Annotated in this window: 55 protein-coding genes, 1 tRNA gene, 1 rRNA gene and 1 other annotated feature (1 of these 58 running past the window's edge); of the genes, 37 read left to right on the forward strand and 20 right to left on the reverse strand. The window is 48.7% G+C overall.

Annotated elements, in window-relative coordinates:
- Nucleotides 1–97: 97 nt before the first annotated feature.
- Nucleotides 98–970, forward strand: a sequence feature (23S ribosomal RNA rRNA prediction is too short).
- A gap of 190 nt (nt 971–1,160) precedes the next feature.
- The 4 genes from rrf (at nt 1,161) to EYR25_RS17685 (ending at nt 2,428) form a co-directional block, all read left to right on the forward strand.
- Nucleotides 1,161–1,276, forward strand: a 5S ribosomal RNA gene (gene rrf / locus EYR25_RS17670).
- A gap of 30 nt (nt 1,277–1,306) precedes the next feature.
- Nucleotides 1,307–1,383 (forward strand) — tRNA-Asp (locus EYR25_RS17675).
- Between the two features lie 313 nt (nt 1,384–1,696).
- Nucleotides 1,697–1,951 carry a YkgJ family cysteine cluster protein gene (locus EYR25_RS17680; protein ID WP_011624688.1) on the forward strand — a complete coding sequence of 85 codons (255 nt, stop codon included), beginning with the start codon at nt 1,697–1,699 and terminating at the stop codon, nt 1,949–1,951.
- Nucleotides 1,952–1,972: 21 nt separating this feature from the next.
- Nucleotides 1,973–2,428 carry an Rrf2 family transcriptional regulator gene (locus tag EYR25_RS17685; protein ID WP_023265937.1) on the forward strand — a complete coding sequence of 152 codons (456 nt, stop codon included), beginning with the start codon at nt 1,973–1,975 and terminating at the stop codon, nt 2,426–2,428.
- Here EYR25_RS17685 and EYR25_RS17690 read toward each other — a convergent pair.
- Genes EYR25_RS17690 through gpmM form a run of 4 tightly spaced genes read right to left on the reverse strand, consistent with a single transcriptional unit; the run spans nt 2,403 to nt 7,113 of the window.
- The gene (locus EYR25_RS17690; protein WP_133181866.1) at nt 2,403–3,158 is read right to left on the reverse strand and encodes a divergent polysaccharide deacetylase family protein; all 756 of its coding nucleotides are present in this window, start codon (nt 3,156–3,158) and stop codon (nt 2,403–2,405) included. The two genes, EYR25_RS17685 and EYR25_RS17690, sit on opposite strands and share 26 nt — an antisense overlap.
- Before the next feature lie 12 nt (nt 3,159–3,170).
- The gene (locus tag EYR25_RS17695) at nt 3,171–4,376 is read right to left on the reverse strand and encodes a S41 family peptidase (RefSeq protein ID WP_133181868.1); all 1,206 of its coding nucleotides are present in this window, start codon (nt 4,374–4,376) and stop codon (nt 3,171–3,173) included.
- Nucleotides 4,377–4,424: 48 nt separating this feature from the next.
- Nucleotides 4,425–5,558 (reverse strand): murein hydrolase activator EnvC family protein, encoded by a 1,134-nt coding sequence (locus EYR25_RS17700; RefSeq protein WP_133181870.1) that lies wholly within the window; start codon nt 5,556–5,558, stop codon nt 4,425–4,427.
- 10 nt (nt 5,559–5,568) lie between these two features.
- Nucleotides 5,569–7,113 (reverse strand): 2,3-bisphosphoglycerate-independent phosphoglycerate mutase, encoded by a 1,545-nt coding sequence (gpmM, locus tag EYR25_RS17705; protein ID WP_133181872.1) that lies wholly within the window; start codon nt 7,111–7,113, stop codon nt 5,569–5,571.
- 265 nt (nt 7,114–7,378) lie between these two features.
- Between gpmM and EYR25_RS17710 the strand changes: the two genes are divergently transcribed.
- From EYR25_RS17710 to EYR25_RS17740, 7 genes are all read left to right on the forward strand, one after another.
- Complete coding sequence (locus tag EYR25_RS17710) at nt 7,379–7,813, forward strand: rhodanese-like domain-containing protein (RefSeq protein WP_011624694.1); 435 nt, start codon at nt 7,379–7,381, stop codon at nt 7,811–7,813.
- A gap of 261 nt (nt 7,814–8,074) precedes the next feature.
- A complete protein-coding gene (gene secB / locus EYR25_RS17715) occupies nt 8,075–8,560 on the forward strand; it encodes a protein-export chaperone SecB (RefSeq protein WP_011620882.1) in 486 nt (161 codons plus the stop codon).
- Nucleotides 8,561–8,564: 4 nt separating this feature from the next.
- The gene (gpsA, locus tag EYR25_RS17720) at nt 8,565–9,581 is read left to right on the forward strand and encodes an NAD(P)H-dependent glycerol-3-phosphate dehydrogenase (RefSeq protein WP_011620883.1); all 1,017 of its coding nucleotides are present in this window, start codon (nt 8,565–8,567) and stop codon (nt 9,579–9,581) included.
- 348 nt (nt 9,582–9,929) lie between these two features.
- Nucleotides 9,930–11,114 carry a BaiN/RdsA family NAD(P)/FAD-dependent oxidoreductase gene (locus EYR25_RS17725; RefSeq protein WP_133181875.1) on the forward strand — a complete coding sequence of 395 codons (1,185 nt, stop codon included), beginning with the start codon at nt 9,930–9,932 and terminating at the stop codon, nt 11,112–11,114.
- Between the two features lie 393 nt (nt 11,115–11,507).
- Nucleotides 11,508–11,951: a hypothetical protein gene (locus EYR25_RS17730; protein WP_133181877.1), complete on the forward strand. Its 444-nt coding sequence runs from the start codon at nt 11,508–11,510 to the stop codon at nt 11,949–11,951.
- Nucleotides 11,952–12,012: 61 nt separating this feature from the next.
- Nucleotides 12,013–12,420 carry an SH3 domain-containing protein gene (locus tag EYR25_RS17735; protein ID WP_133181879.1) on the forward strand — a complete coding sequence of 136 codons (408 nt, stop codon included), beginning with the start codon at nt 12,013–12,015 and terminating at the stop codon, nt 12,418–12,420.
- Between the two features lie 105 nt (nt 12,421–12,525).
- Nucleotides 12,526–12,987, forward strand: coding sequence for a hypothetical protein (locus EYR25_RS17740; RefSeq protein ID WP_133181881.1), 462 nt, complete (start codon nt 12,526–12,528; stop codon nt 12,985–12,987).
- 275 nt (nt 12,988–13,262) lie between these two features.
- Here the strand turns inward: EYR25_RS17740 and EYR25_RS17745 are convergent, their stop codons facing one another.
- The 5 genes from EYR25_RS17745 to EYR25_RS17765 all read right to left on the reverse strand — a co-directional run bounded on the left by EYR25_RS17745 (nt 13,263) and on the right by EYR25_RS17765 (nt 18,260).
- Nucleotides 13,263–14,624, reverse strand: coding sequence for a TrkH family potassium uptake protein (locus EYR25_RS17745; protein ID WP_133181883.1), 1,362 nt, complete (start codon nt 14,622–14,624; stop codon nt 13,263–13,265).
- A 1-nt stretch (nt 14,625) separates the two neighbouring features.
- Nucleotides 14,626–15,324: a potassium channel family protein gene (locus tag EYR25_RS17750; protein WP_133181886.1), complete on the reverse strand. Its 699-nt coding sequence runs from the start codon at nt 15,322–15,324 to the stop codon at nt 14,626–14,628.
- 44 nt (nt 15,325–15,368) lie between these two features.
- Nucleotides 15,369–16,058, reverse strand: coding sequence for a response regulator transcription factor (locus tag EYR25_RS17755; RefSeq protein ID WP_047539613.1), 690 nt, complete (start codon nt 16,056–16,058; stop codon nt 15,369–15,371).
- Nucleotides 16,059–17,105, reverse strand: a complete 1,047-nt coding sequence (locus EYR25_RS17760; RefSeq protein WP_133181888.1) for a sensor histidine kinase — start codon at nt 17,103–17,105, stop codon at nt 16,059–16,061.
- A gap of 228 nt (nt 17,106–17,333) precedes the next feature.
- Nucleotides 17,334–18,260 carry a pirin family protein gene (locus EYR25_RS17765; RefSeq protein ID WP_133181890.1) on the reverse strand — a complete coding sequence of 309 codons (927 nt, stop codon included), beginning with the start codon at nt 18,258–18,260 and terminating at the stop codon, nt 17,334–17,336.
- A gap of 134 nt (nt 18,261–18,394) precedes the next feature.
- Between EYR25_RS17765 and EYR25_RS17770 the strand changes: the two genes are divergently transcribed.
- From EYR25_RS17770 to EYR25_RS17785, 4 genes are all read left to right on the forward strand, one after another.
- Complete coding sequence (locus EYR25_RS17770) at nt 18,395–19,132, forward strand: sulfite exporter TauE/SafE family protein (RefSeq protein WP_133181892.1); 738 nt, start codon at nt 18,395–18,397, stop codon at nt 19,130–19,132.
- Nucleotides 19,133–19,247: 115 nt separating this feature from the next.
- Entirely contained in the window at nt 19,248–19,712 is a 465-nt protein-coding gene (locus EYR25_RS17775) for an NlpC/P60 family protein (RefSeq protein WP_133181894.1), read from the forward strand.
- A gap of 24 nt (nt 19,713–19,736) precedes the next feature.
- Complete coding sequence (locus EYR25_RS17780) at nt 19,737–21,206, forward strand: MFS transporter (RefSeq protein ID WP_133181896.1); 1,470 nt, start codon at nt 19,737–19,739, stop codon at nt 21,204–21,206.
- Between the two features lie 89 nt (nt 21,207–21,295).
- Nucleotides 21,296–22,324: a LacI family DNA-binding transcriptional regulator gene (locus EYR25_RS17785; protein ID WP_088586461.1), complete on the forward strand. Its 1,029-nt coding sequence runs from the start codon at nt 21,296–21,298 to the stop codon at nt 22,322–22,324.
- A gap of 60 nt (nt 22,325–22,384) precedes the next feature.
- Here the strand turns inward: EYR25_RS17785 and gtfA are convergent, their stop codons facing one another.
- Nucleotides 22,385–23,869: a sucrose phosphorylase gene (gtfA, locus tag EYR25_RS17790; RefSeq protein ID WP_133181898.1), complete on the reverse strand. Its 1,485-nt coding sequence runs from the start codon at nt 23,867–23,869 to the stop codon at nt 22,385–22,387.
- A 257-nt stretch (nt 23,870–24,126) separates the two neighbouring features.
- Here gtfA and EYR25_RS17795 point away from each other — a divergent pair, with 257 nt between their 5' ends.
- The 4 genes from EYR25_RS17795 (at nt 24,127) to mog (ending at nt 29,794) form a co-directional block, all read left to right on the forward strand.
- The gene (locus EYR25_RS17795; RefSeq protein ID WP_099457167.1) at nt 24,127–25,347 is read left to right on the forward strand and encodes an MFS transporter; all 1,221 of its coding nucleotides are present in this window, start codon (nt 24,127–24,129) and stop codon (nt 25,345–25,347) included.
- A 258-nt stretch (nt 25,348–25,605) separates the two neighbouring features.
- The gene (locus EYR25_RS17800; RefSeq protein WP_133181900.1) at nt 25,606–28,002 is read left to right on the forward strand and encodes a TonB-dependent receptor domain-containing protein; all 2,397 of its coding nucleotides are present in this window, start codon (nt 25,606–25,608) and stop codon (nt 28,000–28,002) included.
- A 92-nt stretch (nt 28,003–28,094) separates the two neighbouring features.
- Nucleotides 28,095–29,054 (forward strand): carbohydrate kinase family protein, encoded by a 960-nt coding sequence (locus EYR25_RS17805; protein WP_133181902.1) that lies wholly within the window; start codon nt 28,095–28,097, stop codon nt 29,052–29,054.
- A gap of 206 nt (nt 29,055–29,260) precedes the next feature.
- Nucleotides 29,261–29,794: a molybdopterin adenylyltransferase gene (mog, locus tag EYR25_RS17810; protein WP_006083754.1), complete on the forward strand. Its 534-nt coding sequence runs from the start codon at nt 29,261–29,263 to the stop codon at nt 29,792–29,794.
- A 154-nt stretch (nt 29,795–29,948) separates the two neighbouring features.
- Here the strand turns inward: mog and EYR25_RS17815 are convergent, their stop codons facing one another.
- The 4 genes from EYR25_RS17815 to EYR25_RS17830 form a co-directional block, all read right to left on the reverse strand.
- Nucleotides 29,949–30,209 (reverse strand): hypothetical protein, encoded by a 261-nt coding sequence (locus tag EYR25_RS17815; protein WP_133181904.1) that lies wholly within the window; start codon nt 30,207–30,209, stop codon nt 29,949–29,951.
- Nucleotides 30,210–30,265: 56 nt separating this feature from the next.
- A complete protein-coding gene (locus EYR25_RS17820) occupies nt 30,266–31,405 on the reverse strand; it encodes an ABC transporter permease (protein WP_133181907.1) in 1,140 nt (379 codons plus the stop codon).
- Nucleotides 31,406–31,493: 88 nt separating this feature from the next.
- The gene (locus EYR25_RS17825) at nt 31,494–32,228 is read right to left on the reverse strand and encodes an ABC transporter ATP-binding protein (RefSeq protein WP_023265913.1); all 735 of its coding nucleotides are present in this window, start codon (nt 32,226–32,228) and stop codon (nt 31,494–31,496) included.
- Nucleotides 32,229–32,231: 3 nt separating this feature from the next.
- Nucleotides 32,232–33,851 carry an alpha/beta hydrolase gene (locus tag EYR25_RS17830; RefSeq protein WP_133181909.1) on the reverse strand — a complete coding sequence of 540 codons (1,620 nt, stop codon included), beginning with the start codon at nt 33,849–33,851 and terminating at the stop codon, nt 32,232–32,234.
- Nucleotides 33,852–33,943: 92 nt separating this feature from the next.
- On the opposite strand from EYR25_RS17830, the gene EYR25_RS17835 reads away from it, so the two are divergent.
- The 7 genes from EYR25_RS17835 (at nt 33,944) to EYR25_RS17865 (ending at nt 42,241) form a co-directional block, all read left to right on the forward strand.
- On the forward strand, nt 33,944–34,315 hold the full coding sequence (locus tag EYR25_RS17835) for a GntR family transcriptional regulator (RefSeq protein ID WP_023265911.1): 372 nt from the start codon (nt 33,944–33,946) through the stop codon (nt 34,313–34,315).
- 30 nt (nt 34,316–34,345) lie between these two features.
- The gene (locus EYR25_RS17840; RefSeq protein WP_023265910.1) at nt 34,346–35,209 is read left to right on the forward strand and encodes an ABC transporter ATP-binding protein; all 864 of its coding nucleotides are present in this window, start codon (nt 34,346–34,348) and stop codon (nt 35,207–35,209) included.
- On the forward strand, nt 35,206–36,516 hold the full coding sequence (locus tag EYR25_RS17845; RefSeq protein WP_133181911.1) for an ABC transporter permease: 1,311 nt from the start codon (nt 35,206–35,208) through the stop codon (nt 36,514–36,516). The genes EYR25_RS17840 and EYR25_RS17845 overlap by 4 nt, the downstream gene beginning before the upstream one ends.
- 128 nt (nt 36,517–36,644) lie before the next feature.
- Nucleotides 36,645–38,438, forward strand: a complete 1,794-nt coding sequence (locus tag EYR25_RS17850; protein WP_133181913.1) for an AMP-dependent synthetase/ligase — start codon at nt 36,645–36,647, stop codon at nt 38,436–38,438.
- A 140-nt stretch (nt 38,439–38,578) separates the two neighbouring features.
- Nucleotides 38,579–41,068, forward strand: a complete 2,490-nt coding sequence (locus tag EYR25_RS17855) for a toxin-antitoxin system YwqK family antitoxin (RefSeq protein WP_133181915.1) — start codon at nt 38,579–38,581, stop codon at nt 41,066–41,068.
- Between the two features lie 107 nt (nt 41,069–41,175).
- Nucleotides 41,176–41,586 (forward strand): acyl-CoA thioesterase, encoded by a 411-nt coding sequence (locus tag EYR25_RS17860; RefSeq protein ID WP_133181917.1) that lies wholly within the window; start codon nt 41,176–41,178, stop codon nt 41,584–41,586.
- Nucleotides 41,587–41,692: 106 nt separating this feature from the next.
- Nucleotides 41,693–42,241, forward strand: a complete 549-nt coding sequence (locus tag EYR25_RS17865; protein ID WP_133181919.1) for an HPP family protein — start codon at nt 41,693–41,695, stop codon at nt 42,239–42,241.
- A 20-nt stretch (nt 42,242–42,261) separates the two neighbouring features.
- On the opposite strand, the gene EYR25_RS17870 is transcribed toward EYR25_RS17865, so the two are convergent.
- Together EYR25_RS17870 and EYR25_RS17875 are read right to left on the reverse strand one after the other, a co-directional pair.
- A complete protein-coding gene (locus tag EYR25_RS17870) occupies nt 42,262–42,525 on the reverse strand; it encodes a GNAT family N-acetyltransferase (protein ID WP_133181922.1) in 264 nt (87 codons plus the stop codon).
- Nucleotides 42,526–42,585: 60 nt separating this feature from the next.
- Nucleotides 42,586–43,014, reverse strand: coding sequence for an acyl-CoA thioesterase (locus tag EYR25_RS17875; RefSeq protein WP_133182939.1), 429 nt, complete (start codon nt 43,012–43,014; stop codon nt 42,586–42,588).
- 148 nt (nt 43,015–43,162) lie between these two features.
- Between EYR25_RS17875 and EYR25_RS17880 the strand changes: the two genes are divergently transcribed.
- On the forward strand, nt 43,163–43,558 hold the full coding sequence (locus EYR25_RS17880; protein WP_133181924.1) for a GFA family protein: 396 nt from the start codon (nt 43,163–43,165) through the stop codon (nt 43,556–43,558).
- A gap of 61 nt (nt 43,559–43,619) precedes the next feature.
- Here the strand turns inward: EYR25_RS17880 and mtnC are convergent, their stop codons facing one another.
- Nucleotides 43,620–44,300 (reverse strand): acireductone synthase, encoded by a 681-nt coding sequence (mtnC, locus tag EYR25_RS17885; protein WP_023265901.1) that lies wholly within the window; start codon nt 44,298–44,300, stop codon nt 43,620–43,622.
- 363 nt (nt 44,301–44,663) lie between these two features.
- On the opposite strand from mtnC, the gene EYR25_RS17890 reads away from it, so the two are divergent.
- From EYR25_RS17890 to EYR25_RS17900, 3 genes are all read left to right on the forward strand, one after another.
- Complete coding sequence (locus EYR25_RS17890; protein ID WP_088212722.1) at nt 44,664–45,098, forward strand: hypothetical protein; 435 nt, start codon at nt 44,664–44,666, stop codon at nt 45,096–45,098.
- A 92-nt stretch (nt 45,099–45,190) separates the two neighbouring features.
- The gene (locus EYR25_RS17895; RefSeq protein ID WP_133181927.1) at nt 45,191–46,204 is read left to right on the forward strand and encodes a DUF3137 domain-containing protein; all 1,014 of its coding nucleotides are present in this window, start codon (nt 45,191–45,193) and stop codon (nt 46,202–46,204) included.
- Between the two features lie 128 nt (nt 46,205–46,332).
- Nucleotides 46,333–47,064 (forward strand): hypothetical protein, encoded by a 732-nt coding sequence (locus EYR25_RS17900; protein WP_165953523.1) that lies wholly within the window; start codon nt 46,333–46,335, stop codon nt 47,062–47,064.
- A 91-nt stretch (nt 47,065–47,155) separates the two neighbouring features.
- Here the strand turns inward: EYR25_RS17900 and EYR25_RS17905 are convergent, their stop codons facing one another.
- Nucleotides 47,156–49,048 (reverse strand): DUF885 domain-containing protein, encoded by a 1,893-nt coding sequence (locus EYR25_RS17905; protein WP_243729909.1) that lies wholly within the window; start codon nt 49,046–49,048, stop codon nt 47,156–47,158.
- 267 nt (nt 49,049–49,315) lie between these two features.
- Here EYR25_RS17905 and EYR25_RS17910 point away from each other — a divergent pair, with 267 nt between their 5' ends.
- Nucleotides 49,316–49,924, forward strand: coding sequence for a hypothetical protein (locus EYR25_RS17910; protein ID WP_023265896.1), 609 nt, complete (start codon nt 49,316–49,318; stop codon nt 49,922–49,924).
- 51 nt (nt 49,925–49,975) lie between these two features.
- A complete protein-coding gene (locus tag EYR25_RS17915) occupies nt 49,976–50,539 on the forward strand; it encodes a hypothetical protein (protein WP_133181931.1) in 564 nt (187 codons plus the stop codon).
- On the opposite strand, the gene EYR25_RS17920 is transcribed toward EYR25_RS17915, so the two are convergent.
- Nucleotides 50,510–51,109 carry a hypothetical protein gene (locus tag EYR25_RS17920; RefSeq protein WP_133181933.1) on the reverse strand — a complete coding sequence of 200 codons (600 nt, stop codon included), beginning with the start codon at nt 51,107–51,109 and terminating at the stop codon, nt 50,510–50,512. The two genes, EYR25_RS17915 and EYR25_RS17920, sit on opposite strands and share 30 nt — an antisense overlap.
- A gap of 260 nt (nt 51,110–51,369) precedes the next feature.
- Here EYR25_RS17920 and EYR25_RS17925 point away from each other — a divergent pair, with 260 nt between their 5' ends.
- The 3 genes from EYR25_RS17925 to EYR25_RS17935 all read left to right on the forward strand — a co-directional run bounded on the left by EYR25_RS17925 (nt 51,370) and on the right by EYR25_RS17935 (nt 53,198).
- Entirely contained in the window at nt 51,370–51,912 is a 543-nt protein-coding gene (locus EYR25_RS17925; RefSeq protein WP_133181935.1) for a protein tyrosine phosphatase family protein, read from the forward strand.
- Between the two features lie 69 nt (nt 51,913–51,981).
- Entirely contained in the window at nt 51,982–52,410 is a 429-nt protein-coding gene (locus EYR25_RS17930; RefSeq protein WP_133181937.1) for a MarR family winged helix-turn-helix transcriptional regulator, read from the forward strand.
- A 35-nt stretch (nt 52,411–52,445) separates the two neighbouring features.
- Entirely contained in the window at nt 52,446–53,198 is a 753-nt protein-coding gene (locus EYR25_RS17935) for a siderophore-interacting protein (RefSeq protein WP_133181940.1), read from the forward strand.
- Nucleotides 53,199–53,264: 66 nt separating this feature from the next.
- On the opposite strand, the gene hutI is transcribed toward EYR25_RS17935, so the two are convergent.
- On the reverse strand, nt 53,265–54,491 hold the full coding sequence (gene hutI / locus EYR25_RS17940) for an imidazolonepropionase (protein WP_133181942.1): 1,227 nt from the start codon (nt 54,489–54,491) through the stop codon (nt 53,265–53,267).
- A gap of 197 nt (nt 54,492–54,688) precedes the next feature.
- Between hutI and hutC the strand changes: the two genes are divergently transcribed.
- Complete coding sequence (gene hutC, locus EYR25_RS17945) at nt 54,689–55,396, forward strand: histidine utilization repressor (protein WP_133181944.1); 708 nt, start codon at nt 54,689–54,691, stop codon at nt 55,394–55,396.
- A 124-nt stretch (nt 55,397–55,520) separates the two neighbouring features.
- Nucleotides 55,521–57,135, forward strand: the 5' portion of a protein-coding gene (gene hutU, locus EYR25_RS17950) for a urocanate hydratase (RefSeq protein WP_133181948.1). Its footprint extends 56 nt past the window's final position; 1,615 of the gene's 1,671 nt are visible here — the first part of the coding sequence; its start codon is at nt 55,521–55,523; its stop codon lies off the right edge, out of view.

A 57,135-nucleotide genomic window follows, 5' to 3' on the forward strand; every position in this document is an offset into this window, starting at 1 on the left:
GTCCTAAGGTAGCGAAATTCCTTGTCGGGTAAGTTCCGACCTGCACGAATGGCGTAATGATGGCCACGCTGTCTCCAGCCGAGACTCAGTGAAGTTGAAATTGCGGTGAAGATGCCGTATACCCGCGGCTAGACGGAAAGACCCCGTGAACCTTTACTATAGCTTGGCACTGAACATTGACCCTACATGTGTAGGATAGGTGGGAGACTTTGAAGCGGGAACGCTAGTTCTCGTGGAGTCGTCCTTGAAATACCACCCTTGTAGTGTTGATGTTCTAACTTGGGCCCCTAATCGGGGTTAAGGACAGTGCCTGGTGGGTAGTTTGACTGGGGCGGTCTCCTCCCAAAGAGTAACGGAGGAGCACGAAGGTTGGCTAAGTACGGTCGGACATCGTACGGTTAGTGCAATGGCATAAGCCAGCTTAACTGCGAGACAGACACGTCGAGCAGGTACGAAAGTAGGTCATAGTGATCCGGTGGTTCTGAATGGAAGGGCCATCGCTCAACGGATAAAAGGTACTCCGGGGATAACAGGCTGATACCGCCCAAGAGTTCATATCGACGGCGGTGTTTGGCACCTCGATGTCGGCTCATCACATCCTGGGGCTGAAGTCGGTCCCAAGGGTATGGCTGTTCGCCATTTAAAGTGGTACGCGAGCTGGGTTCAGAACGTCGTGAGACAGTTCGGTCCCTATCTGCCGTGGGCGTTGGATGATTGAGGGGAGTTGCTCCTAGTACGAGAGGACCGGAGTGAACGAACCGCTGGTGTTCGGGTTGTCATGCCAATGGCATTGCCCGGTAGCTATGTTCGGAATCGATAACCGCTGAAAGCATCTAAGCGGGAAGCGAGCCCCAAGATGAGTCATCCCTTGGACTTTAAGTCCACTAAAGAGCCGTTCGAGACTAGGACGTTGATAGGTCAGGTGTGTAAGCGTTGTGAGGCGTTGAGCTAACTGATACTAATGACTCGAGAGGCTTAACCATACAACCCAGATGGGTTTTACTGAAAATGTTCCAGACATTTTCCAGTACTTCCTCCTTCCCTGGAGGTCGTACAGTACTTAGCTTGAATACAAACACTTAAGAAGTGTAACTCAAACCAGCTTTCCGAATTTAATTTACTGCCTGCGACAATAAGACGGGTAGTGAATAACAAATTTGCTTGGTGACAATAGCATTGTGGTCCCACCTGATCCCATCCCGAACTCAGAAGTGAAACGCAATCGCGCCGATGGTAGTGTGGGGTCTCCCCATGTGAGAGTAGGTCATCGCCAAGCGCCTAATTTGGTCAATGACCAGACAGAGTTGGAGCGGTAGTTCAGTTGGTTAGAATACCGGCCTGTCACGCCGGGGGTCGCGGGTTCGAGTCCCGTCCGCTCCGCCAACATTAAGAGATAAGCCTCTGCAGCAATGCAGAGGCTTTTTTCGTTATGCCGTTTTGTCTATTTCCGCTTACAACGAATTCGTTGGCTGAAATACCACGGATAACGGCTTACTTTTGGCGAGTTGTTACCTGCTTGGTTTGATTAAAAGAGCTTAGCGATTTGTTTATGATAAACTGCTCATTTTTATGGTGAGACTGGTGAGTTTTTCATTTGTGGGAATGCGGTTGTGCGCCACTTGGCAGTATTGAACTGTGCTTCTGCCTTCACATCAATTAAACGTTATAATGTCTACCAACTTTTATGAGTAATAAAATGAATTGTCGTCTAGGTTGCGGTGCTTGCTGTATTGCACCTTCAATCAGCAGTGGGATCCCTGGTATGCCAAATGGTAAGGCGGCTGGAGAGCGCTGTGTGCAGCTCAGTGATGACAATTTATGTTTGATTTTCGGCTCGCCTGATCGTCCTGCGGTTTGTAGTGATTTTGAAGCGTCTTTAGATGTCTGTGGGGATTCAAACGAAGAGGCGCTCTGGTTGATCACAAACCTTGAATCTCAAACATCTCAATAGTTTATTGCTGACAGGTGAATTATGCAGTTAACACGCTATACCGACTTTGGTGTTCGCACGCTGATGTATCTGGCGGTTCAGCCCGATAGAACAACCCTTTTTAGGATCGCGGAGATTACCGAGGTCTTCGATTTGTCGCCAAATCATGTCTCGAAGATTGTGCACCACTTAGGCAAGTTGGGTTATCTGGAAACCATACGCGGCAAAATGGGCGGATTTCGTTTAGGTAAACCAGCGAGCGAAATTAATCTTGGAAAGCTTATTCGTGCGTTAGAGAACTCACTGGCTCCGATTGATTGCAGCAAACCTTACTGTCGTTTCACTCCTGCCTGTCAGTTGAAGGGCGTGTTAGCCCAAGCCGTTGAGGCGTATTTAAACGTGCTCGATCAATACAGCCTGCAGGACATTGTGAGTAATCGAAATGAGCTGCTGGCACTGCTGCCAGATATGACTATTTCTGTCTTACAGCTGGATTAGCGCCTTTCTCATGGGCTAGTTCGATGGGCAGCAAGTTTGATGTCGGCACTAGCTCAATGCCTTGCGCCTTTAGGCGCGCTAAGTTCGTTTTTAAGAAGTGAATGGTTTCGGGGTAAGGATGGGCGATAGCCACTAGACTGCCTTGCGAGTGAGCCTGACTTATCATCAAATTAAACTGTTTTTCCAGCGCTGCAGCACTGACGTCATTATCGAGAAAGAGTTGGCGTCGTAACAGTGGCACGCCGAGCGAATCTGCCTTATCTCCTGCCTTAGTGAACTTGGTTGTCATACTATCGACAAAGTAGAGCTGCTTCTGCTTTAGCGTTTCCATCACCCATAGCATAGGATCATCGAGCTGCGTCAGCAGACTTCCCATATGATTGTTGGCGCCTTTAGCAAAGGGCACACTGGCGATGGCTGCAAGTACACTGCTACGGATCTGTGCTTCACTCATATTATTCGTTAAACCACCAACACCTAAGGCTTTACCATTGAGTGCCTGCATGGGTAAGTGCAGCATAATCTCATGGCCTTTGGCATGCGCGGCTTTAGCTAATTTACTGCTGAGCGGTGTGTGTGGCAGCACCGACAAGGTGACTGCGCTGGGAAGTGACAGCACAGCTTCGTCGGTGTGGCGGTAGCCAATATCATCGATGATTAGGGCGATTTGAGCCGCATTGCTTGGCGCAATGCACAGGGCCCAAAGGGTCAATATGTAAAATAAACGCACTATTTCTTCTTATTAGTCATGATGTTGCATCCAAGCGATTGCCGAGGTGACTAGGCTGTCTTGGCTGACATCGGTTCGTGCTGAGATGGCGTCGATTATAGCCATATTCTTTTGATTGGAGCCAGTTTCGGTCGCAACTTTAATGTCGGGCACTATGCCGATATTGTGAATGTTTTCCCCTCTGGGCGTGTTGTACTGGGCGATGGTGAGCTTGATGGCATTGCCGTCGTTCAGTATGGGGATAAGACTTTGCACTGTGCCTTTGCCAAAGCTTGTTTCGCCGAGTAGTTTGGCGCGGCCATTTTCCTGCAGGGCGGCGGCGAGGACTTCGGAGGCGGAGGCCGAGCCTTTGTTGATCAGCACTAAAATAGGCACATTGGTCAACATGGTTTGCGGTGAGGCGTAATAGTCGGAATTGGCATCGAAGAAACGGCCAGAGGTCGAGACGATTCGGCCCTTCGCTAAAAAGAGGTCAGCAATTTTTATTGCCTGATCCAGCAAGCCGCCGGGATTATTGCGTAGGTCTAATATTAAGCCTGTGAGATGCGCGTTTTGCCACTGGCTTAAACTGCGCACCATATCCTCGGTGGAGTTCTCTTGGAAGCTACTGAGCCTAATGTAGCCGATATTGCCATCCAGCAATTTGCTAGTGACAGATTGAATGGTGATAGTGCTAGGTTTGAGTGATACCTCGAACAGAGCGTCATCATTATGGTGCTTCAGGGTGAGACGAATACTCTGATTACTCAGACTATGTTGTTTGATTTGATTGAGGATATCCGCAAGATTGGTTTCGGTCGTTGGCGTGTTATTCAGCTTGATAATGATATCGCCCGCCCGGATCCCAGCCTGTTCGGCGGGGGAGTTGGCGAAGGGCGCGATAATGCTGATATGGTCTTTATCGCTGGCGACTTCAAAACCAAAGCCGAAGTATTCGCCGCGATTGGAGTCTTTTAAGTCGAGTAACTCTTGGTGATTTAAAAAGCTGGAATAGGGATCTAAATGCTCAAAAATCCCTTTAATGGCGGCTTGCACTAGCTCATCTTTGGAAACGGTTTTAACGTAATAGGTTTCGACCGTTTCTAATACATCCTGCAATAGCGGGTAGTCGAAGTCACTCTGATATGACTTGGCATTCTCTTGGCTGGAGAGGCTAATGGACAGGCCTAGGCTGAGGCCGAGTCCGAGGCAGACGATATTGCGGATTAGTTGTTTCATAGCCGTCCCCTGTGATGATGGGGACGGCCACCTTAGCAACAGTACTGATTAACGGCAGTACTTGGCTGGATCGACCGCTTGCCCCTTATACCTTATTTCAAAGTATAGGCCAGGCTCAGTCTGTCCACCCGATCGTCCGACTAAAGCAATCGCTTCACCGGTTTTGACCATGTCCCCAGGGCTTTTTAACAGGGCCTGTGCATGGCCGTAGAGGCTCATATAACCTTTACCATGGTCTATCACCATCACCATACCAAAGCCTTTAAGCCAGTCGGCATAGATGACCTTACCGCCAGAAACTGCGCGAATATTTTGCCCTTCGGGTGCTGAGAGCATAGTGCCTTTCCACACCACTTGGCCGGATCTCGGGCTGCCAAAGCTGGCACTGACGCGACCTTTAGTCGGCCACTTGAGTTTGCCGCCTTGTTTATCGAAGCCTTCCATTGAGGGGTTATCACGCATCGCCTTGAGCGCTTGCTCAACCACTCGTTTTAAGCTGGCCTCTTCAATTTGCAGTTGTTCGAGTTCGGCGCCTTTGGTGTTCAGGGTGCGCTGTAATTCTTTTAGGGTGAGCTGGCGTTGATCTTGTTCTTGGTTCAAGCGCTTAGATTGCACTTGTTGCTCGGCCATCAGCTTAGTTAATTGTTTTTGCTTGCTGGTTTGCGAGACTTTAATTTCATCTAGTTCGGTGATGGTTTTCTTTAACTCGTTAATCGAGTTCATGCGTGCCGTGTTGAGATATTGGTAATAGGCCAACATCCGCTCAATCGTGGCGGGACTCTGCTGATTCAGCATCATCTTAGTGTAATCGTGGTTACCGGCAAGATAGGCGCTCGAGAGTTGTTTTGAGAGCGTTTTTTGCTGGCTGACCTTGAGGGTTTCTAACTCTTCTTGGCGTTGTTTGAGTTCGGCGAGCTTAGTATCAATCTGCGCCAAACTGTTTTTGGTGCTATTGACCTTTTTGGCTGCCGCCGCAATCGCTTCTTCATCGCTACGCAGCAGAGCGAGTAACTTTTCTCGCTGTTTACTGGTGTTTTTGAGCGCGCTTTGTTGTTGGTTTATCTGCGCTTGGATGGATTTCAACTCGGACTGACGCTTCTCCAAATCAGAAGCGTAGACCGAGAAAGATAACATCATAAAGCCAGCAATAATGCTGGCTTTAACGGGGAGTCGAGTGCTCACTAGGTAACAACTACTCTTTTACGTGGATTAAGGGCTTACCCGTCATCTCTGCGGGAATGGTTTCACCCATCAGGTGCAGAATCGTTGGGGCGACATCGCTCAGTTTACCGCCTTCATCTATGGTGGCGTCACGGCCAACAAACACAAAGGGTACAAGTTCACTGGTATGCGCCGTATGGGCTTGGCCAGTGGTCTCGTCGGTCATCTGCTCGGCGTTGCCGTGGTCAGCGGTAATAATACATTCGCCGCCTACTTTCGCCAGTGCATCAACTACGCGGCCGATACAGGCATCAACAGCTTCGCAGGCTTTAACCGCCGCATCGAAGTTGCCAGTATGACCCACCATATCACCGTTAGGGTAGTTACAGATAATCACATCGTATTTGGCGGATTCAATCGCCGCGACTAACTTATCCGTCAACTCGGTTGAGCTCATCTCGGGTTGTAAGTCGTAGGTTGCCACTTTAGGTGAGTTGATCAGGATGCGATCTTCACCGTTGAATGGCTCTTCCTTACCGCCGTTGAAGAAGAAGGTCACATGGGCGTATTTTTCAGTTTCGGAGATACGTAACTGAGTACGGCCACGGTTTTGTAGCACTTCACCTAAGGTATTCACTAGGTTTTCAGAAGGATAAGCGATAGGCGCTTTGATATCGGCCGCGTATTCGGTCAGCGTTACAAAGTTAACCTTTGGCGTCACCGCACGTTCAAAACCGTCGAAATCGGCATTGATAAAGCTGCGGGTGATTTGACGAGCACGGTCGGCGCGGAAGTTCATGAAAATCAGCGCGTCGCCATCGTTCAAGCTGGCAACCTTTCCTTCACTGTCGGTAATGGCAGAAGACGACACAAACTCATCGTTTTCATCACGGCCATAAGCGGCTTCTAACGCGGTCACGGCGTTATCGTATTGGAACTTCGCCTTGCCTTGAGTGATAAGATCGTAAGCCTGAGACACGCGGTCCCAACGGTTATCGCGGTCCATAGCAAAGTAACGACCAATAATCGAGGCGATACGGCCATGGCCCAATGTAGTAAACAGATCATCAAAGTGGCTTAGGCTGCCTTTGGCGCTGCGAGGTGGGGTATCGCGACCGTCTAAGAAGGCATGTAAATACACTTTAGTAGCACCGCGCGCTACTGCCATACGACACATTGCTTCGATATGTTCTTCATGGCTATGTACGCCACCGGGAGAAAGCAGACCCATAATGTGCACTGCACCACCGGCTTTGATGGCCGCATCGACGGCATCACAAAGGGCTGGGTTTTGTTCAAACTCATGATCTGCAATTGCTTTGCTGATGCGGGTCAGCTCTTGGTAAACGATTCGGCCAGAACCTAAGTTGATATGGCCTACTTCAGAGTTCCCCATCTGCCCATCGGGCAAGCCTACATCTAAGCCTGAACCTGAAATTAAACTGTGGGCATATTGGGCGTTGAGACGGTCGAGCACTGGTGTGTTAGCGTGGTAAACCGCATTCATATGCGTGTTTTCACGGTAACCCCAGCCATCGAGGATCAACAACGCGATTGGACGTTTAGTTGTCGTCATGGTGATACCTTTAAAGTTTAAGGAAGCTAAAGAAATCTGAAATTGGTTAAATATTACTACGTAAGCGGGGTACGAAAAAGCGCTTTACCTAGATTAAGGCTATCGAATCGCTATTTGAGCCGATTCTGTGAGCGCCAAGAGAAGCGAGATGGCGCAAGGGCTGAGCTGTGTTCTAGAACTGTGACTAAACTGCTGCAATCTGCCAAGGCAATGGGTATACTCTGTGCCCTTATCGAATTTTTCGCCATTTATACGGGCTGTAACCATGCAAGAATATATCGAATTTTTTAAGGCTCACACTCTGCTAAGTCTGGCTTGGGTGGGTTTGTTTGTAATGCTTGTGGTCAGTGTGATCAAATCGAGCTTTTCAAAAATCAAAAATGTCACTCATCAAGAACTCACTATTATGGTGAACCGACAAGACGCTAAAGTTGTGGATGTGCGTTCAAATGACGAGTTCCGTAAAGGCCATATTGTTGATGCAGTTAACGTTACGCTCGCGGATATCAAAAATAATCAGGTTTCTGCCCTTGAAAAGTTCAAAGGCAGTCCCATTATACTGGTATGCAATGCTGGCATGACCTCGTCTCAAGCGGCTCAGCTTTTAAGTAAACAAGGTTTTGAAAACCTATATAACTTGAAAGGTGGTATGGGTGAATGGCAGGCAGCGAATATGCCTGTTTCAAAAAGCAAAAGATAAGTTGTCGGCGGCAGTTATGCGCAGTGCTGCATAGTTAATTGATTTATGCAGCCGTAGCGTCATCATTGTTTGGCATACTAATCCTGTGGTCACTAAGGGCTTAAATTAAGTATTTAGATTGACTTCAAAAGTACCCCGTTAAGGGAACGTTGGGATGGTACTGAGATCTCATACAGGCATCAAAGCACAAGCCCGAGCGAAATAGACAAAAAGCCAGCCGGATAAGCGTTGGCATAACATTGATAGGATAGGTAGGAAATTATGGCTGAAGTAGCAAACAACGAACAACAAGCCCCACAATTCAACATCCAACGTGTTTACACCAAAGATGTTTCTTTCGAAACACCTAACAGCCCAGCTGTATTCCAAAAAGAATGGAATCCAGAAGTTAAGTTAGATTTAGACACTCGCAGCGCTAAATTAGCCGACGACGTATACGAAGTAGTTCTGTCTTTGACTGTGACAGCACAAAACGCTGGCGAAACTGCATTCCTGTGTGAAGTACAACAAGCGGGTATCTTCTCAATCGCAGGTCTGACTGAGCCACAACTGGCTCACTCATTAGGTGCATACTGCCCTAACATCCTATTCCCATATGCGCGTGAAGCTGTAGGTAGCTTAGTGGGTCGTGGTACTTTCCCACAACTGAACTTAGCACCAGTAAACTTCGACGCTCTGTTCGCACAATACGTGCAACAACGTCAAGCCGCAGCAGCTGCACCAGCAGCCGAAGAAGCTAACGCTTAATTACATGAAAAACTCTGCCGATATCACGGTGTTAGGGGCGGGCTCTTATGGCACCGCCCTTGCCATCTCTTTAGCCAGCAATGGTCATAAGACCTTGTTGTGGGGGCACGATCCTGCCCATATGCAAACGCTCGCTCAGGACAAATGCAACCAAGCATTCCTGCCTGGTATTGCCTTCCCCGAGTGTTTACATATCGAAGCCGACTTAGCCAAAGCCTTAGCGGCCAGCAATAATGTGCTGGTTGTGGTACCTAGCCATGTGTTTGGCTCTGTATTGGCCCAAGCAAAACCTTTGTTACGCCAAGATGCTCGCATCGTATGGGCGACCAAAGGACTTGAGCCTGAAACCGGACGTTTGCTGCAAGATGTGGCCCGTGATGTGTTAGGCGAGCAATATCCGCTGGCGGTATTGTCAGGACCGACGTTCGCGAAGGAATTAGCCATGGGGTTACCTACGGCGATTTCGGTTGCGGGCACCTGTCCGAAATTTACCGCTGAGCTAGTGGAATTGCTGCACAGCCCTAAACGCTTACGTGTTTACGCTAACGACGACTTTATCGGCCTGCAATTAGGCGGCGCGGTGAAGAACGTTATCGCCATTGGCGCGGGCATGTCCGACGGTATTGGCTTTGGTGCCAACGCCAGAACGGCGTTAATCACCCGTGGTTTAGTCGAGTTAACCCGTTTAGGCGAAGCCTTAGGCGCCAGCACTGCCACCTTTATGGGTATGGCTGGGTTAGGCGACCTAGTGTTGACTTGTACCGACAACCAATCCCGTAACCGCCGCTTTGGTTTAGCCTTAGGTAAAGGCTGCGATGTGGATACCGCCCAAGCCGAAATTGGCCAAGTGGTTGAAGGTTATCGCAATACTAAAGAAGTGTTTACTCTGGCGAAACGCATGGGCGTCGAAATGCCGATCACCGAGCAAATCTACCAAGTGTTATACCAAGGCAAAGCGCCCTTGGATGCCGCCAAAGAACTGCTCAGCAGAGAAAAGAAATCAGAAACGCCAGCGCAATAAAGCGCTAGCCGTGATGATGCTGAATAAAATAAAGGGTGCTAAAATAGCGCCCTTTTTTATACGTGGACTTCTGGTGCAAGAAGTATCCCCGATCGCCATGGCCCATGATGTTCCCTACATCAAGGGCATTTCCTCCATCCCTGGAGGTCAGATAGTGAAAGAGGGGATTTATGTCCGATTGCTATCGCCTTAATGTACTCGCAGCAGTCTGCATTGACTGTATCCATTAAGGCTAGATGCTGAATGCGGAATATCTATCCCAATATCAAAGACCTACACCGCGCTAAGCCTTTGAACTAAATGGGGAATAGGCAATAGCCAAATCAATTTATCGACTGGAGTATAAGTGTGAAACATCATGATGTAATTATTATCGGAGCCGGCGCCGCAGGATTAATGTGTGCTGCAACAGCGGGTTACCGAGGTCGTGATGTACTGGTACTCGATAATGCCAAGCAGGCTGGGCGTAAAATCCTTATCAGCGGTGGCGGCCGTTGTAACTTTACCAACCTTAAAGTTGAACCCGCCAACTTTATCTGTGGTAACCCGCACTTTGTCAAATCCGCATTGGCACGTTATCCATCGCAGCTGTTTATTGAACTGGTTGAGCGCCACGGCATTGAATACCACGAGCGCGACCATGGCCAGCTGTTCTGCAATGACTCGGCCAAAGAGATAGTCACTATGCTGCTGACCGAATGTGAGTGGGCTGGCGTGAGTATCAAACTTCGCACCGATATTCTGGCGGTGAGCAAAACCGAGGCTGGCCGCTTTGAGCTAAATACCTCAAATGGCGAGTTAAGTTGCGACTCCTTAGTGATCGCCACTGGCGGTTTATCTATGCCAAAACTCGGCGCTACGCCCTACGGCTATCAATTGGCCGAGCAGTTTGGGCTTAAGGTGTTGCCAACTCACGCGGGTCTGGTGCCTTTTACTTGGCACAGCGAAGATAAAATTCGCTTCGAACCGCTATCGGGCATAGCCGTACCAAGCCGCATTACCGCCAAAGATGGCACTGCCTTTAGTGAAGCCTTACTCTTTACCCACAGAGGCTTATCTGGCCCCGCCATTTTGCAGATTTCCAACTATTGGAAAGCGGGTGAAACCATAGAAATCAATCTATTACCCAATATGGATGCCGTACAGGCCTTAGAGCAACAACTGGCCGCACATCCTAAACAGAGTCTGCGCAATACCTTAAGCCAGTGGTTACCTAAGCGGCTGGTGGAAGTGTTATTCGATGAGGCTTTACTCAACAAAGCCTTAAATCAGCTGGTTCATGCAGAGCGCGCCAAGCTGGTGGACGATCTACACCGCTGGACTGTGTTAATGAATGGAACCGAAGGCTATCGCACCGCCGAAGTCACTCTCGGTGGCGTGGATACCCATGAACTCTCCTCCAAAACCATGGAAGCCATAAAAGTCCCCGGCCTGTTTTTTATCGGCGAAGTGATGGACGTAAGTGGTTGGTTAGGCGGCTTTAACTTCCAATGGGCCTGGGCATCTGGCGTGGCCGCTGGACAAGCGGTGTAGTTTTGAGTATGAACAAGTAAGATGACCCAATATGTGGTAAGTTTAATGCGCTATGTGTTTTGGTGAATTATGGAAGACTTTATTTCACTAATAGCCAGAGGTATTTTTTGGCTTTTCGTTGAAATGTTTTTTTATAAGTTATGTTACGTTGTGGGTTACTACTCTCTAAGGCTTATCTCGGCCGGAAAACATCCCAGGTATGAGCTTGAATTGCATGAAGAAGTTGAAAATTATCTTTGGGGGAATTCTTTAGTTTCGCTCTTTGGTCTGTTTCTAATCGCATTTTCTATAGGAATATTATTACATTGCATAATTTGAGAAAACACATAGCAAGCAATGGCAAAGCGATGCGTACCAGGTGCATGCTTTGATCATCAGTTATACAAGGAAGCTATGAGTAAACGTCTAAAAATTGGTGACATAGTTGAGATTCCGTTACCTGATAATGGAATGGGTTATGCTCAATATACGCATAAGCACAAACAATACGGTGCATTGCTACGTGTCTTTCAAGTTTGTGAAAAAGTAGATGATATTTCTGAACTTTCCAATTCACTGCATCAATTCACAACGTTCTTTCCACTTGGTGCTGCGGTGAATAGAGAAGTGGTAAGAATTGCTGGTAATCTACCAATCAAAGATGAGTTAAAAACATTCCCCGTTTTTCGTGCAGGTGTCCCCAATCTGTCTGGCATAGTTGAAACTTGGTGGCTTTGGGATGGAGAAAATGAAACGCGAATTGGCAAACTTTCTTCCGAACAAATGAAGTATCCAATTCGCGGAGTTATAAACGACACACTGTTAATCGAACGCATATGCTCAGGCTGGCAAGGCTGATAAGGCGTTAAAGCAAGGAGGCAGCAGTGCTGTAGCGCTTAGCTTGGCACTCATATTCAATATGAGATATCGGGTAATAGTAAAAAATATTGCACCATGTAGTTGTGAAAATGAAGGAGAAGCTGAGGTTTACTTCCCTGATTTTGAACTGACTATTGTTTGCTACTTTATTGGCAGTGTTGATTCGTTTAAAGGTCACTTCCCTATTAATGAATTGAAATATGCCTATCTAAGATTTTGGCATGCAAACTGGCAGTTGTCTGATAAAAGAAATCGAGCTATCGCAAGAACTGTTGTTGGAACGTACGACAGTTATGAGCTAGGCGAAGATAACGAAAAATTGTTTAAGGTTAATTCTTTACTGCCAATTTTATCAGACAATGAATTAGGTAATTACCAATTAGAAGTTCCTGAGGGAAGTTGGGTAGAATCAACGGGGCGATTTGTTATTGAGGAAGTTGAATGTTAACAAGTTACTTAAATGGACGTAAACGCTTGGCTTGCGCTTCTTCGTTGCTAATTTTAGCCGAGCATTTTACGCCCATTAGTAATAGCGTTATGTATTAAGGTAGCTATGAGTAATTATCTGAGAATTGAGAGAATTCCTTATGAAGAGCCATATCACGTTCAGCTAGTATGGGATGTTTCAAATGGGAACATTAAATCTTGTTTTGAATATTACGACAATGCTGATGCCCTCACAGAAATTGGCGACAGATTAGTAACGTTCCCCCGGCAAAGTGGTGATGTATTTCTGTATGAAATTGGCTCCGAGAAGCCAGAAGATAGGTATGCGTATTATTTTCGATTACAAGTGTTTACTACAAACTCGCGTGGCCGCTCTGCAATTCAAATCAGATTTTGTAATAACCGTGATTTACCTTACCGAGAGGTCATTGAGTTTTGCATTCAAGCAGAGCCAGCTGCAATAAATCGCCTTGGTAAACTGTTCTTGGAGTTTGCAAAACTCGAACATGAATATTTGGCTTGGTCTGATTCCGAGTCATTTATAGGTTATAAATATGAACATGTATAACAAAGCAAGTCTTCATCGCATCTTTAGTGCTGGACTTGCTGCGCGTTGTCGAGTAAATGCCATGGCTCGCCTATCAGTCAGCGTTTAAAGAGCTAAGTTCCAAATTTGACCCTCTTCATCAGTCCTACCAAATCCATGCTTTACACTCTTTTGGGCCCCCAAATGAACTAGTGAACCCATCTTTCCACGACGGATTCACATCAATCGATTATCGCAATGGCTCAGCGTTACAACTCTCTGATTATCAGTAAATTTGTTGGGCCACCAATCAATCCTTAGCCAATTGCTAATTTAGTTTCTGCATAGCGCAGCTTTTTTACCCTTGGGTTGGCAAGGAAGTAGGCCAACATTAGTGGGCCGAGGCGCCCCATAAACATCATAAAGATGATAATCCCTTGGCCTGCACTGGATAAATTACCTGTTAATCCGCGGGATAACCCGACGGTGCCGAGGGCGGATACGGCTTCGAAGGCGATATCCATTATCGGGGCTTTTTCGGTGAGCACGAGGGCGAATATTGCCAGCCAAGTGACGCCGATGGAGATCATCGTCAGGGCGAGCGCCTTGCTAATGGTGTCTTTGGGGATTTCGCGCTTAAACACATAAACGGCTTCATCGCGACGTAAATAGCCGTAGGTGGCGAGAATAAGCACCATAAAGGTCACGACTTTAATGCCGCTGGCGGTACTGAGGGAGCCGCCGCCGATAAACATCAACACTAAAATCAATAGGGTGGAACCATCCTCGAGTTGGTCTATGGGTAGGGTGTTAAAGCCTGCGGTGCGCGGGGTTACGGCTTGAAACCAAGAGGCCAACCATTTGCCGAGTTCGCTTAAGGGCGCGAGGGTGTTAGGGTTGTTGTACTCAATCAGGTAAATGGCTATCACGGCCACGGCATTGATCAGTACGGTGCCAGTAATCATCATACGGCTGTAGACGGTGAGTTTCGACCAACGTTTATTGCGCTTAAGGTCAATCCAAACCGAAAAGCCAAGGCCACCCACAATAAATAAGCCGGTGATGGTGAGGTTGATAACTGGGTCTGCCACATAGGGGATTAAGCTATCTGGGCTTAGGGCAAAACCCGCGTTATTAAAGGCGCTAATGGTATAAAAGAAGCCATGAAACAGGCTGGTTTGCCAGCCAAGCTCGCCGCTCCAATAGACGGATAAAATCAGCATTCCCACGGCTTCAACCAATAGTGAAAACACCAGCACGGCCTTAGCGGTCGAGACTAGGGTGGAGGTATCGGTTTGATTAAACGCTTCTTTCGCCACCGTTTGTTGCAAGAAACCTATCTTACCGCCCAGCGCTATTAGCGTGACGATGGCAAAGGTCATCAAGCCTAGGCCGCCGCATTGAATGAGCAGCGCAATAATCACTTGGCCAAAGGGCGTGAACACACTGCCAGTATCGACGACCACAAGCCCTGTGACTGTCACCGCCGAGGTCACGGTAAAGAGGCTTTGTAGCCAAGTAATGGGCGACTCGGTGGCGATGGGCAGTTTAAGCAAGCAAGTGCCGACCAAGATTAGCAGAGCAAAGCTTGCACTTAAGATAAAGGGCGGCGCGCCAAAGAGTTTTTTACTGGTTTTCGGTGTGTACTCTAGGGGGAGCGAAGGATGCCATTGAACCACGTTACACCAACCTTGGTGCGAGTTGTTTTAACTCGGCACGGCTACCGCAGAGGAATAGAGCATCCTCTGTATGCAGGCTAAAGTCGCTATCAATCTTGCTAAATACGCTCTGCCCGCGCTTAACCATCAGCGGTGTGACTTTGCCTTTAGGGCTGCGTTGTACGTTGGTTTGCTCATCGGTGTTTTTTTCTTGTAGGCTACCTAGCAGTTGGCCAACTGTAACTTGATGTAAATGGGCTTTAATATGGATTTCAACAATATAGAGCCCATCACCTATGGCGAGAAAGTTATTCACCATAGGGTAGTTTAGCGACTGGGCGACGCGGATCCCCATATCTTCTTCGGGGTGAATAATCCGCGCGACATCGAGTTTAGACAATATGGTGTGGTGTGCTTTATTGCTGGCTTTAACCCAAATATTTTGCACGCCGAGATTTTTCAGTGCTAGGGTGCAGAGCAAGCTCGATTGCATATCAAAACCGATAGCGACAATCACGACTTCACTACTGGTAAGATCGAGTTCCCGCAGCGACGCCTCATCGGCGCAGTCACAAATCACCGCTTCAGTAAGACTTTCTACATATTTTTCAACAGCTTTGTGGTCATTGTCGACACCCGTAACCGTATGACCTAAGTGGATCAATTCTCTGCTTACAGCAACGCCGAAGCGGCCTAATCCGATGACAATAAAATGTGCCATTTCATATCCTTTTGTGGTTGAGCTAAAGAGTGAGGCGAGCTGGCCTAGGGCGGGCCGAGGTCGGTGAGTCGATACCCTAAACCGGGCTCGGTTTTGATCAGTTGTTGTTCGTCGCTGTCGTTGAGCTTTTTACGCAGTTGGCGGACTAAAATCCGCAGATAGTGACTATCTTCTTGGTGAGTTTCGCCCCAGATATTGCGCAGCAGTTCGCTCTGTTTCAGCAATTGCCCCGGGTGGGACATTAACTGAACCAGTAGGGCAAACTCTTTTTTGGTGAGGGCGATTTCCTGTTGGTTGAGCCAGCATTGATGGCTGCTCTTTTGTAGAGTGAGCGGGCCAAATTGCAAAATATCGATGGTGCTTGAGGTGTCCACAAGATCACGAACCAACACCTTAATACGTACGATTAATTCCCTGATGCCAAAGGGTTTACTTAGATAGTCGTTAGCGCCTGCCTCGAGTAGGCGGATTTTTTCTTCCTCCTGATCGCGGGCGGTTAAAACCAGCACAGGGGTTTTATCCTGCTGGCGCAGCGCATGGAGTAATTCGATGCCATCGCCATCGGGCAGGCCGAGGTCGAGCACGATAAGGTGTGGCTGATGGTTGCGGTACTGTTTGAGCGCCGTGGCTATGCTAGTGGCGCTTACGTATTCAAAGCCTTCCGCCTCGAGTGAGATCCGCATAAAGGTATGAATTTGTGACTCGTCATCGACCACTAACACCTTGTAAGCCATTTATGCACTTTCCTTCGTTATCGGTAACGCGATGCGGATCAGGCTGCCTTGAGCAACATTTTCGGCACTGATACGCCCGTTATGGGCAGTAATAATCCCTTTGGCGACAGGCAGACCCAATCCAGCTCCGCCATCGGTAGAGGGATGTTGGCGGTAAAACAGTTCGAAAATCGCCTCCTTTTGAGATGGGGCTATGCCTTGTCCTAAGTCTTGAATATCGATACGCAGCATATCTTGGTGGCGATAGAGGCTTACGATCACAGGCTGGTTGGTGGGGGAATAATGCAGGGCATTATCGAGCACATTAAAAATCGCCTGTTCAATCAAAGAGCTGCAAATCATTAATGGTGGTAGCTCTGGCTCAGTATGAATTTTGATTCTGGGTTGCTCAGTTTGAAAGCGAGCGATAGTGCGCTGTAGCACTTCGCGTAGATTGGCTTCATCTAGGCTAAATTTGAGCGCACCATGTTGTAACTTAGTGGCTTGCAAAAGATTTTCGATATATTGGTGCAGGCGATGACTCTCGGCGGCGGCCGAGTCGATAAGCTCCTCGGTTTGCTCTGGGTTGAGCTTGGCTTGGTATTCCTTCAGTGTGGTTAAGGTGCCGATAATGGTCGCAAGGGGCGTGCGTAAATCGTGGGAGACCGAGAGCAAAATGCTGTTTCTGAGCTGTGCCTGTTCGAGTGCGTGCTGCTGGAGGCGGTAATGTTCGGCCAATTTGCTGCTAGTCAGGGCGACCAGCAAAAACACGCTTAGATTGACTATGTCTTCGATATTAAACATCTGCAACGAATAGCGTGGCGCAGTAAACAAAAAATTAAAGCTTACAGCGCCAAACACGGCCACAAAGTAGGCGTAGTTAGCACTGCATTGCAGGGCCACGGCGACCACAGCTAATTGCAGGATAAGCAGTACAGCAATGGCTGAGCCTGAAAATACATCAATAAAATAGCTAGTTATCAGTACGATCACTAACAATATGGCGGTAAATAACGCGGGATGCGAGCGCCAGAATTGGTTGATGGATACTGTGTTTGCAAAAGTCATAACGGCTAAGGCGTTGCGGAAATTAAGGGTACTTTAGCAAAGGCCTGTGGGGATAGCGCGTAAAAAATCCGTAAAATTTTCTGGGGTTTGGCGTGTGGGTGTGGTCTGGCTTTAGCGTCAGGTTGGCGGTTTTGCTCGCCGCCTTGCATCAGATAAGGGCTGCAATACCGCCATTAAGCGAGGCTATCTAGCTCGATTGCCTCGCGTTAACGTATTAACGATTTGGGATTACCAAGGGATGGGCGGCGGCATTAAGCGTTTGCCGTTATAACCCAGCACTGTAGCAAAACGCGGGGACTTGGCCTCCCAATCAGCTTGGGCGCTGGCGATATCTTCCTTGCTGTGGCCGACAAAATTCCACCAAATACTGACGGTGTCGGCGAGGGGGGCCCCGCCAATCAGCAGTATACGTGCACCAGGGTGAAGGTCGAGCGTTACGCTCTCGCGCAGCATGCCAAGGTAAGCGAGATTATTGTTATCAAAGGATTCATCGTCGATATCGAATCGGCCCTCGAGCGGCATTAGGCCATATTCAAAGCGCGGATCAAGCCTGAGTGTCAGTTGAGTGGCCTCTGCTGCGAAGATATCGAGCGCGACGATTGGCGAAAAGTGCAGTGTGGGCGCCTGTTTATCCTTCCACGAGCCAATCAATAGGGTGAATTCGGCGCCCGCCTCCTGCCAAGTCGGCAGCTGGGGATAATGGTCGAACCTCGGGGCTGTGTCTTTGTGTTCCAGCGGCAGCGCAATCCATAGCTGCACCGCATGCATAATACGATGACCTTCGACGGACTCTTCGGTGTGGGCTATGCCATGGCCCGCGGTCATCAGGTTTACTTGCCTCGGGCGGATCACTTGGGCGCTACCTAGGCTGTCCCTGTGCATGATTTCCCCCTCCAGCATCCAAGTGAAGGTTTGAAGGCCGATATGGGGATGCTCGCCCACATTCATTAAGGGGCCGTCGGTGACAGGGCCAATATGATCCAGAAAACACCAAGGGCCTATGAGTCGACGCAGTTTTTGCGGAATCGCCCGCGCTACGGGTATCCCGCCCACATCACTGATTTTGGGGGCAATCTGCTGGATTTGGATCCGCCCATCTTCGACGGGGCATTCCCTTGGGCCGCCGAAAAATGGCGACGTTTGCATTTGACTCATCTCGACTCCTTATCTTCATTTAGACACGGGTAGACTTAACATTTATGCTGGTGCAGCGAGGCGATGTTTCGCCCTCAAGGTCTGTTACTCGATGCTCGACCTTAATGACTTTAACGTAATATTGGGAATCAGGGATGTTAACAGACCCTCTTTTTTGGCTGGTGGCGATTCCTGCGGTGTTGATCACTGGGATCTCTAAATCGGGTTTTGCTGGCGGCGTCGGTGGTTTGACTGTGCCCCTGCTAGCGCTGGCCATAAGCCCGGCAACCGCGGCGGCAATCATGTTACCTTTGCTGATTTATATGGATTTTTTAAGTGTTCGTTCGTGGTGGGGCCAACATAATCCACGCCAATTATGGATCCTTTTACCCGCGGCGATTGTGGGCATAGGCATAGCCTATTGGCTGTTCGACCGATTAAACGAAGATTACTTACGGGCTATTTTAGGCTGTGTATCCTTAGGGTTTGGTCTTTATGGCTTGGTTTTAGGGGATAAAACCCAAGCAACGCCTTCGCCACTCGTGGGGCGGCTCTGCGGCTTAACCGCAGGCTTTACCAGCTTTGTGGCCCATGCGGGCGGGCCGCCACTCAATGCCTATTTGCTGCCGTTACGCTTGGCTAAACCAGAGTTTTTAGCCACGGCCGTGGTGTTTTTTGCGGTGGTGAATCTGGTTAAGTTGGTGCCCTACAGTCTGCTCGGGCAAATTAACCAAGGTAACATTCTGATCTCCTTGTTGCTTGCGCCTTTGGCTTGGTTAGGCGTAAAACTGGGGCTGTCGATCCAAGATAAAATCAGCGATAGGCTGTTTAAACGTATCATCTTGATTTTAATGGTGCTGGTGGGTATTCGTTTACTGTGGACGGCTTTATAGTTTTAAGCTTGGGATTAGCTTAAGCTGTTACCATCGTTTTTTTCACGGTATGTTAGTTATCGCTTTGATAGCACCCGATATTACGCAAGAATTACCCGCGATGAGTTTTACGCTAATGAAACGATTACTGATAGTTATCTTGGCCTTAGGTCTTGGCGCCTGTGCGAGCGCGCCAGAACCTAAGCCTGTGGTAAAGCAAGTTGAACCCGTCTCGGTATGGAACGATAGCAATATCGCCGAATTGCATTCCGAATGGCGCGGCGTGCCCTATCGTTTAGGGGGCGCGACCAAGAAAGGCATTGATTGCTCGGCCTTTGTGTCGGTCGCCTATCAAAAAATGCTGGGCATGACTTTGCCGCGCACCGTTCAAGCGCAGCAAGCTCTCGGCAAACCCGTGGCGCGGGATCAACTGCGTAAAGGTGACTTGGTATTTTTCAAAACGGGTTGGAGCACGCACCATGTTGGCATTTATGTGGGCGGGAATAATTTTCTCCATGTCTCGACGAGCCAAGGGGTAAAAATTTCGAGCCTGCTTAATAGTTATTGGGCATCAAAGTATTGGAATGCAAGGCGAATTTAAGCCTTAATCACAGGTGGAGACTCTATGACCCCAGCGCCTGCTTCGTCCCCGCATGAGCCTCTGCCCACCTCGGTTTTTCTGGCGATTTTCTCCGCCGTTTTCTTACCCATGTTTCTGGCGGCGGTCGATCAAACCCTACTCGCCACCGCAACTCCTGCCATCGTTGAAGATTTGGGCGGCCTCAGGCAAGCCTCGTGGATCACTATCGGCTATATGCTGGCAATGGCTGCTAGCGTACCTATTTACGGCTGGCTGGGGGATAACTTTGGCCGCGCTAAAATTCTGATGATCGCCTTAGTGGTGTTTGCGCTGGGCTCGGTTGTATCCGCCAGTGCTTGGACGATGAACCATATGATTGCCGGGCGGATCCTCCAAGGTCTCGGCGGTGGCGGGCTGATGAGTCTGTCCCAATCCCTTGTGGGTGAACTGGTACCGATACGGCAACGGGCGCGTTTTCAGGGCTATTTTGCTGCTATGTTTACTCTCGCCAGTGTGGGTGGCCCAGTGATTGGCGGCTTTGTGGTGCATGCCTATTCTTGGCATTGGTTATTTTGGGCGAATATTCCCTTGGCTATGCTGGCGGTTTGGAGGCTCAATCGCTTGCATAAACAGAGTGTTAAGCCCGTACGGCAAGGCCGGTTCGACTTGCTCGGCGTGCTGTTATTTCCCGCTATCATTACGGCGCTGTTGTATTGGTTATCTGTGGCAGGGCAAGATTTTGCTTGGCTATCGGCCACAAGCTTAGGCTTTATGGGATTTATCTGTGTGGGCGCCGTTGTGCTACTGTGGTGGGAGCGTCAGCGTGACAGTCCTTTCCTGCCGCTTGATTTACTCGCCAATAAAGCCATTTATATGCCGCTCTTCACGGCCGCACTGTTTGCCGCCTGCCTGTTTGCGATGATCTTCTTTTTACCCATTTACTTACAGGTTGGCTTACACACTAATCCGGCCAAAACGGGCTTGCTGTTGATGCCAATGACCTTTGGCATAGTGATGGGGTCGACCATTGCGGGCAGGCTGTTGAGTCGGGACGTTGCACCTAAATGGTTGCCGACCTTCGGAATGTTGCTGGCCTTTATCGGTTTGCTCATAATCGGTTTAGTGCCGCCGAATGCGGATCTTATTGGCGCCTTAGGTGTGCTGGTGGGTATTGGTTTAGGGACTGTGATGCCCAGCGTACAGCTGGTGGTGCAGAGTGTGTCGGGCAAGGCGCGTTTAAGCCAAATCACTGCTATGGTGTCCTTGAGTCGTTCCATGGGCGCGGCAATTGGCACGGCCCTATTCAGTCTGTTGTTATATGGCTTGTTACCGCTAGAAGGTGCGCAGGTGGGGATTGCGGCGATAAAGCAATTACCCGTTGAGGTTGTACATCACGCCTTCCAATGGGGTTTTATTGCGGCTGCCTTAGTGGCGCTTAGCTGCGCGATTGTCGGCTATCTCTCGCCCGCAACCTTGCTTAAGGATCACGAGAGCGATGCTGCCAATCACGAATAAGATTTGTAGGTGCACGGCGGATTTAAGCTGTGTAGTATTTGCGATAGGTTAGCTTCCGCTGTGACCCCATTCTTTGCCAGGAATTCTGCATGACAACTAAAAACTGGACCTTAAAGAGCATAGCAAACGAGCTAGGTGTCTCTAACGCCACTGTTTCTAATGCTTTTAATCGTCCCGATCAGCTTTCGGAAAAGCGCCGCAACGAGATTTTGGCCGCCTGCTCCAAATTGGGTTACTTTGGCCCAAACAAGGCGGCTCAATCCTTACGTAGGGGCAAATTTGATACCGTCGCGCTGGTATTGTCCGATAGTGTTGAATATATGGTGTCCGATCCTGTCGCCAGTAAGTTTATGAAGGGGGTAGCTTCGGTATTGGAGCGGGAAAAACTTAACTTATTGCTGTTTTCTGGCAGCTCCGACAGTGTGAATGCGGTGGCCGATTTTGTGGATGGGTTTATTTGTTATGGTCGCCCGCGCAATGCCTTGCTTGCCGAGCAACTAAAACAAGTTAAGAAGAAGGTGGTTACTGTGGATTTTGATATCCACCGCAACGCTTCTGTCAGCATCGACAATAAGTTAGCCGCCTATGAGGTGGCCAAATTAGCGTTAAAATCTCCCACCGATCAGGTGGCTGTATTAGGGTTAAGGTTGCTCGATACCCATTTAACCTGCCGAGTTTACGATTTGAATTTGCTCGAAATCGATATGTCGATTGCACACCAGAGATTGCAGGGATACTTACAGGCGATTGAGGAAACTGGTGTCACCCTTGGTAATGATCGGATTTGGAATATTCCAGAAAGTAATGCGGAATATGCACGGATAGCGGCTAAGGAGGCACTGAATTCGACCCCAAGACCCAATGTATTTTTATGTATGAGCGACTTAATTGCTCTCAGTGTGATGGGGGAGGCGCAGGCCATGGGATTAGCAATTCCAGAGGATATTCGTGTTGTGGGATTTGATGGTATTGATGAGGCAACTCGCTCAACTCCACCGCTGACCACGGTTTATCAATACTCAGAGCAAAAAGGCCAAATGGCGGCGCAGATGTTTATCGACGATGCCGTGCATGCTCAGGTATTAGGGTATGAATTACGGTTAGGTAAAAGCTGCTAATGTATTGATTTTTAAATGCAAAAGGCGCTGTTAAAGCGCCTTTTGTTTTATGTTTGGTATTTATACCTGCGCAGGGATAAGCAAGTCGGCCAAGGCAATTTGGGTTTCGATGCCTTGCTCATCAAGCAGGGTGATCAGCCCTTGTTTATGGGCAAAGTCGAGACTAAGACTGGCCGATGCATTTTGTGCAGACCATGTGAGTGTTAGTGATTTTCCACTGGCTGCCATCGAAAAGCCACCATTGAATGCTGCGCTACTATTGCGCAGTTTTATCAATTTAATTAAAGCGTTAACGACAGGTTTTTGCAGGGCTTGTTGCACCTTTTCTCGGTTTAAATAGGGGCGATTAATGTCTCGGCCGACGTGGGTTTGATTCAGTAACGTCATGTCGTTTGGTATGGCAAGCAGGCCTGTGTAGTAGACCTGTGGAATACCCGGTGCGAAAAACTGAATTGCTCGCGCCATCAAGTAATCTAGGTCATTTTGCCCTAGGGCATCGTAGTAGGTGCAGTTGATTTGATACAAATCGACATTGCTAGCGGCCGCCCCTGTGGCTTGTAAACTCTCGCCTTGACTGTTGCTGTGTATGGTTTCAACTAGATTATCGATTTGTTTTTCGTCCAATAATCCGCGCAAGCCATCCATTGGGCCGACATCGATAATGCCAATACCATCGTGGGTATCTAGTACGGTAATGCAGTTGCGAGGCGCGATTTCAAGCCAGTGGCTCAGGGCGCGACAATCTTGGCTGAAGAGCGTGTGTAAAATCAGCGGCGGTAATGCAAAGTCGTAAACCATATCGACCCGTTTGGCGATATCGATTTGCGTCATATGATGTGAGTGGATTTCGGCTAGGGTTGTCATGCCTAACTGATTGGCTTGCTTTGCTAATTTATCCACGAACTCGAAGGACTCCTCAATCATAAAGCAGCTAGTGCCGGGCTTTTTGATTGCATAACCTGCGGCATCTAAGCGGATTAAATTGACTTTGCTGTGGTTAAATCGCGCCAATACGCGGTTTAAGTAATCCTTACCTGCTGCGGAATTAACGTCGATATCGATCTGGTTGCGGGTAAAGGTGGTCCAAAACTCTTCCGTTGAACCATCCGCTAAGGTGTAAGTGCTAAAACAGCTCCCTGGGCGAGGGCGGTAGATTGCATTTTGATCCTGCTCGCTTAATCCCTCGGGGAATACCTTGTCCTTGGTTAGGAATAAATCCCAGTAAGCGGACTGTTTGCCATGCTTGAGCACATCTTTAAACTCGGGAGACTCTGCGGACATATGGTTAACGATCAAGTCGGCCATGATGTCGAACTCTTCACCTATGCTTTTGACATCGTCCCAATCACCTAAGCGTGAATCCACCTGCACATGGTCTATGGGATCAAAACCCGCATCGCTGCCATCGATGGGATAGTAAAAGGGCAATAAGTGAACGCCCCCAAATAACCCCTGCAATTCGTTATTGAGTAAGGCTTTGAGTTCTTTGAGTCCGGCACCGGTTATCCGATCGACATAGGTGATCAATTGCACTTGATTTTTCATACTTTGCCCACGTTTGAGTTGCCTTCCCAGAGTAAAGTTTGCCCGCGTTTATTTATAAATTGCGCAAACAAACTTAATCGATTAAGTTGTATATTTAACCAATGTGAAACATTATTCAAGTGGTTTGTTTGATTTTTGAGTTAGTCTTAGGTTTTGGGGGGATTAGCTCACTGCTGTACATAAATAATGCCTAAAGCTGTTTGGAGCTTAGCTAGCTTCAGAGGGAGTTAGGCGCGATAACAATAAGGTGAAACAGTATGGTAAGTGATTCAAATTCTGTAGAAAATCGCCATCACACTCGTATTAGAGTGCTGACGTATTTAATGTTTTTTATGTTTGCTATGACCTCCGATGCCGTGGGTGTGATTATCCCGCAGCTGATATCTGAATTTGGCCTCTCTTTGTCTCAGGCGAGTGCCTTCCATTATATGCCGATGATTTTTATCGCAATAAGTGGTCTGTTTCTGGGTTTCTTGGCAGATAAAATAGGGCGTAAACTAACCATTTTATTAGGGCTGTTGTTGTTCGCCATTGCCTGTTTTTTATTTGCGCTTGGGGAGTCGTTTTATTATTTCCTGCTGCTATTAGCCTTGGTGGGCTTGGCGATTGGGGTATTTAAAACCGGAGCCTTAGCCCTGATTGGCGATATTTCTCAGTCGCCAAAACAACATTCCAGCACCATGAATACGGTCGAAGGATTTTTTGGGGTCGGCGCTATGGTGGGCCCTGCCATCGTCAGCTATCTGCTTATCAGTGGTGTGTCATGGAAGTATTTGTATTTTGGGGCGGGGATTTTTTGTCTACTACTTTGTTGGTTAGCGTTTAAGGCTGATTATCCGCAGGTTAAGCAATCCTCTACGGAGACAATTAATCTGGCGAACACCTTCCGCATGATGAAAAACCCTTATGCATTAGGGTTTTCCCTTGCGATTGGTTTGTATGTGGCCACCGAAGTGGCGATTTATGTATGGATGCCTAGCCTGCTGCAAGAGTATCAGGGTGATTACACTGTACTGGCGGCTTATGCCTTGACCCTCTTTTTTACCCTGCGAGCAGGTGGGCGGTTTTTGGGCGGATGGATACTAAATCACTTTTCGTGGCAACAGGTTATGTTTTGGTTTAGCTTAGCGATTAGCCTTTGCTATCTCGGTTCTATGCTCTATGGGGTTGAGGCCGCTGTGATTCTCTTGCCTCTCTCTGGGCTGTTTATGTCAATGATATATCCCACCTTAAACTCCAAGGGGATCAGTTGTTTCCCCGTGGCGCAGCACGGTTCTGTGGCAGGGGTAATCCTGTTTTTTACCGCGGTTTCTGCGGCGCTGGCTCCCCTTTGTATGGGGTTAGTTGGAGATATTTTCGGCCATGTGAAGTATGGCTTTTACCTCGCTACTGGGTTTGCGGTTTTACTGTGCCTGTTAGCGGGCGTTAACCTGATTAAAGATCCTACCCAATCATTGTTGGGCCGTGAAACCGCTTAAATTGGAATGTGAAAGAAAAATTTTTTCTGTCACATTTCTCCGATTAATCAATTAACTATCTATTTTTCTCACTTTAAGTTTGTGGGTCTGTACAAAAAACACACTTGCTTTTTGTTATTTAGTTGCTAACTTGTTAACTTAATCGATTAAGATGTTTTTTAGTAAAGTGAAATAACAGGCTAATCGATTAACAACAATTTCAGTAGAAGTCGCCGTGGGGAGAGGGGCGGCTTCTCAAATATGGGTGGGGACATAAAAATGATAAATCGCACATCACAACAATTCTTGTTAAGCACAATCGCCGTCTTGGTGAGTTCTCAGCTTTGGGCTGCCGATGCACCTGCACAGGAAGAAACCAAGAAAGATGCGTTAGGCCTTGAGCGCATTACTGTTACGGGCGTTGCCCGCGGCACCCGCGTCATGGACTCGAGCGTGTCAGTCAGCAGCGTATCACTCGCCGAGTTGGAGGTTAGTACTCCACGTTCATCCGCCGAAGCATTTCGGATCATTCCAGGGATGAAGGTGGAATCAACTGGCGGCGAAGGTAATGCTAACATTGCTGTCCGTGGCTTACCTGTGGCATCGGGTGGTGCTAAGTTTCTTCAAATTCAAGAAGATGGTTTACCAATTCTACAGTTTGGCGATATTGCCTTTGGTAATGCGGATATCTTTTTACGTTTAGACTCTACAGTACAAACCATTGAATCTATTCGTGGTGGTTCGGCATCCACTGCGGCGAGTAATGCTCCCGGTGGCATTATTAACGTGATCAGTAAAACCGGAAGTTCAGATGCTGGCAGCGTGTCGACCACCTTTGGCTTGGACTACGATACCTTCCGTACCGACTTTGAATATGGCACCAGCATCAATGACAGCCTGCGTTTCCATGTGGGTGGTTTTGTGCGTACTGGTGAAGGCCCTCGCCAAGCAGGTTATGACGCCAACAAGGGCGGTCAGGTAAAAGCTAACATAACCAAAGAGTTCGATAGTGGCTATGTTCGTCTTTATTTCAAACACTTAGATGATAAAAGTATTGGCTACTTACCCATGCCAATGTATTCGGACGGTAGCTCTGTCCCAGGTTTTAATGCGAAATCCGATGCCATTCAGTCAGCATATTTCCTCTCGACCCTGAGTTTGGGCGCCGATGGTGAGCGTCGTCGTGGTGATATGCGCGATGGTATGAACCCTGAGGTTAACTCTGTGGGTTTAGAGGCGTCTTTTGATTTAGGCAATGATTGGCAGGTCGAAAACCGCTTCCGTTTCTCGGATGTGAGCGGCAATTTTATGGCACCATTCCCAGCCGAAGTGGCTAATGGCACCGACATTGCGGCCAGTATTGCGGGCACTGGCGCCAAGTTGATTTATGCCAATGGCCCTGATGCGGGCAATCCTATGGATGGACTCGCCATGCGGATCCATACCTTCGACGTTAAGATGAATGACTTTGGCTCAATCGTAAACGACTTAAAATTAACGAAAACCTTTGACGATACCAGCGTTACTCTGGGTTATTACAATGCCACCCAAAATATCAATATGACCTGGATGTGGAACTCCTATTTGATGGAAGTCAAAGGGGATAACGCCGCATTGCTTGATGTTGTGGCCGCCGATGGTACCGCCTATTCGGATGCTGGACTGTACGGCTATGGCGTGCCTTATTGGGGCAACTGTTGCCAACGTAATTACGATACCGAATACAACATTAAGGCGCCTTATCTTGCGGTCGCGTCGAGCTTTGGGGATTTATCGCTGGATGCCAGTGTGCGTTACGACAGCGGTGATGCCAGTGGTTACTACGCCGGCAATGTGCAATCGCAAGTCGATATGAACTTGGATGGTGTAATCTCTATTCCTGAGCAAAGTGTCTCTTCTATCGATAATGCTAATCCACAACCCGTGAATTATGACTGGAGTTACACCTCCTATTCTCTCGGTGCAAACTATCAGTTTTCCAGTGATTTAGCTGCATTTGGTCGCTTGAGTCATGGTGGCCGCGCCAATGCGGATCGCCTATTGTTTGGTAAGGTTCGTGCCGATGGTTCAGTGGCAAAAGAAGATGCTGTTGATAATGTGGACCAATATGAGTTAGGCGTTAAGTACCGTTACGAGGACTTATCGGTGTTCGCGACCGCCTTCTATTCAGAGACCGAGGAGCAAAACTTTGAGGCGACGAGTCAGCGTTTCTTCGACCGTAAGTACAAAGCTAAAGGAATTGAAATTGAATCGGCCTATTTTATCGGTGACTTCGATTTTAGGGGCAATGTCACTTGGACCGACGCTGAAATTGCTAAGGACGCTCTAACACCCGACGTTGTCGGGAATACTCCAAGAAGACAGGCCGACTTTATCTACTCGCTGATGGGACGTTATAACTTTGACCAAGGTTCAGTGGGCATCAACCTGATTGGCACTACTGACTCCTATGCACAGGATAATAATGACCTCAAGTTTGATGGTTACAATCAGGTCAATGCCTTTGCAACCTACAACTTAACTCAGGCCTTAAGTGTCTCCTTAAACGTCAACAACCTGTTTGACGCTACGGGTATCACCGAAGCAGAGGAAGGTTCGATTCCTGATAACAATATTATTCGCGCTCGCACTATTAATGGCAGAACCACGAGTGCAACCTTGAAATACGAGTTTTAACTCCGGCGGGGTTGGGGTTTAAAACCGACAATTTAAAAGGCCCATCCAGCATGGGCTTTTTGCTTAACTAATAGAAATATAAAGGGATCCATATGACGGTGTTACTCAGTTTTGGTGAGGTGTTAGTGGATTTATTACCCACGGAGGCTAGCGACAAATCCCATCAAGCCATTGCAGGCGGCGCGCCTGCAAACGTGGCTGTAGGTTATGCCAAACTGGGCGGTAAGAGTTATTTTGCTGGCGGCATTAGCTGCGATGATTATGGCGCAATGTTAAAACAAGCCCTAGCGAATGAAGGGGTTGTAACGGATTACTTGACCGAAGTGCCAGGTGCGCCAACGGCGACAGTGGTCGTAAATTTGGATGAAAATGGTGAACGAACCTTCGAGTTTAACCGTCAGGCTACGGCCGATCTGTGCTATAGCCCGCGCCATTTCGATGCCATTCCATGGCAACAAATGGATATCTTCCATCTCTGTTCTAATACCTTTACCGAAGCGAACATTTTTAACGCGAGTCTCTATGGCGCCCGTTGTGCTAATTCATTCAATAAGATAGTGAGTTTTGATGTTAACTTGCGCTTATCACTCTGGCCCGATACCGCATTGCTTGCAGAGCGAGTAGAGCAGTGTTTTCGTTACACACAAGTGCTGAAAATGAGCCGTGAAGAAGCCGACTATTTAGCCTTAACGCGGAATAAGAGTTTCGAAGATTATTTGCAGTTTTGTTTGGCGCAAGGCGTTGAAGTGATTTTGATTACTGACGGCGCCAATCCAGTGCAATGCATAACAGTAGATGAGCGATTTAGCGTACCAGTCCCCCAAATTAAAGCCGTAGATACCACGGCGGCGGGTGACAGCTTTATGGCGGGATTTTTGTTTGCACTGGGTTCTGAGTTGGAGTTTGATCTCGAGCATTTAACCTTAAAACATCGACTTGCGTGTCAGGCACAGTTGCGCAAGGCGGTTGAGTTTGCGGTGCGTTGTGGCGCTGTAACCTGTTGCCAGAAAGGCGCTTTTCCTGCTTTACCCACGTTGTTGCAGGTGAGTTAACCCTTCACTCCAAACTATCAAGCTAAGGTGAGCTATGGCTTGCCTTAGCTTTTTTCGAGCATATTGCGCGAACTTCATCACGTTTTACTTGCCCCATTGGCCGAGCATTTATGCTATTTTAGCTGCGGCTTATAGTCGAAGGAGCATAGGTTTCTCCTCTGCTTACGGTCGATATGGTTTTATTTCAACATGATTGGGGATTTCCAATGAGCAAAGCAAAAATCGGGATTGTTACGGTGAGCGATCGTGCCAGCGCGGGGATTTATGAGGATATCTCGGGCAAGGCGATTATCGATACTCTCAATGACTACCTCACCAGCGAGTGGGAACCGATTTATCAAGTGATCCCCGACGAGCAGGATGTGATTGAAGCGACCCTGATCAAGATGGCCGATGAGCAGGATTGCTGCTTGATTGTGACTACGGGTGGTACTGGCCCTGCAAAACGTGATGTCACCCCTGAGGCAACCGAGGCCGTATGCGATCGCATGATGCCGGGCTTTGGCGAGCTGATGCGCGCTGAGTCGTTAAAGTTTGTACCGACGGCGATTCTCTCGCGCCAAACTGCGGGCTTACGCGGTGATTCATTAATTGTGAACCTGCCGGGCAAGCCAAAATCTATTCGCGAATGTTTAGATGCCGTATTCCCCGCCATCCCTTACTGCATCGACCTGATGGAAGGGCCTTACCTCGAGTGTAACGAAGCCGTGATTAAGCCTTTTAGACCTAAGGCAAAATAATCCTCGCTGCAAGATTGCATAAACCCAAGCCTAGCTTGGGTTTTTTATTGGCATCCGTTATGGGCTGTTGTGGTCGCGCTAAGTCGGAAGTACGCAGCTTGACTTAGCGCCTATAGACCCCAGTAATACGAGTTTAACTGCGGTGCATTAACGACTATTTTAATGCCTCAATTTGCTGTGCCAGTGTGGTCTTAGCGGCGTTGTCCTCTGCATCTGTCACTATGCGCTCCAGCACTTGCACACGCTCGATAAGCACCTGATTCTGTAAGCTCAACTGGGTGAGTTTATCCTCAAGTTGGGGATTGTTACCGCCACCCAGTTGGCGCATTTTTAGGTAATGCTTGAACATCTCTGTGGCGCTTACACCGATAATAAAGGTCACCATAATGACCATGATAATAAATTCTTTTTCCATGATTGGCTCCTTAACTCAATGTTAGGGCGCGGCGCGCCCTCTGCGGGTCGATAGCGTTATAAACCGAAGACTACCTTTTCACTCTTTAAGGACTTTTCCATGCCGAATGCCAACACCAGGGCGATGGCTAGGGTGCCCAGTGTCGATACCAGCAATTGCAGCATGTTCATGTCCTTACCTTTGATAAAGTCCATCAGCGCCTGTTGCTGACCCGAAACGGGCAACCACTGCAGTATGTCCGGTGCTATGTTGTAGCTGGCCGCCATCGACAGCGCCAAAGGCACAAACAGCACCATGGTTAGATAGGACTGAGCTTCCTTAAAGGTTTTGGCCATAAAGGACACAAACAATTGCAGACAGGCGGCCATCAGGGCGACGGGAATACCGACCAGCAGCATTAGCGCCATAAATTCATTGGTGATGCTGACGCTAAAACCGAGCTCCTGCCAAGGCACGAAGGTATAGGCGACCTTAGATACCAGTAGAATCAACACTAAACCAAGTAGGGCAAATAGGCCGACGGCGATGATTTTAGAGAGCACTAATTGGCGCGTGGTCAGCGGATGGCTGAGCAACAATGCCAAGGAGTTACGCTCACGTTCACCGGCGCTGGTGTCGATGGCCAAATTCATCCCCGAGATAAACACTGAGTAAATCATAGTGAAAATGGCGATACCTAAGATCATCCCGCCCTTAGAGTCGGTCGTGGCTTGGTCATGCACATTCACTTTCAGCGGCTGAACTACTCTGGGGTCAATGCCACGGGCGATTAGGCGCAGGCTGCCCATTTCGGCGCTATAGGCCTGTAACTGTTTCTCTAAGCGACGAATCGAGTTTTGCAGTTTTTCCTCTGAGTTATCGGCCACGATAGTGATCTCGGCGCCTTTGCCTTGGTTCATCTGCTTGGCATAGTCGGGGCTGATAATCAGCTCTATGGCTTTCAGATCCTTAGCGCCTGCTTCGCCCTGAGTAATCCCCTTGTTGGATAAAAATCTCACTAAGTCCGGCGCCTTGTCGGGGTTAGTGATACTGATTTTGAGATCGTCTGGGCTAGTCAGTTGGCCGATAAGCACCATAAACAGACCACACATGATCAGCGGCGTACCAATGGCGTAGTAGAGTCCCGCCATCACAGAGCGTTTATCGCGGGCGGCGTCTATCAGTTCCTTGCGAACCATTGCGATGATTTTGTTCATGATTATTCCTTATCCCAAGTTTGTCTGTTCGCCATTAGGTCGAAGCAGGTGTTATCGCAATTTGTGTGAGCGTTAATGCTGTGAGTCATCATGCGGCAATGCCCTCATCGGTACCGATCAGCTGGATAAAGGCATCTTCGAGTGAGGCCTTACCCGTTTGCGCGCAGAGTTGCTCTGGGCTGCCGATGGCGACCACTCGACCCTGCGCCATCACGATCACTTGGTCGCACAAGGCCGCGACTTCCTGCATCACATGGCTGGAAAACAGCACGCAATGCCCTTGATTCTTAAGGTCGATAAGAATATCGCGCAGCAAGCGAGTGCTCATCACATCGAGTCCACGGGTCGGCTCGTCGAGGATAATATTGCTCGGGCTGTGGACTATGGCTTGGGCGAGGGCGGTTTTCATTCGTTGCCCTTGGGAGAAGCCTTTACAGCGGCGATCGCTGATATCTTCGAGGCGCAGTTTAGCGATGACATTGTCGGTGGCCGCCTTGGCATCGCTTGCGGATAAACCGCTGAGTTCGGCAAAGTAACGGATATATTCCCGCGGCGTTAAGCGCTCATATAGACCGAACGGGTCGGGGAATAAGCCTAACTGCTGCTTAGCGCCAATCGGGTCGATGGCAACGTCGATACCTTCAATTTCAGCCGTGCCAGTATCGGGTTTTAACAGACCGAAAATCGTGCGTAAACAGGTGGTTTTACCGGCGCCATTAGGGCCGAGTAGGCCGGTGATCTGGCCGTTTTCGGCCACGAAGCTCAAATCGTTTAAGGCCTGCACTTCGCCGATGCGCTTAGAAAGATGGGATACTTTGATCATGACTTACTCCTTGGCTCCAGTGCTGGGCTTATCCTTGGGCTTATCTTGGGAAGAGTGGGTTGCATCTTCGGTCGCGAGTGGCTCAACCGAGCTGGCATTTAAATAGAAGCTACGGCGCACATCCTTCTTCAAACATTCACCATCGAGATCTTTGACCGAACCAGTACGCACTAACTCGGCGACTAGGTTATTGGCGCAGGACTGATAGGCCACGCCATGGGTGGCGTATGGCGCGACCAAGTGTTTAGCGTTGGTGAGTTTTTCCATCGCAAGCTCACCCCAACTCGGTGGTGTGGCAGGATCAATTTCGCCCGATAGCAACAGGGTTGGGATATCGCTCTTGATAGGTTCGCTAAAGCTGGCATCGACGGGCGGCACCTTCCACACAGAACACGATGCCTCTAAGCTTTCGAGCATGGTTTTGCTTACATAGGAGGTTTTGGCCTGTTCGCGCATCGCAGGGGTGATGCGATGGATGTCTTCACCACAAACCACGGAGGCGTGCATGCCCATTGCCATACCTGCACCATCGGTAGTTAAGGCATACAATCCGAGTAGCGGTTGATAGTTTTCTTTGGCGGCCTGATGAATTGCATGGGGCACTAAGGCGCGCACATTGGTTTGATATAACGCCATTCTGATCGCGCCGTAAAACTTCGCACGGGTGAGCGTGAGTAAGGTCTTTTCACCCGTGACGGGGTCGTGTACTTGCTCCATTACTGGCCCTTCGGTCAGTCTTGCAACCACTTGGTCAAACTCGGCTTTGAGCTCTGGAAACTCGGCATGGCAGGCTGCGGTTTCTTGGCAATCTTTAAACAGTAAGTCAAAGCCGCGCTCAATTGCCGAGCCGATTTCTAATACGCTCTGCTGCATTGGCACTATGCCGTCTAAGGTGACAGTGGCTAAATGCTCTGGATATAAGCGCATATAGAGCTGCGCCATACGCGTGCCGTAGGAGATACCGTAGAGGTGCAGCTTTTTGTAGCCTAAGTGGGCGCGTACGGCCTCGAAGTCTTTGACGGCATTAAGGCTGCCGTATTGGGTGACATCAGTATCGGGGAATTGATCGCGGCATTTTTGCGCTTCTACTAAGCTATCGACATTGTCATCGTTAAAGGCGAGTAAAGATTGTTCACCTGCATCGCAATTCAATAGGTTTGAGCGGCCAGTACCGCGTTGATCAATCAGCAAAATATCCCGCTGCTGACGTACTTTATTCAGCATGCTATCAAAGCTTGCCGCGTTATCGATGGCCGATTGACCTGGGCCGCCTGCTATCGCCAGCAATGCTTCTTCATGATTGACGTTTTTTACCGCGGGCAGGACCACATAATGCACTTGGATCTGTTTGCCATCCGGCTTGTTAGGGTTTTCGGGGACAGTCACAAAGCCGCAGTTTAAACGGTCCGATACACCTTCTACATAACAGGTATTTGTAGGGGGAATAGGGTTAACAGCATTGTCGCTTGCCCAAGTAACAGAACTGCAGATGGCGAGCATTAGTGCACTCAGGCCTAAGAGCTTGTGTCCTTGTGTGCCCTTGAGCCAACGGTTTTCTGAGCGCTTAATCGCAAAGCGAGCGCTGGCATTATGGGACTTCCTGTGGGTCATGCTATATCTCATGAGCGCTTTCCTTTTTGCATTTCAGGATGAGTGTGATACTTTAAATACAGTGTATCTGTGTATCAATGTATTAATACAGTGTGTAAAGACTAATGTTAGAACTTTTAAATGTCAACCCCAGCAGTGGTGAGCCAATTTACAAGCAATTACACGAGCAAATCGTGCGCTTGATTGTGGGCGGCCAACTGCAAGAGGAAGACGTATTGCCCTCAGTGCGTCAAATTGCGGAATTTCTCGCGGTTAACCCCATGACGGTCTCCCGCGCGATTCAGCAACTTGTTGACCAAGGCTGGTTAGAGCGCCGCCGTGGTCAGGCGACTCGGGTTGCCGCCCGTAGTGAGGCGATGGAGTCGGGCGTGAGTCTGCTTGAGCCGCAATTAGATGCCTTGCTGACTCAGGCAAAACAATTGGGCGTGAGTCTGCCCGAGTTACTGCAATTGATTAATGAACGTTGGCAAGCCTAGCTAAAACGAGAATAAAAAGGATGCAATTCGATGGATCAAGAGTTTTCCCCAATACTTGAGTTTTCTAATGTAAACAAAGTCTTTCGTGGCAAAGGTGCCAGTGAAAAACGTGCACTCAAGGATCTGACCTTACGTTTATCTGCCGGTATGGTTGTGGGGTTATTGGGACAAAACGGTGCGGGCAAATCGACCCTAATGCGCTGTGCTCTGGGGATCCTCTCGCCGGATTCGGGTGAAATCCGCACCTTAGGTGAAACGCCGGAGCAGCTCTCCTCAGCGGCGAAGGAACGCCTAGGCTATGTGCCGCAGCAACCCTTTGGTTATGAAGGTTTTACTGTTGAGCGCGCCCTCGATTTGCACCGCAGTTTTTATCCCCACTGGGACATGCAGTTAGAGCAGGATTGGCTCGCCCGCTTCGAATTAGATGTGACTCAACAGGTGCAACGCCTGTCCGTTGGTCAGCGCCAATCCTTAGCCTTGATCATGGCCATGGCCTATCGCCCTGAGTTGCTGATCCTCGATGAGCCCGTGGCCAGCCTCGACCCAATAGTCAGACGCAAGTTTATGGTCGATTTGTTCGACCTGGCCCTCGAATCCGGCTCGGCCGTGTTGTTTTCATCCCATATCACCTCTGATTTAGAACGGGTCGCAAGCCATGTCGCCCTGATTAAACAGGGCGAGCTAGTGTTGTTTAAGGAGATAGATGCCCTGCGGGAAGAGGTGCGACTCGTTAAGCTCGCGGACGGCGCCGAGCTGCCGGAACAGGTGCGTATCCTCAGCCGCGATGGTGATTCTATGCTGGTGGACAGGGGTAATATTGAGCTTAATCTCCCTGGTGTGCTGCGCAGTGAGGCGCTGAATTTGGAGCAACTCTTTGTGGAGCTGCACAAATGAGTTCAGCTAAACCCTTAGTTCAAGTACCTGAAAAACTGGGGACGCACCATTCGATTAATCCCTTTAACGGCATGCTGCGTCTGTGGTTGTTTGATGTTGGCAGTGTGAGTTTTCTCGGCACAGGTATATTTGGCTTGGTGCTGAGTATCTTAGCGGGATGGGCGGGGCAGAAAGAGAGTTTCGACATCTTCATTGCCATGGCTATCGTCTCGACTTCGGCGGCCGTGGCTTGGCAGCTTATTCGTTTGATGGCCAATGAGTGCTCGATATTGATTCCCCGTTATCGACAAAATGTGTTTATTCAATGCGAAGTGATGCTTATCGGTGTGTTTAGCTTAGCCGTGCTACTTTGTGTGTTGTATGACTTTACCTCGAGCCTGTCGTTACTGGTGTTTGCGCAGGGGATAAGTCTAGGCTTTATTCTGCTGTGTCTGTTGCAAACCCAGTGGTTTTACAGCTCATTTTTACTGTTTATCTTAGTGCCGTTTTCTAGCACCTTGGCCGAGCAAGTTCCATTGTGGCTGAGCATCATAGTGCTGTTTGTGTTTGTAGTACTAATTTGGCGCCGATGCCTAGTGTTACCTTGGCGGGTGGAGGCGCGCAGCGTGTACCTCAATGGACTCGAGATGGGCTGGTTTTGGTTGCCGAGTCTGCAATCGATGCGGATCTTGAGCCGATTAGAGCGCTACCTGCATCCGGTGAACTTCTTTATCGGTCCTATGCTGACCGTATTACTGCTGTTGCTCCCCGTGTTAACCATCGGGCTTGGGATCGCCTCCCACGAGCTGCATTGGGATTTTCCAGTATTACTGCTGTTGGCGCAGTTTAGTGTAATTAGTTGCTCGCTAGTACACTGGAGCCGAGTACAGCGCTCTCGGGCGACAGAATTGCTCTTATTAATGCCGGGGTTCGATGGCCGTGCAGGATTAGTTAAAGCCTTTGCCCGTGGGCAGCAACGATTACTGTTTTTCATCGGCATAGGCATTTTGTGCTGTAGTCTGTTTATTACTTGGCTCGATGGTGATTTGAGCTTGCCTCTGCTGGCACACTTAGTCATGAGCACTTATTGGGCCTGCGCTTTAGTGTTAGGTTTAGGCTGCCTATGCCGCCGAGTATTACAGGTGAGCCTGACCATGCTGGTGGTACTGGGGCATTCGCTATGGGTGTCTATTAGCCTTGCTGCGCTGCAACATGATGGCAGTCTATTTTATTGGTTGTTGGGTGACTTGTTACTGCTGATCCTTGGACAAATGGCACTGTTTTGGGGCAGTAAAAAGCTCTGGCAGGGCGACATTACCGGGCTCTAATTGCGCTGAAATGGCGTGATTTGGGCGACATTTGCACAAGATTAGAGCAAAAACTCTTAGTTTTTGGCTTGCCTTCAGGTAGAATGCCGCAAAAGCGGTACACTTGTAAGCTAAAAGGTGAGTCATTCATGTCGCTGGAACAATATCACGTAATTCGACTATTACAGCAGCAAAGCCAGTCATTAAAGGAGGCTATTGCGCTGGAAGGTTTTGAAATGGCTGCACCTTGGCATCAAGTCAGTTGGCAGGCATTCGATCAAATCAGCCATAAAATTGCACAGGTGTTGATTGAACTTGGCGTACAAGTGCAAGACCGTTGTGTGATCCTGTCGCAAAACTGTCCTCAATGGACCTGTGCTGATATCGGCATTCTGAAAAGCCGTGCCATTGTAGTACCTATCTACCCAACCAGCACCTTAGAGCAAGCCAGCTTTATCATTAATGATGCGGCGGCCAAGGTGATTTTTGTCGACGACGCCAAGCAATATGCGCTGGCCTGTGAGTTGCAAAAACAGTGTCCGACCCTAGAGCATGTGATTGTGTTCGACGCGAGTGTTGATCTGGCGAAAGACATTGCCCAACATCAGCATTTAGACAGCTTGTTAGCCAAAGAATATGACCAGAGTGCTGAACTTGAGCAGCGCTTAAAAGACGCTAATCTCGATGATTTGTTAACTCTGATTTATACCTCCGGCACCACCGGCGACCCTAAGGGCGTGATGCTGGATTACCGCAATATGGCCTCGACTGTGCGTCAGCACGATCTGATTTTGCCTTTCAAAACCGGCGATGTGTCTTTGGCTTTCCTACCGCTCAGCCATGTGTTTGAGCGTGGTTGGAGCTTCTACGTGCTGTGCCGTGGCGGCCACAATGTGTATCTGCAAAATACTCAAAGAGTGAAAGAGGCCATCAGCGCCGTGCGTCCGCATACCCTGTGCGTGGTGCCGCGTTTCCTCGAGAAGGTATACAGCGCAGTGCAGGATAAGGTCGCTAAATCCGCCGAAGGCCGTAAAAAATTGTTCGCCTGGGCTATGGGTGTTGGTGAGCGTCAGTTTGAAGTGGGCCAAGGCCGCGCTAAGGGCGGTTTGTGGTTATCCTTGCAATGGCGTTTGGCGAACAAACTGGTTTACAGCAAGTTGCAGGCTGTACTCGGTGGACGGTTAAAGTTTATGCCCTGCGGTGGTGCTGCACTCGATTTAAATGTAGCGTCTTTCTTCCATGCCATTGGTATTCCAGTGCTTTGCGGTTACGGCATGACGGAAACCAACGCTACTGTGACCTGTAATACCCTAGATAACCGAGTTGCAGGATCAAACGGTAAAGTCTTACCCGAAATCCAAATTAAGCTGGGTAAGGACGATGAAATCTTAGTCCGTGGTGATACTGTGATGCGCGGTTATTACAATCGCCCTGAAGACACTGCTGCCGCCTTTGAAGATGGCTGGTTAAAGACCGGCGATGCGGGACGACTTGATGCCAATGGTAATTTATTTATTACTGACCGCATCAAAGAGTTAATGAAAACCTCTAACGGTAAATATATTGCGCCGCAGCGGGTTGAGGGTACCGTGGGCCGTTGCCCCTTTATCGAGCAAGTGGCGGTGATTGCCGATGCCCGTAACTATGTGACGGCGCTGATTGTGCCTGCCTTTGAAGCGCTCGAAGCTTGGGCCAAGGATAAAGGGTTGAAATACGAGTCACCTATCGAGCTGCTGCGTCATAACCATGTGGTTGAGCATTTCGAGCAGCGTTTAAAGCATTTGCAGCAAGAGTTGGCGGGGTTTGAGCAAATCAAAAAGTTTACTCTGCTGCCCGAAGCTTTTTCGATGGAGGCGGGGTTAATCACGCCGACGCTGAAATTGCGCCGCAAAATGATTTACCACAAGTACGCCCATGAAATTAATGCTATGTACAATAATTGATTGTTAAACATTTGATCTTAAAAGGCCGCTTTGCGGCCTTTTTTGTGTTTGCCACTTCCTGAAGCAGCGGACTTCGCTTAAAATTCGCCCCGCTTACTGGTGCGCACGAGGCGCAAGGTGTCGGTGTAAAGGATAGTTAAATGGAACTTTCGATTCGTCGTTTATGCGCCGCGGCTGGTGCGGTGTTGCTTTCTTCGTTTGCGGTTATTCCTGCTGCACTTGCGGCGGAATATGACAAAATGGTTCACGGTCCCGTGGATCTTCCCAATGGCCAATGGCTCAATTTTTATCAAAAAGATCAACAGGTGTGGGGCGAAATGCTCTACGGCGATGCGCCAGGTGTTCGCATTGACGATTACGGCCGCGCCGAAATCGTGGCGGTGTTTTACTATGACTTCGACAAAGGCGGCACCAAAGAAGTGATCGTCATGCTCAAGGATGCCGATGGCCAGCATCTACGGGGTTATGGTTTTGAGGGCGAGGAGTTGACTAAACTGCCGCGCCTGCAAGCAGTGCTCGATGAAGTCGCACCCACCATTAGCACCTTTACCGTTGGCGGCGTTCGCAAAGTATTAAGCCAGTTGCCCCCGCAGCAGTACAGCATGACCTATGAGGCTGAGGGCGTCCAAGATCCTGACCTTAAGGCGATTCTTGATGGTACCTCAAAACTCAAACCGACCTTAATTGGCTATCGCAATTCTGAAGGCACGGCAACGGATGTCAAAAACGCAGTGGAATACAAGCTGCGCTATCCCCTGACTCGCACCGATAAAGATGCCGAGGGGCGTGAACGAAAATACAGTCTGGTGGCAACCTTTGATCGCAGCGCCTACGTTGAAGAAGATGGTAGCTTTATGCTGGTGGCCATTGGCTACGAGGCCGACGACATCGATTGGCTTAAAAATGGCAGCGAAAAAATCCCGCGAACAGGGCCTTTTTACGAATTCATGAGTATGGGCAGTACTTGGGCTGGCGTTGCCAGTGAAGCCCATTATGTGCAGGGTGAGCTGGATGGTCGCTTTGCCGCCTACGATGCCCGCAATGGCAGTGTGATGTATGCCGGTGATTATAAGCTGGGTAAACAAGTGGGTAAGTGGATTGAAGCCGACAGCCGTGAAACCTACTGGGAAGGCGAGTATCTCGACGGTAAGAAACAGGGCAAATGGGTGTTGCAGTCCATTATGGATGACGCCGATAACTACGGCTTTATTCACTACAACAAGGGCGTGCCCGATGGCCCGAGTGAAATCTATACCCCAGATTACGATTCCAGCACCGAAGGCGCGAAGAAGTTGTCCGAAAAGGGCATTTATCTCAATGGCGTAAAAGATGGCGAGTGGCTTGAGTCCGATGGCAGCAAAGGCCAATACCAAAAGGGGCTGAAACAAGGCGCTTGGGTGGAAAAGGTCACCCAAGGGGATTATCGCTTTCAAACCGGTGAAGGCAGTTATCTCGACGGTAAACGTTCAGGCACTTGGGTCTATATTCGAACGCCTGATACGAATGATGCCTTTACAACAAGACAATCAGTGACTTATCTCTATAAGACCGAAGTCAACTATGAGAATGGTCTACGCCAAGGTGAAGCAAAGTTATTCAATAAAGATAATTTTATGTTCGCCCTTAAGCATTACGATAAGGGCCGTCTCCACGGAGAAAGTTTATGGTACTCAGCGCCAAATATCGTCAGCAATGTTGCTAACTATCGTCAAGGCGAGTTAGATGGCCCACAAATGTGGCTCGAGCCTAACGGCGATCTGAATGAGTTGAGTCAGTATAAGTTTAATGACGCCGTAAAACTTAAGCCTTCGCAGGATGAATGCATGATGCGAAAAGAGCCCTACGCAGGCGATTGTGAGGGGGTGTTAAGTTCAAAAAATGCTGAAACCACTTCAATTAAGGATGGTGAGCAGCGTGTATATCGCGGCGGTCGCCTATCCGAATTAAGCTATTACACCAATGGGTCAGTCGATAAAGAATATCGATTCGATTCTAATGGTCGCTTAATGTCCTTGCAGACCTATAAAGCGGGTAAGGAATATGGCCCAAGCATTCGATATTCCACCGACGGCGGCTATTCGCTCGTACAATATGGTCATCTTATCAATAACCGTCTTTCTGGCCCCCATTACACTTTTTATCCGAACGGTCAGTTAAAGAGTTTGTGGAACTATTGCCAGCAAGAAGGCGAAACCTGGAACGGTGAACCTTATTTCTGGGATAACGCCATTGCGCGCTGCGGTATCCAGCGAGAGTATTTTGATAACGGTGCCGTGAGCTGTATCGAGGATCTCGACAGCAATTATGCCGTGGATAAAGTCTGTTATGACCAGAATGGTAAGTTAGCCAGCGAAATGCTGCGGATTGATGAGCAACATGTGGTGCATAAGCGCTATATCAACGGAGTGATCTATCAGGAAGAACCTGGATTCTCGGATTTTTCCCATGTGACTAAGGGACGCAAAATCTATCACTTAGAAAACCCAAAAAGCCATGGCGTGTTTAAGTCCTACGACAGCAGTGGCAAGCTCAAATACGAAAAAATCTATGATATGGGTAAGGCTGGCTGTATGAAAAAGTACGATGCCAATGGCAAGCAAACCCCAGATACCGCGAGCTGCCAGTTCTAGCATCGCGCTTCTTATTTCTGTTAGGCTTGGTAGGGATAAACGGGGCAATCACCTCGTTTATCCCATTCACAGCATAAAAGTATAAGAACAACAAAAGGGAAGTTTGCATGTCAGTCACCGAATACAGCCTCGAAATTCACCCAAGATTTACCGAAACCGATGGCTTAGGCCATATCAACAACACAGTGATCCCCGTGTGGTGCGAGGCGGCGCGCACGCCAATCTTCGAGATTTTTAATCCCGAGTTGGATTTGCATCAGTGGAACCTCATAGTGGCAGGCTTTACCGTGGCCTTTATCGCGCCGACTTATTACGGCAAGAGCGTGACGGTGAAAACCTATGTCAGCCGTATCGGCAATAGCAGCTTCGAGCTGACTCAAAGCTGTTGGCAGGCTGGCAATAAAACCGCCGAAGTGAAAACCACCTTAGTGCACTACGACTACAGCAGCGAGAAGAGTCGCCCTATCCCCGAAGATATTCGTGAAATCTTAGCTAGCCTGAACGGCGAAACTGCTTAAGTCTGATCTTCGCTTTCACCGCACAATTGCAATTGTACGGTGAACACGTTAACGTGGCGGCCGCAAATGTGATGCGGATCACTTATTCCTCCCGGCCGGATTTAGCATGAGATTTTACTTCACCCGAATGCGTTCTAAGGACATCTGTCCGCCACGACAACCCCTGAAAAAGATCGTTTGGTCATGGGTAGTGGCCTTTTGTGGTATTTACTTAGTCGCCAGTCTCGCCACTTATATGGGCGATAATCTGCTTGGCACCATGTTTGTGATTGGCTCATTTGGGGCGTCGGCGGTATTAGTCTATGGCGCGCCGCTGGCTGAGTTTTCTCAGCCACGTAACTTGATTGGTGGCAGTGTGCTATCGGCACTGATTGGTGTGGCTGTTTATCAGGTATTTGCCGATTATATGGTGCTCGCGAGTGCGTTAGCGGTATCACTTGCTATCGCATTGATGTATTTAACCCGCACGCTGCACCCTCCCGGCGGCGCTACGGCATTAATTGCTGTGATAGGCGGCGAAAACGTGCATCAACTCGGGTTTCTCTATGCGGTGATGCCAGTCTTTCTCGGCTCACTACTGTTATTGCTGGTGGCGCTGGTCGTGAATAACCTCTCCACCGATCCCAAACGCCACTATCCAGTGTATTGGATTTAGCTTACCTGTTGCGAAGGCTGTTATTTCAAAAACTTTTGCACATACCAACAGCTGGCTCCTATCTCGTAATCTTGGGCCTTTGCCCACTTCAAGCCGCGGCGAACTAAACGTTCGGCAAGACCTTTGCCACGCAGTTCGTCGGGCACAAAGGTACGACTAAAATCGATGTGCTGACCATCGAGTCGATATTCCAGTACCGCCTCATGCCCATCAACGGGGATCACAAAGCGTTGTTTATCATGTTGATGTTCAACGATGGTTTCGATTTGCTCTTTTTCTGGCATACATACTCCTACTGAATTTGGCTTAAGGTGTGCTGGCAATTAAGCCTGCGACTCGGTAGCTTAAGCTTGCTCGTGTTGTTTAAGAATGGCGAGTAATTCCGCGGGAAGCTCGGCTTTTTGGCCGGTTTTAAAGTTAAACATCACAGCCACCGAAGTGCCTAGGGTCGTTACCGCCTGCTGCTGTTTACTAAACACCTGATAATGCATGGTAAATCTATCACTTTGAATATCGCTGATACTCACGCTGACCAATAGAGTATCGGGAAAGGTTACTGGGCGTTTATAGCGGGCCTGATTCTCGCTAATCACAGGACCAACACCGGATTTATACAGGGCATCGAGTGGAAAGAGGCGGTTGAAAAAGTCGATACGTGCGGTTTCAAAATAACGGAAATAGACCACATTGTTGACGTGTTGCAGCGCATCCATTTCGCCCCAAGCTACGGGGATTTCGGTCACTATGGGATGCTGTGCGAGAAACTTTTCTATTGGACTTAGTGTTGGACTTTCCATTGTATTACTCATAGTCAAAAGCTCTAGTTAAAACGCTCGTTTAAGAAGCCAGACTAGCAGTATAAGATAGCTGCGACAAGCCTTAGGCAATAGTGACAACATTAAGTGAAGCAAGGAGTTGGCAGTGATAAAACAGATTGGGGATACGGTTATTCAGGCTACACATCTTGCGTCTTGCCATTGTGGCGCTGTGGTGTTGGAGTTGTTATTGCCTAATGGCATTGAAAATCCACGCCGATGCGATTGTTCAATCTGTCGGCGCAAGGGCGCAATTGTTGGCTCTGTGCCGCTGGCGGGATTGAAGATTGTCAAAGGCGAGAATGCATTGAAGTGCTACGAGTTTAATACCAAAACCGCCAAGCATTATTTCTGCTCTGTGTGCGGCATTTATACCCATCATCAAAGGCGCTCTAATCCCAATGAATATGGCTATAACCTTGGTTGCCTCGAAGGCGTTAATCCCTACGAATTAGGCGATGTGCCCGTTTGCGATGGGGTGAATCACCCTGCGGATAGGTAGGTTTGGTTGCCAGATAAATAAAAAGCGACCCTTGGGTCGCTTTTTATGTGCAGTGTCGGTGTTACTCGATCACTAGTTCATCGAAACTCTTGATAGTGCGAAAATCGCCGGTGCGTTGCTTGCTGTCGCGCACCATTTGGCAGGTCATCATGCCTGCGGCTTCGGCGGCTTTAAGCTCTTCAACCACGTCAGACACAAACAGCACTTGCTTAGGACTTAAGCTGATGGTGTTGAGTATATTGGCGTAGGCTTGTTTATCTAATTTGTTGCCGGTACGGGTATCAAAATGGCCGCTAAACATCTCGGTTAAATCGCCGCCATCACTGTGGCTGAACAGCAGTTTTTGGGCTTCAACCGAACCCGAAGAGAAGCTGTAAATACGCAGTTTTTGCGCGCTAAAACGGCTAACCGCCTCGATAAAGTCGGGGAAGATATGGCCTGTAAATTCGCCATGGGCGTAACCTTGCTTCCAAATCAACCCCTGTAGGGTTTTGAGTGGGGTCACTTTACGATCTTCACGTACCCATTGCTGCAAAATTTCAGTCACGCGGGCTAAATCGGCATCGGGTTCGAGGGCGATATCTCGGGTGTCGCAGATGCAGTTTTCCACCAAAACATTGTGTTGGTTCTGCGCTAAAAAGTCTGGTAAGGCTTTGACAGAATAGGGGAATAGTACATCTTGGATAAAGGTTAGGTCTGTCGTGGTGCCCGCTGTGTCTACGACTATGGCTCTGATACCCATAATGTTTTGATACTCCACAATATGTTGGCTAAAAAATGCAACCCCGATCCTAAGCGTTATTGGGGTAATTGGCTAGTGGATTTCGCCCTTAGACCGTGGGAGATTGTGCACCATATCACTCAGCTATTCGACTGAAACTTAATTAAATGAGGAATTTTATAGGCTTATCTAGTGGATATGGATGAAATACTGGATTTAGTGGGGAGAATTAGGCTGTTTATGATCCCACAGTTTGTTGTCGGCATAAGACTATGGTCTTAATAGCTAAGGGAAATTTTGGCTGTTATTGTAGCTTTACTATCTTTCGACTGAATTTGTTCACCTTTAGGGTTTTAGGGATGAGGTCGAGCGCGCCCCGCACTGATGAGACTGTTTATGAAATATTTACCCGCATTTGGCTTAGGTATTCTGTTGGCGGTATTGAGCTTTGTGAGTTTTGCACTGGTTGCAACGGCGGGCTATATGTACGCTTTGCTCGGAAGCGTCGATAACCTCAGCCACACTAGCCCGGTTTATCTGGGGTTAGGTGCCCATGATGCGGGTTTATTATTGCTGCTCTCGGGACTGATGTTATTTAGCTATCAGCGGCTTTTCCCTCGATTGCCATTCGATTGGTACGCAGCGGTGGCGATGCAATTACCCTTAGGTTCCTTAGTGCTGTGGGCGGATGGGGTTTCCTTTAATCTCACGGATTTTTACGGCGTAGCCAGAGCCTTAACCCTCTTTAGTGCCACCTTTGGAGTGCTGATTATTTTTGGCTTATTGCAGCGCCGTGGTCGTAGGCTGGCTCGGGCTTAATCGGTCATTGGTTGGCCTTAAACTGGCCTTGCTGGAATAAAATCCGTAAAATCATTGGCCTAAATGGATTTGAGTCGTAAGAGTAGGAGCCAATGAGTTCGATTGAATTTGATATTCCCGAAGATCACCGTATTCCCTTTCAGAAGTATTACAAACAAAGAATCGCCCCTAAATGCGCACCGTTTGAAGCAAAACGTGAAGGCGTGAACCAGAGGCGGCGTGAAAATGCCAAGTTCACCACCCCAATCTACTACCTATGCATCACGGTGATTTTGGGCGCCTTCGCCGGGTTGCTCGGGGTCCAGTTTATGCTGGTGCCTATGGATTATTTTGTGCCTTTGATGATTGGCGCGTTTCTGCCGACTCCCGTGATAGCGTTAGTGGCGATTGCCTCGGGAAAGGAAAGCAATGAACTCTATAATGCCGCTTTTGAAAAACTCTATCCCATTAGTCTCAAGTACTTCGGCAATGATTATGCGTTAACGAGGGAGCCTAAGGTGGATTTCTCAACCTTTCTGGAGTTGGGGCTGCTGCCTAAAACCGATAAGCAGTATGCGCAAAATTGCCTTAAGGGAACCTATAACAAGGTGCCGTTCCAGTTTTATGAGGTCGATGCTTACAACACTAAATCGAACAATAATGGCTCGGTTGAGCGAGAGACCATCTTCAATGGTGTGCTACTGGTGTGCAATATTCCTAAGCGATTCAACGGCACGACCTTGTTAGTCACGGATAAGGGCAGTTTAAAAAATCGTATTGAGGGGTTTAAGACAAAGCTGTCGAGGGTCAAGCTTGAGGATGTACGTTTCGAGCGTTGTTTTGAGGTGTATAGCAGCGACCAAGTCGAGGCGCGCTACTTACTCAATCCCTTGATGATGGAAAATCTCTTGGCCCTAGGTCGCGAGCTAAATGCCGAGGTTGAAGCCTGTTTCTATCAAAAACAATTACTGATTAAGATCCCGACCAAACACCATTTCTTTATCAATCAACTCGATTTAGATCGCCCCATCGATTTTAAGCTCAATATCGAGCAGATGTTTACCGAGTTAGGTTATACCTTCTCGATCATTGATACCTTAAGGCTGGATAAACATACTGGGTTATAGCAACAGTCAACTCAATTGCAGCCACATTAAGTGGCTGCTTTATGCTACAGCTTAAAACATGACTTTTGGCACTTATGGGTGGCTCCCCGTGCTCGTTACTATCAAGCTTCAAACTTTGATGGAGCTAGATGATGAACACGATTTTCACCCTGTCGCAATTTGTGCATATCACCGCGGGCGCACTGGCATTAGTGTTATTTTGGATGCCTGCCATGCTGAAAAAGGGCAGCGCGAACCATAGTCGTTTTGGCCGTTACTATGTCTATGCCATGTACACTGTGGCGGCGACGGGCGTGGCGATGGCAACGACGGGCCTCATTGATCCACTCGCCGTGATTAAACAGCCTGCGGCCAGTGCCGACGCCTTAGCGGCGCAGATTGCGGATCGTAAAAATGCTTGGATATTTCTCATCTATATCAGCTTATTAACCCTAGTGACCGTGAGGCATGGCGTATTAGTTTTGCGTTATAAGGCGCAGCGTCAGCAATTAAAATCGCCTATGCATCTGTCGTTAATGCTGAGCTTAACGCTACTTGGCCCCGTGATGGCGCTATGGGGATACCAAGAAAAGCTGATCCTCGCAGTGATTTTCGGCCTGTTAGGCACTACGGTTGGGGCGGGATTCCTGCGTTATAGCTTTAAGGCGACTTTGACCAAATTAGAGTGGTGGATAGAGCATTTAGGCGCCATGATTGGCTCGGGTATCGCCTGCTACACCGCCTTTTTTGCCTTTGGCGGCAGCCGTTTGTTTATCGACCATGGCAATTTGCGTCTGCTGTCGTGGACACTGCCAGGTGTTGTGGGTTTTGTGGTGATCCGCTATTTAAGCGGCAAGTATCAACGTCGATTTGCGGATTAATCTGAAACGTAAAAGCATAGGGAGCCGTAAAAAGAACAGGGGCCGCATAAGCTGCCCCTATATTGAGATGATTTGAGCGGTTTTACCCGAATTAAACCTTAGTCTCGGCGGCATTGGCTGCCTTAGCGGATTCGAGCCACTGATCCATCTTTTGCTCCAATAAATCTAAGGGCAAGGCGCCATTTTCGAGCAATTTGTCGTGGAAGACTTTGATATCCAACTTATCGCCCAAGGCTTGTTTGGCCTTAGCTCGCAGTTCGATAATTTTCAGCTCACCCAGCTTGTAACCTAAGGCTTGCCCAGGCCAAACCACATAGCGCTCGATTTCGGACATAGCTTCTGAGCGGTGTATTCCCTCAGTTGCCACTGCATAATCAATGGCTTGCTCGCGGCTCCAATCCTTGGCATGCATCCCAGTGTCGACCACTAAGCGCACCGCGCGGTGTAGCTCAGACTGCAAGCGGCCAAGGTCGTTAATCGGATTATCCTTATACATGCCCATCTCGGCGGCTAACCGCTCGGCATACAGCGCCCAGCCTTCTCCCGCGGCATTAGAGTAAAAAATGGTACTCAGCAGCGGCAAGGTATCCGACAGACCGATGAGCGTCTGTAGGTGATGGCCGGGATTGGTCTCGTGATAGGTTAAGGTTTGCAGCGAATAGGAGGGCAGCGCCGCCATATCGTATAGGCTTATCCAGAAAGTGCCCTTACGCAAACCATCTTGAGAAGGCGCATCGTAAAATGCACCGCTGGTTGCGGCGGCACGACTATCGGGCACGGCTTCAACTGCAACTTCTTGATTCGGTAACTGCCCAAACCACAGTGGTAATTTGGCATTCACTTTCGCCAGATAGCCGTGAATGTCCGACATTAACTGCTGTTTGCCCTCGGTGGTATTAGGGTAGATATATTTAGGATCCTTGAGCAATCGCTGCATGCGCTCGCCAACTGTACCTTTGCGGTAACCCACTTGTTTGAGTAACACATCCATCTCGGCGGTAATGCGGGCAACTTCGTCTAATCCCAGTTGGTGGATCTCATCTGGGGTCTTATCCGAATTGGCGAGGTGCTTAATCATCGCCTTGTAGAGTTTCGCGCCCTGAGGTTGGTGCCCAAGTCCCGCTAAATGGGTGGCCTTGATGCGCACAGCTTGCAGTGCGGAAATCAACTGACGCGTCGCAGGGTAATATTTAGTCTCCACCAGTTCGGCGGCAGAGTTCGCCAACGCCTCACTGTCTGGTACTTGGGCGGCGGTTAGTTTGGCTTTAAAACTGCTAACTAAGGGATGTTCACTAGCATGGTGGACTAACTGTTGCTGTAAGCCAGCTATGGTCTTATCGATAATAAAATCGGGTGGGATTACCCCCATCTGCACATCTTGATCCAGCTTATCGATAACTGTACCCATGGCGGCAGGGTACATGCTTAAACGGTTGAGATAGGCCTTAGCTTGCTCTGGGGTGCTGACTGCAAACTTATCTTCCATATAGCTCGGAAACTCAACATGCAGCCCGGATAAGTGATTGACGACATAAGGTAAAAACCAAACACCGTATTCGCCAAGCATAGTGCCATAGGCCACGGTTTCGGCAGGCAGCAGGGCGCCAGCGATTTCGGATTTAATTGACCCTAAACTCACTTGCTCCGAGGCGCTAAGCTGGCTGGCATCGATAGCATTGAGTTCGGTTAATATGGCCTTAAGCGCTTTACGGCGATGATTTTCACCCGACGGGCTGTAATCGGTCAGTTTAGAGAGTATATCCTTGCCTGCCTCATCCTCGGCCACGCCATAATAGGTGGCGATTTCGGGTCTAAGAGCAAAATAACGCTGGGTGATTGGCGCGAGTTGCTGCTTAAGGCTCAATACTGGGACGGCCTTTTCGGCCTTGGCCTGCTCAGCGGTTTGATTAGTCTGTGTTGGGTTTGGATCGCTACAGCCCGTTGCTAACATGGCCAGAATTAAAGCATTTACTATTCTTTTCATCAGGTTACTCATACAAAAAACATTGTGGCAAATCCATTGTTGGACTTGTGCCGCAAGCGTTAAACCGTGATTAGTGTGATCAAGCTCAAATTTGAACGGTTATCCTAACAGTTTATTGCACTCAAACCGTATAACTTTTGTTACTCGTTTTGAGTGGATTAAAGCCAGCGCTGTAAGCCACGACTTTCATTTTATTACTGCTTTAAATCGTAATTTGTTGCTAATTTGTTGACGGCTTAATGTATAAGTTGCTTAAATCTCATTGTTTTGGATGAGCGAGCAATAAAAGGACAAAAAATGGAAGTTATACAAAAGAAGGGAAAAAACAAACATACTTTTCGCTTAGGGCAAGAGCAGTTTGAATACGCCTATGAAGATGGATCCGCTAAAGGGGATGTTGAAGTTTATTACGGTGATTTACCCCTTAAACGTTCAGAGCAAACTGAGCAAAATGATTGGCTTAGAAACGTAGGTGTATTGTGGATCTTGCTTGGCCTGTTTCAAAGTGGCTATGGCAGTTTTACGCGAGGCGCCTTTTACTTTGACCCCATGTGGATATTTATTGGGGCTGCCTGCTTAACATGGGCACTAATGACCAAGGTAACTTACACTGTGTTTAAAGCTGAGGGTGCCAATATCTTTATTATCAAAGACAAGCATCATGATGCCTTGATTGAAGAGTTAATGGCGCGCCGCAAAGCACAGTTGGCCCATTGGTATGCTGATATCAACCCTGAGAATGAGTTGAATAATGAGATCAACAAATTCAAATGGCTAGTTAAGCAAGAAGTGCTAACGGAAGAAGAGTCAGAGCAAAAGATTAAAGAAGTTAAGTTTTATCATCAAGTTGATGATGAGCAAAGGGTTTTAAACTAAGCTTCTCTTCTGAGATATTTTACTTATCCGCATGTCGTTAGGATGGCATTAATGGCATGGCTTAACTCACTGCGAAAAAGAGATGATTGCCTGCTCTATCAAGAGCGGGCGATCTTTTATCATAATCCTATTCCGGGCTGGCTCAGGTTATTAGTAGGTTTGGTTGGGGGGTTAACTCCTCTGCTTCCGCTCGGGTATTTTCTATCTCATTGGCTGCAAATAGATTGGTCAAATCCTCCTGCTCTGTTGTTTCTCGGTATTCATACCTTGTTTTTGTGCCTGTTACCTATCGCGATTATTATATTCTCCCTCTGGTTTGCTGGTTTAGCCATGTCGATAGAGTTGCGGATTAATGCAGTGACGAATGAAGTTGTGCTAACGCGGCGCAACCTGATAAGCCAGCAAGTAACCGTATATTCACTCGACCGAATTGAAATCACAAAGGTTGGATTACCTGCGCAAAATCCTGACTACGACCAACCTTTTGTCACCTTACAAATGCCTGATGGTTTAAAAGTCGATATCTGTAGTTTTATGAGGGACCATGAAGCGAAAGAATGCGCAGGCCGCATTAACCAGTTTATTTCAGAGGCGAGGGCAACCACTCTCAAATAAGTAGCTTTCAAATGGATTCCCATCGACATAAAACAATAAAGCACCTAATTCATATCTAATAGAGAAAGCATTATTCATCATGGCCTCTGGGGCAGATAGGCAATACCATTGGGGTTCATCTCGCTGAGGCTGCTGCCATTCAGTGGTTAATTTTGGTGATTGAGCGATTAATTGCTGTCTTTGCGTTGCATCAGGGAAAAGCTGCTCCAAGTTATAGGACTGTATTTGCTGTCCTTGAGGATTAAAAATGCCTATATCTGGGCCAGTTTCTTCCGCAACATATTTACCCACAGTAATCACAAAGCCATTATCGTTTACTGCAAATCTAGCAGGAGCAAAACGATAAGGTAGTTGGTAGTGCTCGGAAAGCACATATCCAGACTTTTCATCCCAGGTAAAAATACTCATTTGCGCTGACTCAGGTTTGTCTAAGGGAAATGAGCCAGAGTGGAGTCGCGCAATGACTCCTCCATCAGGGCTGACCATCACAATCGACTTAGGTACAGGCCATGAGCTAGCTAGGCTTTGGCTGGAAAAAATCAGTAGCAGCAAACTCAGTATCCTTAACATGACAACTCCATTTCGCGCCTGTTAGTTTGTTTGCACTAACTTACAGGATTCTCCTCTGTGAATTCAATGACATCCCTAAAGCCAGTTTAGTTGTTCCAATGTCTCTATTGAAAATCCCCTCAGTTAAGGCGCCCGAATATTAAAAATGAGTGTTTGCTCAAAGGTTTTTACATCCAGAGTGATTTTACTGAACTTAGCGGATAAGGGATTATCAGAGCATTAAGCAAGCCTCTGATTTTATGTTAACCAAGGAGTTGTAGATGAGGAAAACCGCACTTTCGAGCCTTGTTTTTGCCCTGCTTTTAGGGGCTCCGCTGGCGAATGCCACTATTGAATCTGAATCGGTTGAAAAGATAAAGCAAGTGAGGGCATTACAACAGCAAGCGCCGCAGTTATTAAGCTCGGGCTTACCGAGTGAGCAACAGTTTGCGCAGCTTAAACAGGCAGGCGTGGATGTGGTGATCAATCTTATGCCCGATAGTAATAAAGAAGCCCATCCAGATGAAAGAAAACTCGTGACTCAGGCTGAAATGGAGTACGTGTATATTCCCGTGGATTGGCAAAACCCTAAAGTAGAAGATGTTGAAGCCTTCTTTACAGCAATGGATCAGCATAAGGGGAAAAATGTGTTAGTTCATTGCCTTGCTAATTATCGAGCTTCAGCGTTTGCCTATTTATATCAGTTAAAGCAAGGCCAAAAACCAGAAATAGAAAAGACAATGGCGCCATGGAATGGAGAGTTATCAAACTATCCTAAATGGCAGGCATTGCTAGCTGATGTAAGTCAAAAATACGGTTTCTAATTTCAAATGGTTGACATTGTCAATTAATCTCGATATTGTTGATATTGTCAACTATATCGAGATGCCATTATGTCTGCTATTTCCCTCGGTGAAACCTTGCACAGATTAGTGCATGCCTACAAAAAACAGCTGCGTGCGGATATTGCCGCGCAGCAGATTGAATTGCCTGTCACCCATATTCGTGCGCTCAAGGGGATTTGCCGCCATCCCGAGGCCACGGCGCAGTCTATTGCTTTGCGTATGCAGCGGGATAAAGCCCAAATTACGCGGGTGCTCAATGAGCTACAGCAGGGTGGTTATATCCTCAAGGTCGATAATCCTAAGGATGGCCGTAGTCAGTTGCTGAGGCCGACGGCGCAGGGCGAGCAGTTGATGACGCAAATTATTGCCGCCGAAAAAGCCACCGTTGCCCATATGACCCAAGCACTCGATCAGGATGAAATTGCGGTGTTCATCCGTATTGCCAACCAGATCAGCGATAGCGTGGCGGAAAGCTAAAAATTGAGTGCTATTTATCTTTTTGGAGTTTAAGTATGAACAGACCCGCTCCGCGCGAATTGACCGTGATAGGTAAAACCCAAGTCACGCCACATATGCTACGTATCACCTTAGGCGGCGCTGGCTTTGCCGGTTTTCCCGCCGATCAAGAAAGCGCCTATATCAAATTACTATTTCCGCAGCCGGGGGATGAGCGGCCATTAATGCGCACTTATACCATTCGTCAGCAGCGGATGAACGAAATCGATGTGGACTTTGTGCTGCACGATACCGATGGCCCCGCATCCTGTTGGGCAAAGTCGACCGAGATTGGGGATACCATCCAAATCGGTGGCCCCGGACTGAAAAAACTGATCAACTTAGATGCCGAATGGTTTTTACTGGCAGGGGATATGACGGCCTTGCCCGCCATCAGCGTGAACTTGGCGCAATTGCCAAGCAATGCAGTGGGTTACGCTGTGATTGAGGTGCTAAGTGAAGCCGATATTCAGCCCTTAGAGCATCCTAGCCATGTGCAATTGCATTGGGTGATTAATCCAGAGGCCGACCCAGAAGGTAAGCCCTTAGCCGAACGCATTGCCCAGTTGCCAAAACTTGAGGGGCAAGGCGCCGTATGGCTCGCCTGCGAATTTAGCAGTATGCGCGCCCTAAGAAAGCTGCTAAAGCAAACATACGACTTACCGAAAAGCCATTTTTATACATCAAGTTACTGGAAAATCGGCTGTAATGAAGGCGAGCATAAGCTGGTAAAACAACAAGATGAGCAGTTAGAAAATGGCGCTCAATAACCGCAGATATGATGACCAAACAAGGCCGCCAGTATCCATGGCGACCTTGTTTAGCTGAACCGATAGTTATTGATGCACTAACTTACCGTTTTTCACTACATCCTTGCAGGGATTCACGCCGTAGCTATAGGCGAGTTGTGCTGGGGTGGCGATATCCCACAGACAGAAATCCGCCTGTTTGCCGACCACTAAGCTGCCGACATTGTCTTCAATCCCTAGTGCCTTGGCGGCATTCAATGTTAAACCTGCGAGCGCTTCCTCTGGGGTTAAGCGGAATAGGGTGCAACCCATGTTCAACATCAGCAGGGTCGAGCAGATGGGCGATGAGCCGGGGTTAAAGTCGCTGGCGAGCACCATAGGCACACCGTATTGACGTAATAAATCGATAGGCGGTTTTTGGGTTTCTCGCAAAAAGTAAAATGCGCCCGGTAACAGCACGGCGCAGGTGCCACTTTCACTTAGGGCTTTAACGCCAGCCTCATCCAAATACTCAATATGATCAACCGACTTAGCCCCTAAACGTGCGGCTAATTCAGAGCCGCCCATATTGGATAATTGCTCGGCGTGCAGTTTAACTTGCAGGCCAGCCGCCTTGGCGGCGCTTAGGACGCGCTCGGTTTGCTCTAGGTTAAAGGCGATATTTTCACAGAACACATCCACTGCATCTGCAAGATTTTCGGCGATCACCGCAGGCAGCATCTTATTAATAATTAAGTCGACATAACCGTCGCTATTGTCTTTAAACTCGGGTGGCACCGCATGGGCACCGAGGAAGGTGGTCTTCACATCCACATGGTGATGTTGGCCGAGTTCGCGGGCCACACGTAGGATTTTGAGTTCGGTTTCGGTATCTAAGCCGTAGCCTGATTTAATCTCAACCGTGGTAACGCCTTCCTTCGCCAAGGCATTTAAACGCTGGCGCCCGAGGTCAAATAGCTCGGCTTCGTCGGCCTCGCGGCAGGCGTTAACCGTCGAAATAATTCCGCCGCCAGCACGGGCGATTTCCTCGTAAGTGGCGCCCTTTAGGCGTAGCTCGAATTCGTTGGCACGATTACCAGCAAAGACCAAATGGGTATGGGCATCAATCAGCCCTGGAGTGATCCAACCGCCCTTGCCCCTGTAAACAGGAATGGACAACACATCGAAGGCGGGCAGCTCGCTGCGTGGGCCTAACCAGGCAATTTTACCGTCTTTAACTGCGATAGCCGCATTGGTAATTGCGCCGTAAGGTGCTGATATGGAAGGGTTCATTGTTGCTACGTTAACGTCTATCCAAACCTGATCCCAAGACATTGTTATCCCTCGCTGCGTTGGCTTTGGGGCCCCGCAAACTCTTTATTATCGAAAGTTATGTGAGCTAGCTTGTATTTACTTGTATATACAAGCTAGGATTGTAGCCGCAATTTTGAACGTTTGAAAGTGGCTCAGTGTTTTGGTGTGTGAGTATCTACCACGCCAAATCTAGGCAGATTTTATCTTGAGGAAGTGTTTTGGCTACGCCTAAGTTTGCAGAAATAAAGCAATACATCATTGGCTGTATCGAGTCTGGTGAGTGGGAAGAAAATGCCCGCGTGCCCTCGGAAAACCAGCTGGCTGAACTGTTTGTCTGTAGCCGGATGACGGCGCGTCGCGCCTTGACCGAGCTGACGGACAACGGCGTGCTTGAGCGTTCACAGGGGCTGGGCACCTTTGTGGCGGGGCGAAAGTCGCAATCCTCCATGTTGGCGATCCGTAACATTGCCGATGAAATCAAAGACCGTGGTCATGGTTACAGTGTGCAGCAGTTGGCACTTGAGCAAGTGAATGCCACCGCGCCTATTGCCATCGCACTGGCGCTGGAGCTCGGGAGTCCGGTATTTCATTCGGTGTTAGTGCATTGCGAGCAGGGCGTACCGCTGCAAGTTGAGGAGCGTTATGTGAATCCCGCCTTTGCGCCTGATTACTTAAAGCAGGACTTTAGCGAGCAAACTCCCCATGAATACCTGTCACAGGTGGCTCCGCTGACCGAGGCGCACCACACCATCGAAGCCATTATTGCCAGTAGCGAATTACAGCAGAGGTTAGCCATTCCGGCGACTGAACCCTGTTTACAGATTTCACGCCGCACTTGGTCACGCCAAGGGGTAGTGAGTTTTGCCAAATTAGTACACCCGGGTAGCCGCTTTAAGCTCGGCGGGCACCTGACATTTAATAAATAACGTCATGCAAACAGAGGTGAAGGCTTACGGCATTCATCCGATGTTTAGCGACAAAAACACAATAAAAACAATAGCACTTAGCCGAATGGCGAGTGAGTTCAACAGGTTGAAAGAGGACATCTCAATGAACAAGCGACACGATCCAAGCCGCCGTATTATTGCACCCCATGGTAGCCAATTAAGCTGCAAAAGCTGGTTAACCGAAGCGCCAATGCGCATGTTAATGAACAACTTACATCCCGATGTGGCCGAGCGCCCAGAGGATTTAGTGGTTTACGGCGGTATCGGCCGCGCGGCCCGTGACTGGGACTGCTACGACAAGATTATCGAAGTGCTAAAACGCCTCGAAGACGACGAAACCTTAATGGTGCAATCGGGCAAACCTGTGGGCGTATTCCGCACCCATGCAGATGCTCCGCGCGTGCTGATTGCTAACTCTAACCTAGTACCACATTGGGCAAACTGGGAACACTTCAACGAGTTAGATAAGCAAGGTCTGGCGATGTATGGCCAGATGACCGCAGGTTCGTGGATTTATATCGGTACTCAAGGCATTGTCCAAGGCACCTACGAAACCTTCGTTGCCGTGGCAAAACAACACTTTGGCGGCGTGGCTGCCGGTAAGTGGATCCTCACCGGTGGTTTAGGTGGTATGGGCGGCGCGCAAACGCTGGCTGGTACTATGGCTGGCTTGTCTGTGCTTGCCTGTGAGGTGGATGAAACCCGCATCGATTTTCGTCTGCGTACCCGTTATGTGGATAAAAAGGCGACTTCATTAGATGAAGCCTTGGCTATGATCAACGACGCCAATGCCGCGGGCAAACCCGTATCTGTGGGCCTGCTGGCTAACGCCGCCGATATCTTTGCAGAATTAGTGAAGCGTGGCATTACTCCTGACGTTGTTACCGACCAAACCTCTGCCCACGATCCGCTGAACGGCTATTTGCCACAGGGCTGGACCATGGCGCAAGCGGCTGATATGCGTAAAACAGACGAAGCCGCCGTCGTAAAAGCGGCTAAAGCCTCGATGGCGGTACAGGTGCAAGCCATGCTGGATCTGCAAGCGGCGGGCGCGGCGACCCTCGATTATGGTAACAACATTCGCCAAATGGCCTTCGAAACCGGCGTTAAAAACGCGTTTGATTTCCCCGGTTTTGTGCCTGCTTATATTCGCCCACTCTTCTGCGAAGGTATTGGCCCGTTCCGTTGGGTGGCTCTGTCTGGCGATCCTGAGGATATCTACAAGACCGACGCCAAAGTGAAGGAGCTGATCCCCGACAATCCTCATCTGCACAACTGGTTAGATATGGCTCGTGAGCGCATCGCCTTCCAAGGTCTACCTGCGCGTATCTGCTGGGTGGGCTTAAAGGACCGTGCACGTTTAGCCCAAGCTTTTAACGAGATGGTGAAAAACGGCGAGCTGTCGGCGCCAATCGTCATTGGTCGTGACCACTTAGACTCAGGCTCAGTCGCCAGCCCTAACCGTGAAACCGAATCTATGATGGACGGTTCAGACGCAGTCTCTGACTGGCCATTACTGAACGCTCTGCTGAACACTGCTAGCGGCGCGACTTGGGTGTCGCTGCACCACGGCGGTGGTGTCGGCATGGGCTTTAGCCAACACTCGGGTGTGGTGATCGTGTGTGACGGTACTGAGGCCGCCGCCAAACGTGTTGGCCGCGTGCTGTGGAACGACCCTGCGACAGGCGTGATGCGCCATGCGGATGCGGGTTATGAGA

It is taken from the genome of Shewanella decolorationis, from assembly GCF_004354305.1.
GTDB lineage: Bacteria > Pseudomonadota > Gammaproteobacteria > Enterobacterales > Shewanellaceae > Shewanella > Shewanella decolorationis.

Bases quoted from the DNA above. Each gene is read 5' to 3' on its own strand.
- EYR25_RS17680 (WP_011624688.1), top strand. From the start codon at position 1,697: ATGAATTGTCGTCTAGGTTGCGGTGCTTGCTGTATTGCACCTTCAATC.
- EYR25_RS17685 (WP_023265937.1), top strand. From the start codon at position 1,973: ATGCAGTTAACACGCTATACCGACTTTGGTGTTCGCACGCTGATGTAT.
- EYR25_RS17695 (WP_133181868.1), bottom strand. From the start codon at position 4,376: ATGAAACAACTAATCCGCAATATCGTCTGCCTCGGACTCGGCCTCAGC.
- gpmM (WP_133181872.1), bottom strand. From the start codon at position 7,113: ATGACGACAACTAAACGTCCAATCGCGTTGTTGATCCTCGATGGCTGG.
- EYR25_RS17710 (WP_011624694.1), top strand. From the start codon at position 7,379: ATGCAAGAATATATCGAATTTTTTAAGGCTCACACTCTGCTAAGTCTG.
- secB (WP_011620882.1), top strand. From the start codon at position 8,075: ATGGCTGAAGTAGCAAACAACGAACAACAAGCCCCACAATTCAACATC.
- gpsA (WP_011620883.1), top strand. From the start codon at position 8,565: ATGAAAAACTCTGCCGATATCACGGTGTTAGGGGCGGGCTCTTATGGC.
- EYR25_RS17730 (WP_133181877.1), top strand. From the start codon at position 11,508: ATGAGTAAACGTCTAAAAATTGGTGACATAGTTGAGATTCCGTTACCT.
- EYR25_RS17735 (WP_133181879.1), top strand. From the start codon at position 12,013: ATGAGATATCGGGTAATAGTAAAAAATATTGCACCATGTAGTTGTGAA.
- EYR25_RS17740 (WP_133181881.1), top strand. From the start codon at position 12,526: ATGAGTAATTATCTGAGAATTGAGAGAATTCCTTATGAAGAGCCATAT.
- EYR25_RS17750 (WP_133181886.1), bottom strand. From the start codon at position 15,324: ATGGCACATTTTATTGTCATCGGATTAGGCCGCTTCGGCGTTGCTGTA.
- EYR25_RS17755 (WP_047539613.1), bottom strand. From the start codon at position 16,058: ATGGCTTACAAGGTGTTAGTGGTCGATGACGAGTCACAAATTCATACC.
- EYR25_RS17760 (WP_133181888.1), bottom strand. From the start codon at position 17,105: ATGACTTTTGCAAACACAGTATCCATCAACCAATTCTGGCGCTCGCAT.
- EYR25_RS17765 (WP_133181890.1), bottom strand. From the start codon at position 18,260: ATGAGTCAAATGCAAACGTCGCCATTTTTCGGCGGCCCAAGGGAATGC.
- EYR25_RS17770 (WP_133181892.1), top strand. From the start codon at position 18,395: ATGTTAACAGACCCTCTTTTTTGGCTGGTGGCGATTCCTGCGGTGTTG.
- EYR25_RS17775 (WP_133181894.1), top strand. From the start codon at position 19,248: ATGAAACGATTACTGATAGTTATCTTGGCCTTAGGTCTTGGCGCCTGT.
- EYR25_RS17780 (WP_133181896.1), top strand. From the start codon at position 19,737: ATGACCCCAGCGCCTGCTTCGTCCCCGCATGAGCCTCTGCCCACCTCG.
- EYR25_RS17785 (WP_088586461.1), top strand. From the start codon at position 21,296: ATGACAACTAAAAACTGGACCTTAAAGAGCATAGCAAACGAGCTAGGT.
- gtfA (WP_133181898.1), bottom strand. From the start codon at position 23,869: ATGAAAAATCAAGTGCAATTGATCACCTATGTCGATCGGATAACCGGT.
- EYR25_RS17795 (WP_099457167.1), top strand. From the start codon at position 24,127: ATGGTAAGTGATTCAAATTCTGTAGAAAATCGCCATCACACTCGTATT.
- EYR25_RS17800 (WP_133181900.1), top strand. From the start codon at position 25,606: ATGATAAATCGCACATCACAACAATTCTTGTTAAGCACAATCGCCGTC.
- EYR25_RS17805 (WP_133181902.1), top strand. From the start codon at position 28,095: ATGACGGTGTTACTCAGTTTTGGTGAGGTGTTAGTGGATTTATTACCC.
- mog (WP_006083754.1), top strand. From the start codon at position 29,261: ATGAGCAAAGCAAAAATCGGGATTGTTACGGTGAGCGATCGTGCCAGC.
- EYR25_RS17815 (WP_133181904.1), bottom strand. From the start codon at position 30,209: ATGGAAAAAGAATTTATTATCATGGTCATTATGGTGACCTTTATTATC.
- EYR25_RS17820 (WP_133181907.1), bottom strand. From the start codon at position 31,405: ATGAACAAAATCATCGCAATGGTTCGCAAGGAACTGATAGACGCCGCC.
- EYR25_RS17825 (WP_023265913.1), bottom strand. From the start codon at position 32,228: ATGATCAAAGTATCCCATCTTTCTAAGCGCATCGGCGAAGTGCAGGCC.
- EYR25_RS17830 (WP_133181909.1), bottom strand. From the start codon at position 33,851: ATGAGATATAGCATGACCCACAGGAAGTCCCATAATGCCAGCGCTCGC.
- EYR25_RS17835 (WP_023265911.1), top strand. From the start codon at position 33,944: ATGTTAGAACTTTTAAATGTCAACCCCAGCAGTGGTGAGCCAATTTAC.
- EYR25_RS17840 (WP_023265910.1), top strand. From the start codon at position 34,346: ATGGATCAAGAGTTTTCCCCAATACTTGAGTTTTCTAATGTAAACAAA.
- EYR25_RS17845 (WP_133181911.1), top strand. From the start codon at position 35,206: ATGAGTTCAGCTAAACCCTTAGTTCAAGTACCTGAAAAACTGGGGACG.
- EYR25_RS17850 (WP_133181913.1), top strand. From the start codon at position 36,645: ATGTCGCTGGAACAATATCACGTAATTCGACTATTACAGCAGCAAAGC.
- EYR25_RS17855 (WP_133181915.1), top strand. From the start codon at position 38,579: ATGGAACTTTCGATTCGTCGTTTATGCGCCGCGGCTGGTGCGGTGTTG.
- EYR25_RS17860 (WP_133181917.1), top strand. From the start codon at position 41,176: ATGTCAGTCACCGAATACAGCCTCGAAATTCACCCAAGATTTACCGAA.
- EYR25_RS17865 (WP_133181919.1), top strand. From the start codon at position 41,693: ATGAGATTTTACTTCACCCGAATGCGTTCTAAGGACATCTGTCCGCCA.
- EYR25_RS17870 (WP_133181922.1), bottom strand. From the start codon at position 42,525: ATGCCAGAAAAAGAGCAAATCGAAACCATCGTTGAACATCAACATGAT.
- mtnC (WP_023265901.1), bottom strand. From the start codon at position 44,300: ATGGGTATCAGAGCCATAGTCGTAGACACAGCGGGCACCACGACAGAC.
- EYR25_RS17890 (WP_088212722.1), top strand. From the start codon at position 44,664: ATGAGACTGTTTATGAAATATTTACCCGCATTTGGCTTAGGTATTCTG.
- EYR25_RS17895 (WP_133181927.1), top strand. From the start codon at position 45,191: ATGAGTTCGATTGAATTTGATATTCCCGAAGATCACCGTATTCCCTTT.
- EYR25_RS17900 (WP_165953523.1), top strand. From the start codon at position 46,333: ATGATGAACACGATTTTCACCCTGTCGCAATTTGTGCATATCACCGCG.
- EYR25_RS17905 (WP_243729909.1), bottom strand. From the start codon at position 49,048: ATGAAAAGAATAGTAAATGCTTTAATTCTGGCCATGTTAGCAACGGGC.
- EYR25_RS17915 (WP_133181931.1), top strand. From the start codon at position 49,976: ATGGCATGGCTTAACTCACTGCGAAAAAGAGATGATTGCCTGCTCTAT.
- EYR25_RS17920 (WP_133181933.1), bottom strand. From the start codon at position 51,109: ATGTTAAGGATACTGAGTTTGCTGCTACTGATTTTTTCCAGCCAAAGC.
- EYR25_RS17925 (WP_133181935.1), top strand. From the start codon at position 51,370: ATGAGGAAAACCGCACTTTCGAGCCTTGTTTTTGCCCTGCTTTTAGGG.
- EYR25_RS17930 (WP_133181937.1), top strand. From the start codon at position 51,982: ATGTCTGCTATTTCCCTCGGTGAAACCTTGCACAGATTAGTGCATGCC.
- EYR25_RS17935 (WP_133181940.1), top strand. From the start codon at position 52,446: ATGAACAGACCCGCTCCGCGCGAATTGACCGTGATAGGTAAAACCCAA.
- hutI (WP_133181942.1), bottom strand. From the start codon at position 54,491: ATGTCTTGGGATCAGGTTTGGATAGACGTTAACGTAGCAACAATGAAC.